The sequence below is a fragment of the Shinella agrisoli genome, from assembly GCF_046557955.1.
Taxonomy (GTDB): Bacteria; Pseudomonadota; Alphaproteobacteria; order Rhizobiales; family Rhizobiaceae; genus Shinella.
The window spans coordinates 56,128-112,876 of record NZ_JBJIEP010000018.1; the positions used below are offsets into that span (position 1 = coordinate 56,128).

Below are 56,749 nucleotides of genomic sequence, written 5' to 3' on the forward strand. Positions count from 1 at the left end.
ACGCGGTCGAGCGGTTCGCCTTCTACGAAATGGCGAAGAAGGCCGCCTATATCGTCGCGACCACCGAATTCCGCCTCTATGGCAATATCATTCTGAAAAAGGGTGTCGTTCACCCGCATGAGGTCTTCCGGGTCTAGTATCCGGCGGCCACCGTTTGGGAGGACGGCGGCGATGGACTGGAATGCTTGCAAATGCAGCCTTCGTGACGCAGCCGCCCGCTTGCCAGGCGGCAGAGGCGAATGTAGCCTGCATCGACATATGTTTTTTATCGATAAAAGATCGAGTTGTTTACTTCCTGCAACCCGGTCCGGCAAGGAGAACAGGAAGCACCAGTGAGGAGAAACCTGATGAGCATTGTAAGATCGCTTCTGACCCGCCGCGCCTTCACGGCGCTTGCGGGTGCCGCAGTCCTCGCCACCATGGCCCCTGCCGCTTCGTTCGCGCAGGACGTCACCATCCCGATCATCGTCAAGGACACGACGTCCTTCTACTGGCAGATCGTGCTCGCGGGCGCCCGCCAGGCCGGCAAGGATCTCGGCGTCAACGTGCCGGAGCTCGGCGCGCAGTCGGAATCCGACATCAACGGCCAGATCAGCATCCTCGAAAACGCCGTGGCGGGCGGCCCGGCCGCCGTCGTCATCTCGCCGACGGAGTTCAAGGCGCTCGGCAAGCCGGTCGACGAGGCGGCGAAGTCCGTCCCGATCATCGGCATCGACTCGGCGGCCGATTCCAAGGCCTTCACCTCGTTCCTGACGACCGACAACGTCCAGGGCGGACGCATCGCGGCTGATGGCCTTGCCGCCGCCATCAAGGCTGCGACCGGCAAGGAAGAGGGCGAGATCGCCATCATCACCAGCCTGCCGGGCGTCGGCTCGCTCGACCAGCGCCGCGAGGGCTTCCTCGACCAGATCAAGACGAAGTATCCGGGCCTGACGGTCGTCGCCGACAAATATGCGGACGGCCAGGCCACGACCGGTCTCAACATGATGACCGACCTCATCACCGCCAACCCGAACCTCGTCGGCGTCTTCGCCTCGAACCTCATCATGGCGCAGGGCGTCGGCCAGGCGATCGCCGAAAACAAGCTCGGCGACAAGATCAAGGTCATCGGCTTCGACTCGGACGAGAAGACGGTCGGCTTCCTCAAGGAGGGCGTGCTCGCCGGCCTCGTCGTGCAGGATCCCTATCGCATGGGATACGACGGCGTGAAGACGGCGCTCGCCGTCTCCAAGGGCGAGAAGGTGGAGGCCTTCGTCGACACCGGCGCGAACCTCGTGACCAAGGAGAACATGGCCGATCCGAAGATCGACGCGCTCCTCAATCCCAAGATCTGACGTTCCGAGGGATTGTTTGACGAACTTTCGCCCGCGTCGCATGATCCGGGCGGGACGCTTTCCGCGCAGTCAGGGAGGACAGGAGCGATGAGCAGCCTTGAAGAGCTGAGCCATCGGCATGAAGACGAGGCGAAGCTCGCCGAATCCGAAGCGGTGCCGCGCGGCGAACCGATCCTCGAATTGCGCGGGCTGCAGAAGAAATACGGTTTCGTCGAGGCCCTCAAGCCGGCGTCGATCACCTTCCTCGCCGGCGAGATCCACGCCATCGTCGGCGAGAACGGCGCCGGCAAATCCACCCTGATAAAACTCCTGACCGGCGTCATCCGCCGAACGGCCGGCGAGGTCTTCTGGTGCGGCAGGCCCGTCCAGCTCGCCACGCCCAACGAGGCCATCTCCCGCGGCATCAACGCCGTGCACCAGGAGGTCGTGCTCTGCCCGCACCTTTCGGTGGCGGCCAACATGTTCCTCGGCGACGAGATGAAGCGCTACGGCCTGATGCGCAAGGGCGCGATGGAGCGCGCGGCGCAGGCCGTGCTGGACGATCTTGGTTTCCAGCTTCCCGCCGCCGCCCTGCTCGGCAGCCTCACCATCGGCCAGCAGCAGCTTGTCGCGACGGCCAAGGCCGCCATGCGCGGCATCCGCTTCCTCATCTTCGACGAGCCGACGGCCTATCTTACCCGCCAGGAGTCCGCCCAGCTCTTCCGGCTCATTCGCCGGCTACGCGACCAGGGCGTGACGATCGTCTATATCAGCCACCGCATGGAGGAGGTCTTCGAGCTGGCCGACCGGGTCTCGGTCCTGCGCGACGGGACCCATGTCGGAACGCGCCTCATCGGCGAGACGAACGAGAACGAGCTGATCGCGCTGATGATCAACCGCTCGATCGAGCAGATCTACCACAAGGAGGCGGTGCCGATCGGCGATGTGATCGTCGAGACCCGCGGGCTTTCCGGGCCGGGCTTCGAGGACATCTCGCTGACGGTGCGCTCCGGCGAGATCGTCGGGCTTTACGGCCTGATCGGCGCCGGCCGCAGCGAATTCGCGCTCGGCCTCTACGGCCGCCAGCCGGTTTCCGCCGGCGAGATCTTCTGGGAGGGCAGAAAGGTCGACATCCGCAGCGAGCGGACGGCGATGGACCTCGGCATCGCGCTCGCCCCAGAAAGCCGCCGCGACCAGGGTCTCTGCCTCAACCTGCCGATCGGCCTCAACATCAACCTGCCGATCTTCAGGCGGCTGAGCTCGGGACTGGTGATCCGCAGGGGCGACGAGGCGGAAAATGCCGACCGGCAGATCCGCAACCTCAGCATCAAGACGCCGTCGCGCCGGGTGCTCGCCTCCGCCATGTCGGGAGGCAACCAGCAGAAGATCGTCATCGCCAAGTGGCTGAGCCACGGCGCGCGGCTCTTCATCTTCGACGAGCCGACGGTGGGCGTCGACGTCGGCACCAAGGCGGAAATCTACCGCCTGTTCGGCCAGCTCCTGAAGCAGGGTGCCGGCATCATCCTCATTTCGTCCTACCTGCCGGAAGTCTACGAGCTTGCCGACCGGCTGCATGTCTTCCGCGGCGGCCGGCTCGTCGCCAGCCACGACCACCGGGCGGCCTCGCACGAGGACGTCCTGACCCAGGCCATCGGCATCTGAACCGCCGCGCGAAAGGGAGAACAAACATGAGCGTGGAGACGACGACGGAAAGCGCACCGGCACCGAGGAGAGGCAGGAACATCCTGCTCGGCCTGACGCTGTTCGGGCTGCTGGCGGCGCTCTGGCTGGCGCTCGGCCTGTCGACCAATGCCTTCTGGACGCCGAACAACATCAGCAACCTGCTGCGCCAGGGCGCGATGACGGCGATCCTCGCGGTCGGCCAGACCTTCGTCATCATCACCGCCGGCATCGACCTTTCCGTCGGTGCCATCGTCGGCTTCACCAGCGTCATCGTCGCCTGGCTGCTGCAGGCGGGCGTGCCGCTGTGGGCGGCGATCATCCTGACGCTGCTGATCGGCGTCGCCATCGGCGCCTTCCACGGCTTCGGCATCGTGCATATGGGCCTGCCGCCCTTCATCATCACGCTCGCGACGCTCACCTCGCTGCGCGGCATCGGCCTGCTCATCACCAACGGCTCGACGATCTCGATCAGCCACGAAGGCTTCACCAATTTCTCCCGCGCCGATTTCCTGGGCGTGCCGAGCCTGTTCTGGATGGTCGTGCTGGTGGCGGTCCCCGCCTTCGTCTTCCTGCATCTCAGCCGCTGGGGCCGCTACCTCTTCGCGGTCGGATCGAACAGGGAGGCGGCACGCCTTTCCGGCGTCAACGTCAACCGCACGATCTACCTTGCCTACATCCTCTCGGCCACCTGCGCCGCCTTCGTCGGCCTGCTGCTCGCCTCGCGCATCGGCATCGGCAACGCCACGCAGGCGGAAGGTTGGGAGCTTCAGGCGATCGCCTCCTCGGTCATCGGCGGGACCAGCCTGTTCGGCGCGGTCGGCTCGGTGCACGGCCCGCTGCTCGGCGCCTTCATCCTGGCCACCATCAACAACGGCGCGAACCTGCTCAACGTCAATTCCTTCTGGCAGCGCATCATCACGGGCCTCCTGATCATCGTCATCGTCTATTTCGACCAGCTGCGCCGCCGCGGAAGCCGTTGAGATGAAGGCCGTCGTCTGCCTGGAACCCGGCCGCCTGGAGACGGTCGAGCGGAAGGCTCCTGCCGCGCCGGCGGAGGGCTGGGTGCGCGTTGCCGTCAGCCATGTCGGCATCTGCGGCACCGACTACCATATCTTCGAGGGCAAGCACCCGTTCCTCGAATATCCCCGCGTCATGGGCCACGAGGTCTCGGCCGTCGTCGCCGACCCCGGAACGAGCGCCCTTGCGGCCGGCACGCCGGTCGTCGTGAACCCCTACATTTCCTGCGGCGCCTGCATCGCCTGCCGGAAGGGAAAACCGAACTGCTGCACGGGCATCCGTGTTCTCGGCGTGCATGCCGACGGCGCCTTCTGCGAGGAAATCCTCATTCCCGAGGAAAATCTTTATCCGGCCGACGGCCTTTCGCTGGAAGCGGCCGCGACCGTCGAATTCCTGGCGATCGGCGCCCATGCCGTTCGTCGTTCGCTCGCGCCGCCGCGCTCGCGCGCCCTTGTCGTCGGCGCCGGGCCGATCGGCCTCGGCACCGCGCTCTTCGCGCGTATCGCCGGCCATGAGGTGACGCTGATGGATATGTCCTCCGAACGCCTCGCCATCGCCTCCGAACGCTTCAGCCTTTCGAACGGCATCCCTGCGGGAGCAGCCGCCGCTGCCGGTGTCAGCCGGGCGACCGGCGGAGACGGTTTCGACGTCGTCTTCGACGCGACGGGACAGGCCGGGTCCATGGAGTCCGCCTTCGCCCATGTCGCTCATGGCGGCGCCCTGGTCCTGGTCAGCGTGGTGAAGGACGAGATCCGTTTCGCCGATCCGGAGTTCCACAAGCGGGAGATGATGCTGATCGGCAGCCGCAATGCGACGCGCGTCGATTTCGAGCATGTCATGGCGAGCATCCGCGCCGGCCGGGTGCCGGTCGAGGCGCTTGTCAGCCACCGCACGGTTCTCGACTGGGTGCCGGTTGACCTTCCGCGCTGGGCGACGGAAAAATCGGGACTTATCAAGGCCATCGTGCGTGTGGCATGACGACGGGAATGGAGTGATCTCATGGGCAATCTTCAGGGCAGGACCGTTCTGGTGACCGCGGCGGGACAGGGCATCGGGCGCGCCTCGGCGCTCGCCTTCCAGCGCGCGGGCGCATCGGTGATCGCCACCGACGTCAACCCGGAAACGCTGGCGAGCCTCGCGGACGAGAGCGGCATCGCCACGCGCATCCTGAACGTGCTCGACGATGCGGCCGTTTCCGCCGTCGTCGCCGATGTCGGCCGCATAGACGTGCTCTTCAACTGCGCAGGCGTGGTGCACGCCGGAACGATCCTGGAGATGAAGGAGGACGACCTCGCCTTCGCCTGGAACCTCAACGTGCTCGCCATGGTGCGCACGATCCGCGCCGTCTTGCCCGGCATGCTGGAGCGGGAGGACGGCGCCATCGTCAACATGGCTTCGGTCGCCTCCAGCGTGAAGGGCGTGCCGAACCGTTTCGCCTATACCGTCACCAAGGCGGCCGTCATCGGCCTCACCAAGTCGATCGCCGCCGATTACGTGGCCAAGGGCATCCGCTGCAATGCCATCTGCCCGGGCACCGTGGAAAGTCCCTCGCTGCAGGACCGCATGCGCGCCGGCGGCGACTATGAAGCCGCCCGCGCCGCCTTCATCGCCCGCCAGCCGATGGGCCGGATCGGCACGCCCGAAGAGATCGCCGATCTTGCCGTGCACCTGGCCGGCGCCACCTACACGACCGGCCAGGCTTATGTCATCGACGGTGGCTGGACGGGCTGAATTCCGTTCATGCCCGCGAAAGGTTCGCGGGCTTAGGATGTCCGGGCGGCGTGTTGCCACGCAGCGAAAACATGCTAGTCTTTTTCGCAACTGCGGAAACAGGGCGACGGCGGTGCGAAGGCCGGCGAGCCCCGCACCCAGAAGGGGTATCGCGTCCGATGTACTATCAGCTCTACGAACTCAACCATGCGATGATGGCGCCCTGGCGCGCCGTGGCGGACCAGATGCGCATCGCTTTCCGCAATCCGCTCAACCCGATCGCGCACACCTATTTCGGCCGCACCATGGCTGCCGGCTTCGAAGTGCTCGAACGCACCACCCGGCGCTACGGCAAGCCCGAATTCGGCCTCGACACCACCGCCATCGACGGCCAGAGCGTCTCCGTTCATGAGAAGATCGTTTGGCAGCGACCCTTCTGCAACCTCATCCATTTCGAGCGCTGTCTTCCGGCGGGCCACCGCCGGGATCCGAAGATCCTGGTCGTCGCCCCGATGTCGGGCCATTACGCGACGCTCCTGCGCGGCACCGTGGAGGCCCTTCTGCCCCATGCGGAAGTCCACATCACCGACTGGATGGACGCGCGCATGGTGCCGCTGTCGGAAGGCAGCTTCGATCTCGACGACTATATCGACTACGTCATCCAGATGCTGCATGCGCTGGGGCCGGATACCCATGTCGTCGCCGTCTGCCAGCCGGCCGTGCCTGTGCTGGCGGCCGTAGCCGTCATGGAAGCCGACGACGATCCGCTGTCGCCCTCGACCATGACGCTGATGGGCGGGCCGATCGACACGCGCATCAACCCGACCGCCGTCAACAAGCTCGCCGAGGAAAAGCCGATCGAATGGTTCCGGGATAACGTCATCATGCCGGTGCCGTGGCCGCAGCCCGGCTTCATGCGCATGGTCTATCCGGGCTTCCTGCAGCTGTCCGGCTTCATGTCGATGAACCTCGACCGCCACGTCATCGCCCACAAAGAATTCTTCGCCCATCTCGTGAAGAACGACGGCGATGCAGCCGAAAAGCATCGCGACTTCTACGACGAGTATCTTGCCGTCATGGACCTGACCGCGGAGTTCTATCTCCAGACGGTCGAAACGGTCTTCATGAAACACGCCCTGCCGAAAGGGGAGATGATGCACCGCGGCCGGCCGGTCGACACGACGGCGATCCGCAAGGTGGCGCTGCTCACCGTCGAGGGGGAGAACGACGACATTTCCGGCGTCGGCCAGACCAAGGCGGCGCAGACCATCTGCACCAACATCCCGGACCACATGCGCATGCACTACATGCAGCCGGATGTCGGCCACTACGGCGTCTTCAACGGTTCGCGCTTCCGCAGGGAGATCGCGCCGCGCATTCTCGCCTTCATCGCCGAGCACGGCCGGGGCGAGAAAGCAAAGCCGGTGCCGCGGGTCATCAAGGGTGGAAAAGCAGGCGGCGCTGCCTGATTTTTGGTTCCTCTTTCAGGCACTTGCCGGAATTCGCCGGGTGTCGCCTTGAACGCGGTCGGTGCTCTGCCCACATCGGAATCACCGGAAGCCGAGGTGGTTTCCGCCGATCGTGAGGAAGATTGCACATGAACCAGTCAGCACTGATCCGTCCGGACTGGACGCCTGCGACCATCGCCCTGATGGTGCTCGGCTTCATGGTGTTCTGGCCGCTCGGCCTTGCCATGCTTGCCTACATCATCTTCGGCGATCGCCTGAAATCCTTCAAGAAAGATGCCAACGAGACCGTCGACGGCATGTTCGCCTCCTGCCGCGGCAAGTTCGGCCGCCGTGGCCACGCTTTCCGCAACGCCACGGGCAATGTCGCCTTCGACGACTGGCGCGACGCCGAGCTCGCCCGGCTCGAGGAAGAGCGCCGCAAGCTCGACGAGATGCGCGAGGAATTCGACGCCTATGTCCGGGAGCTGCGCCGCGCCAAGGACCAGGAGGAATTCGACCGCTTCATGCGCGAGCGGCGCGCAAGAGGCCAGGGCGACGTCCCCGGTTTCCCGGCAACCTAAGGCGCCGCCCGTCCGCCTCCACGGTGGCCCTCGGGTCAGGGCCGGAGGATGACGGAAAGCAAGGTTTGTCGACAAGCCGAGAGCTGCCGGAAGGCAGCTCTCGTTCTGATTCTCAGATGTCTAGGTTTGCGACGCTGAGCGCGTTTTCCTGGATGAAGTCGCGGCGCGGTTCCACCTCGTCGCCCATCAGGCGGGCGAAGAGGCCATCGGCATCCGTCGCATCGGCCACCTTGACCTGCAGCAGCGAACGAACGTTCGGATCGAGCGTGGTTTCCCAGAGCTGCTCGGCGTTCATCTCGCCAAGGCCCTTGTAACGCTGCATGGAAAGCCCCTTGCGGCCGGCCGCGAAAACAGCGTCGAGCAGGGCACGCGGGCCGGTGATCTCGGTCTGGCCGTCCTTGCGGCGCAGGACCGGCGGCACCGTGTAGGTTTCCTTGAGGCGCGCCGAGAGCTGGTCGATATGGCGCGCATCGGAAGAACCGATCAGCGCCATGTCGATATGGGCGAATTCCTTGACGCCGCGCACCATGCGCTCGAAGCGAAGGCCCCCGTCGGTCGCGACGGCACCCGTCCAGCCACGCTCCGTCTCCTCGGCAATGAGGTCGAGGCGGCGGGCCACCTCCTCCGCCTTGGCGGCATAGGCCTCGCGATCGTGGCTGAGCTCGAGGTTCAAAGCGCCGGCAATCGCCGCCTGCTCGACGATGGCGCGGTTGTAGCGCGAATGCAGGCCGTCGAGCAGCGAACGCAGCCGCAAGGCGTCCTGGATCAATTCCAGGATGTCCTGGCCGGCGCGCACCTCGCCCGAGCTCAGTTCCAGCGCCGCATCGTCGAGGCCCGAACCGATCAGGTAGTCTTCCAGCGCCTTCTCGTTCTTCAGGTACTGGCTCGATTTGCCGCGCGCCACCTTATAGAGCGGCGGCTGGGCGATATAGAGATGGCCGCGCTCGATCAGCTCCGGCATCTGGCGGAAGAAGAAGGTGAGCAGCAGGGTGCGGATATGGGCGCCGTCGACGTCGGCGTCCGTCATGATGATGATCTTGTGGTAGCGCAGCTTGTCGGCATTGAATTCGTCCTTGCCGATCGACGTGCCGAGCGCGGTGATCAGCGTGCCGATTTCCTGGCTCGACAGCATCTTGTCGAAACGCGCGCGCTCGACGTTCAGGATTTTTCCGCGCAAGGGAAGGATCGCCTGGTTCTCGCGCGAACGGCCCTGCTTGGCCGAACCGCCGGCCGAATCGCCCTCGACGAGGAAGAGTTCGGACTTTGCGGGGTCCCGCTCGGAGCAATCCGCCAGCTTGCCGGGCAGCGAGGAGATGTCGAGCGCGCCCTTGCGCCGCGTCAGCTCGCGCGCCTTGCGCGCCGCCTCGCGGGCGGCGGCGGCTTCCACCACCTTGCCGATAAGGGTCTTCGCATCGGCCGGATGTTCTTCCAGCCAGATGCTCAGCGCTTCGTTGACAAGGCTTTCGACGACAGGGCGAACTTCCGAGGAAACCAGCTTGTCCTTGGTCTGCGAGGAGAATTTCGGGTCCGGTACCTTGACCGAAAGCACGGCGGTCAGGCCTTCGCGGCAGTCATCGCCCGTCAGCGAGACCTTCTCCTTTTTCATGATGCCGGAATTTTCGGCATAGGAAACGACCTGGCGGGTCAGCGCGCCGCGAAAGCCGGCCATATGCGTGCCGCCGTCGCGCTGCGGGATGTTGTTCGTGAAGCAGAGCACGTTCTCGTGATAGCTGTCGTTCCACCACATCGCGACTTCGACGGTGATCCCGTCCTTCTCGCCGCGGATGGCGATCGGCTTGTCGACGAGCGGTTTCTTCGAGCGGTCCAGATAGGTAACGAAGGCTTCGAGGCCGCCCTCGTACATCAGCTCGTCCTGCTTGATGTCCGAATGGCGGCGGTCGGTGAGAAGGATGCGCACGCCGGAATTCAGGAAAGCGAGCTCGCGCAGGCGGTGCTCCAGCGTCGAATAGTTGAACTCGATGTTGGAGAAGGTTTCCGATGACGGCAGGAAGGTCACTTCCGTGCCGGTTTCGTCGCCGCATTCGCCGGTCACGGTCAGCGGACCATCGGCAACGCCGTGGGTGAAGCTCATCTCGTGGATCTTGCCGCCGCGGCGGATCTTCAGCTTCAGCGAGACGGAGAGCGCGTTGACCACCGAAACGCCGACGCCGTGCAGACCCCCGGAGACCTTGTAGGAATTCTGGTCGAACTTGCCGCCGGCATGCAGCTGAGTCATGATGACCTCGGCGGCGGAGACGCCCTCTTCCTTGTGAATGTCGGTCGGAATGCCGCGGCCGTTGTCGGTCACCGTCACGGAGCCGTCCGGATTGAGCGTGACCGTCACGATGTCCGCATGGCCGGCCAGAGCCTCGTCGATCGCGTTGTCGACAACCTCGTAGACCATGTGATGCAGGCCCGAACCGTCATCGGTATCGCCGATATACATGCCGGGGCGCTTGCGTACGGCATCAAGCCCCTTCAGGACCTTGATCGAATCTGCGCCATACTCGGCCGGGCCGTTTTCGGTCTCGGGTGTGTCAGTCATTCAAAAGTCTTTCCAGAGTTCTCGCGAAAGGCGGGGCGGGAAAGCAGGCGAATCACGGCTTTCCGCATTCCATGAATATAAGGATTTTGCCCCGAAGTTCCAAACCAGAGAGCCTGCAAACACGGCAGAATTCAGGGGATCAACCGGGTTTTACCCGGGAATTGCATGCTTTTTCGAGGATGCCGGCAAGACGGCGCACCGTCTCGGGCGGCAGGCTGCGGATTTCGGCCGAAAGCCGGTTGGCGAAGGCGGTGTATTCCGGCGGCAGGCCGGCCGTGTCGACCACGACGCGCGGGTCGGAAATCTGGGCGATGCGGAAGAGTTCCTCGGCTTCGTCCCAGATGACGTTGAAATAGCCGGCGACGCGCTGGAGAAAATCGAAGCTCGGCATGCCCCGCTTCCCATGCTCCAGCGCAGAAAGATAGGCGGGGCTGACGCCCAACGCCTTCGCCATCTCCTTCTGCGAGACGCCCTTGCGCTGGCGCAGGTGCCGCACGGCCTTGCCGAAAGGCGTCGTCATCGCTTTTCCCCCGGCTGGCGCGCAAGGCGCACATAGAGCGCGCCCTCGCCGCCGTGGTTGCGCGCCGCGGGCTCGTAAGAGGAGATCAGCGGCCTGAATTCCGGCAGCGAGAACCAGAGCGGCACCGCCCGCTTCAGCGCCCCGTCGCTGCCGAGCGAAGTGCCCTTGCCCGTGATGACCAGGACGTGGCGCAAACCCCGCTCATGCGCCTTGATGAGGAAGCCGAGCAGCAAGCCGTGCGCCTCGCTCTGGATCATGCCGTGCAGATCGATGCGCGCCTCCAGCGGCAGGCGGCCCTTGGCGATCTTGCGCTTGACGGGGCGCTCCAGCGGATGATGGCGGGTCTCCTTGCCACGGCCCATGGTGAGCGCGATATCCTGCGCGGGCTTGCCGGCCTTTGCCGACTTCGGCGCCGGTTCGGCCGCCTTCCGCTCTTCGGCCTTCTCGGCGAGGGCCGCCTCGAATTCCGTCAAGGCGTCGAGCTTGCCCGGCAGCGGTCGCGTGCTGCGCGCCACCTTGCCCCAGAGGATGCGGTCCTCGCTCGAAAGCGCCTTATCCTTCGGCATGGAGGTAGCGCTCCGCCGCTGCCCTGGGAATGAGGATATGGAAGGTCGCGGCATTGCGGACATGGCCCGCCAGCGCGCCCGCGGCATCGCCCGAGCCCGTGAAGATATCGCCCCGCGCCGGACCGACGATCGCCGTTCCCGTATCGAGCGCCAGCATCAGGCGGCGGAAGGGTTTTCCCCCATCAATATGGGTGAGGCTGTCGCTCGAAATGAAGAAGGGAAGGCCGAAAGTGTGGATCAGCCGATCCACCGCCAGCGAACGGCCGGCGACCAGCGGCACCTTGGCGGCAGCGATCGGCCCGAGCGACGCATCGTCCACCGGCGCTTCCTTGAAGAAGATGAAGGAACGGTTGTGCCAGAGCACATCGTCTGCCTGGTCCTCATGGCGTGCCAGCCAGTCGCGGATGGCGGCCATGGAGACGGTGGCGGCATCGATCTCGCCGCGATCGATCAGCAGCTTGCCGATGGCCGAGAAGGGATGGCCGCTCTTGGCCGCATAGGTTACGCGCCTGACCGAACCATCCGGATAGACGAGGCGCGCCGCGCCCTGCACATGGGCGAAGAACACGTCGACCCTGGAGCGGGCATAGGCGATTTCCAGCCCGCGGCCCTTCAGGCAGCCGCGTTCGATCTCGCCGCGGTCCGGATGCTCGACGATGGCTCCGTTCCTCTGCAGCCCGAAGGCATAGCCTTGCGGAAAGCCGGGCGGACGGTTGCCGTCGTCGACGTCGACCAGATCGTCGGGCCGGCGGTAGAAGGGATAACGGTACTCCGCATCCGGCTCGGCCTTCACGGCCACTTCCGGCTCGTAGAACGCGGTGACGAAGCCGGCGGAGCCATCCGTCCTCTCGATGAGGAAGGGCATGCAATGCGCCTCGAAGAAGGCCCGAACCGCGGCTGCGCCCTGCGGCTTCTCATCCGCCGCCGCGTCCAGAAGCGTCAAGAGCTCGCCGGCGGTGATGCCGAGCGAGCCCGTCTTGTAGGGTTTGACGGTGCGGATGTGTTCGCGACAGCGGCCCATGGCTGCCAGCAAGGGCGTCGGATCATCCTCACTCCAGCCGGGAAGCGCCGAAAACCGGGCCGGAACAAGGCGATAATCCATGGGCGGCCTCGCTCAGCCTTCCGACTCGGTCGCGATCAGCTTCCAGTTCGGGTCGCGCGAGCGGATGTCGCGGGCGAAGGTCCACAGGTCGTTGACCTCGGCCACCGTGTCCGCATCGCCCTCGATCAGCGTGCCGGCCTTGTCGTAGGTGGCGGAGATCAGCTGGCTGACGATACGGACCGTCACGTTCGCCTCGCTGTCCTTGACCTCGGCGCCGACGATATCGGCCTTCTCGATGCCGACGAAGCTGGAGCGGACGACCTCGCCCTTGCTCTCGCGCTCCGAGATGGCGGCGTCGAAGCCTTCATAGACTTCGCGGGACAGGAGGTTCTTCAGGGTCTTGCGGTCGCCATCGGCAAAAGCGACGACGATCATCTCGTAGGCCATGCGGGCGCCGCCCACGAATTCCTTCGGGTTGAAGGAAGGGTCGGCCTTGACGAGCGCGCGCAGCTGATCGTTGAGCGGCGTGCCGGGCGCGGCGAAAGCATCGACGGACGCGTAAGGGCTTTCCTCCTCGTCGGAGTCCCGCCGCGGCAGCGTGACGACCTTTCCGCGATCGGCCGAATCGGTCTCTCCGACGCTCTCGCGCTTGGAATAGGGATCGAAGGGCGGGCGCTCGCTGCCGGTACGCCGGCCAAGCACACTGCGCAATTGCAGGAAGATGACCACCGCAGCCACGAGAAAGAAAATCGTTACAAAGTCGAATGAGCCCATTATCGATCCGCAGCCCGGTTCCTGTTTTTTGTTCCTTTCCCATATAGTCCGCAAAGACGGATCATTCAAATGGCGATGACGTGAATGCGGCGAAGGCACGCGGAACCGCCGGCGGTATCGAGCCTCAACAATCTGTGCGACACTGAAACCATGATGAGATTCCTCGTTCCCCTCTTCGTCCTCCTGCTGCCGCTGGCGGAAATCGCCTGCTTCATCCTCGTCGGGCGGCGGATCGGGCTGCTTGCGACACTGTCTCTGGTCGTGCTTTCCGCGGTGGCGGGCATCGTGCTGATGCGCATCCAGGGTTTCGGCGTGCTTGCCCGGCTGCGGCAGGCGGGCCAGGAGGGCCGCGCGCCCGGCAAGGAACTGCTCGATGCGGCGATGATCCTCATTGCCGGCATCCTCCTGCTGATCCCCGGCTTCCTCACCGACCTTGTCGGCCTTGCGCTGTTTCTTCCGCCCGTCCGCAACTTTCTTTGGAACCGGCTGATGCGTAATGTGGTTGTGGTCGATATCGGCGGCATGCGGCCGGGCCGGCGGCCGCAAACCGGGCCGCAACGCACCATCGATCTCGACGAAGACGACTTCCATCGCGACGACCGGCCATGAGGGCCCGAGGGTTGTAAGCCCCCGGCCGAAATGCTAGATGGCCTGACTTTCCAGAGTCCCCGAGGATACTTCCATGACCGACGCAACCACCCAGAACAACGGCGCGAGCCCTTCGCTCACCATCCTGGCGCAATATGTGAAGGACTTCTCCTTCGAAAACCCGGGTGCACCGCGGTCGCTCCAGGCCCGTGACAAGGCGCCGGCGATCAACATCAGCGTCAACGTCAATGCCAACCCGCTCGCCGAAACGGACTTCGACGTCATCCTGTCGCTGAACGCCGAGGCCAAGGACGGCGACAAGGTCCTCTTCAATGCCGAGCTCGCCTATGGCGGCGTCTTCCGCATCACGGGCTTCCCCCAGGAGCACATGCTGCCGGTCCTCTTCATCGAGTGCCCGCGCCTGCTCTTCCCCTTCGCCCGCCAGATCATCGCCGATGCGACCCGCAACGGCGGCTTCCCGCCGCTGATGATCGACCCGATCGATTTCGCCCAGATGTTCGCCCAGCGCATGGCCGAAGAGCAGGTCAAGGCCAAGGTCCAGGCAAACTGAGCCGATAGCGGACTTTAACGAACGACGCCCGGCCACCTGGTGGCCGGGCGTTTTCGTTTCGCATCTCCGCTTCGAACCGGATTCAGGCGCCGTATTTCGCCCAGATCGCCTTGGCGCCGATCTTTTCCACCATGGCGGCATGGACGGCACGGTCCTCCTCGGAGAGCCGGGGCGCGAGCGGCCGCGGCCGCTCGCCAAGCGGTTCGATGACCTCGTCCTCCACTTCCACCAGGGTCTTCCGGCCCGTTTCGGCCGTGCCGAGGCCGAGCGCGGCCTGCCGTCCGCCGATCATCTCGATATAGACTTCAGCGAGAAGCTCGGAGTCGAGGAGCGCGCCGTGCTTCGTGCGGTGGGAGTTGTCGATACCGTAACGCCGGCACAGCGCATCGAGCGAATTCGGCCCCATCGGATGCTTGCGGCGGGCGAGCGCCAGCGTATCCGTCACCCGCTCCGGCGCGATCGGCGGCAGCCCGAGCCTCTCGAACTCGGCATTGATGAAGCCCATGTCGAAGTTGGCGTTGTGCGCCACCCAGCGGGCGTCGCCGAAGAAGCCCAGAATTTCGTCGGCGACCTCGGCGAAGGGGCGCTTGTCCTTCAGGAACTCATCCGTGATGCCGTGTATGGCGAGCGCGTCCGGGTGCACCTTGCGGTCGCCCGGATTGATGAAGATGTGCAGGGTACGCCCGGTCGGGAAGTGGTTCTCCAGTTCCACGCCGCCGATTTCGATGACACGGTCGAGCTTGTTGTCGAGGCCGGTCGTTTCCGTATCGAAGATGATCTCGCGCATCAGTCCCGTCGTCCCTTCAAGGTTTCAATCACCTCTTCCACCTGTTTGCGCGCCGCTTCAAGCCCCTTGCCCGTATCGATGACGAAATCGGCCCGCCGCCGCTTTTCCGCATCGGGCATCTGGCGCGCCAGGATGAGCCGCAGTTTCTCTTCCGTCATGCCCGGCCGCGCGAGCACGCGCTGTCTCTGCACCTCCGGATCGCAGGTGACGACCACCACCTTGTCCACCCGCGACTCGCCGCCGGTTTCATAGAGCAGCGGAATATCGAGCAGCACCAGCAGCGATCCGTTCTGCCGCTCGGCATCGAGAAAAGCCTTTTCGCGCGCCCTGACGAGCGGATGGATGATCGCTTCCAGTTCCGCGAACCGCTCCGGGGATTTCGCAAGGACAGCCGAAAGCGCCTTGCGGTCTATGACGCCGTCGCCGAGCGCTTCGGGAAAACGCTCCGCCACCGGCGCAACAGCTTCTCCCCGGTAGAGGTCATGCACCGTCGCGTCGGCATCATGCACCGGCACGCCGAGATCGTGGAACATGGCGGCGGTCGTCGACTTCCCCGTCCCGATCGATCCGGTAAGGCCGAGCACGATCATCAGCGGGCCTCCATGTCGGCAAGAATGCGCCGGCGCAGGTCCGCATCGACCGTCGGCTGCTTGCCGAACCACTTCTCAAAACCGGGCACCGCCTGATGGAGCAGCATGCCGAGACCGTCGACCGTGGCAAGGCCCTGCTCCGCCGCCTGGCGGAGGATCGGCGTGACAAGCGGCACATAGACGATGTCCGTCACCACCGCGCCGCCGGCAAGCGGGGAGAAGTCGAAGTCCGGCGCCGGCTCGCCGTCCATGCCGAGCGAGGTGGTGTTGACGAAGAGCCCCGCCCCTTTCGACACCTCGGAGAGCGCGTCCATCGGATGGGCATGGACCTTCGGCCCGAACCGGTCGGACAGCTCCTGCGCCCGTCCGATCGTGCGGTTCACCACATGGATTTCGCCGACACCCCGGTCGCGCACGGCCTGGATGACCGCCCGGCTCGCGCCCCCTGCCCCGAGGATGACGGCGCGATCCGTCCTGTCCCAACCCGGAGCGGCCGCATCGAGATTGGCAAGGAAGCCATATCCGTCGGTGTTGGTGGCGCACAGACGGCCGTCTTCCAGCCAGAGCGTGTTCGATGCGCCGAGCTCCTCGCTGAGCGGATCCGGCCTGTCGGCCAGCTTGAAGGCCGTTTCCTTGTGCGGAAGGGTGACATTGCCGCCGACAAAGCCGGATTCCCCCCTCTTGAGCCGTGAAATGAAGCCGGCAAAATCTTCGGGCGCAACCTCTTGCCGCGTATAGGCGCCCGGCAATTCCAGCTTTTCAAGCCAATAGCCGTGGATCAGCGGCGAGCGCGAGTGCTTGACCGGATAGCCGGTAACGAAAGCGCTGGGAACGAGTGTTTCACGTGAATCATGCATCGATGGCACCGAGGTCGCGAAGTTTAGCCAGCAGCGGAAGGAGCGGAAGGCCGAGTATGGTGAAATAGTCGCCCTCGATCCGTTCGAAGAGCTGCACGCCTTCCCCTTCGAGCTGGTAGGCGCCGACGCTCGCCAATACCCGCGTTCCGACCCGGGCGAGATGGCGGTCGATGAACGCCTCCGAAAGCGGCCGCATCGTGAGGCGGGCGATCGAAACATGCTTCCAGAGCGTTTCCCCGTCGCGCACCAGCGCGATGCCGCAATTGAGCGCATGGGTACGCCCGGCCATGGCCGTCAGGTGCGATTTCGCCTCGGCCATGTCGGCGGGCTTGTGAAACACGCGGCCGTCGAGCGAAAGCGTCTGATCCGAGCCGATGACGATGGCGCCGGGATTGCGCCCCGCGACCTCCCGCGCCTTCTCGATCGCCAATGCCTCGGCGACCTCCGGCGGCGTCGGATCGCTTGCGGCAAGGGCCGCTTCCGCGGCACGTTCATCGATCCGTGCCGCCTGGGCTTCGAACACCAGGCCCGCATTTTCCATCAGCATGCGGCGAAAAGGGCTTTGCGAGGCGAGGATCAGCGGCGGCGTCATCGAAATCTCCTATTCCCTTTCCGCGTTAACGGAGCTTGGGCCGAAGAGCAACGATGGCAGCGGCCGTTTCCTCGATCGAGCGGCGCGTCACATCGATGATCGGCCAGTTGTTGCGCGAGCAGATGGCGCGGGCATATTTCAGCTCCTCGGAAATCTGTGCCCGGTCGATGTAGTCGTCCCCGCGGAAATCCTGCGTCTGCCCGAGCACCCGGTTCTGCCGCACCTGGGCGATCCGGTCGGTCGTCGCGATCAGCCCGACGATCAGCGGCTTCGTCGCTGCCGCCAGCCGTTCCGGTAGCGGCATGCCGAGCACGATCGGCACGTTGGCGGTCTTGATGCCGCGATTGGCCAGATAGATGCTGGTGGGTGTCTTGGAGGTGCGGCTGATGCCGACGAGGATGACATCCGCCTCGTCGAGATCGGCCGGCAACTGCCCGTCGTCATGGTCCATCGTGAAATTCAGCGCATCGATGCGCGCGAAGTAATCCGCATTCATCACATGCTGCGCACCGACGCGGCGCCGCGACGGCGCGCCGAGATAGGACTGGAACAGGTCGATCACCGGTTCGAGCACGGAGACGCAGGGCACGCCCATCTCCCGGCAGCGCTGGTCGATGATTTCCGAGAGTTCGCGGTCGACGACCGTATAGAGCACGATGCCCGGCGCGCCATCGATGGCATCGAGCACGGGCATCAATTGCTTGCGATTGCGGATGAGCGGATAGACGTGTTCGAGCGCCTGGGAGGACTGGAACTGCGCCGCCGCCGCACGCCCCGCCGCAATCAGCGTCTCGCCCGTGGAGTCCGAAATGAGGTGCAGATGGAAGTAGTTTTTGGTGCTTTCCACAATATCCTCCGCCCCCTGTTGATGGCCCGGGACAAGCGTGAGCTAAGAACGGCACCGGGGCGGTGGCAAGAGGATAAGTGGCCGTTTGTCCACAATCGCCGAGCGGCTGGAAACGGATTCGGCACCGATGTGGACAAGACTCACGGACATGGCAAAGTGTCGCGCTTATCCACAGGCCATCCACATGAAGATGCTTTTACCAACATCGGTAAGCGTTTTGATTCCAAAAGCAAAATCCGGTTTTCCCTGTTTTTCGCGTAAAAGCAGGAGATACCATCCGCGTTTTCCGGCGCATATGCATCTCCACCGGGATTTTGTGGAGAGGATTTAATCCTTGATAGTCACCGACTCTAAGAAATAGAAACCTCTTCAAAAGAGATTATTTCTTTATTGGGAGAGCCCGCGGTGTCTGCGAAAAACCGAAAGATCGTCGATGTCCTGAACGGGAAGACGGTTTCTCCCCCTCCCCTCTGGCTGATGCGCCAGGCTGGACGATACCTGCCGGAATACAGGGCAACGCGCGCGGAGGCCGGAAGTTTCCTCGATCTCTGTTATTCGCCGGAGCTGGCGACGGAAGTCACGCTCCAGCCGATCCGCCGTTACGGTTTCGATGCGGCGATCCTCTTTTCCGACATCCTGGTCATTCCCGATGCGCTGAAGCGCAATGTCCGCTTTGAGGAAGGACATGGCCCCCGGCTCGATCCGATCGATGCGGAGGGAATCCGGGCCTTGGACGGGAATGGTGTTCAAGACCATCTCCGGCCGGTCATAGAGACGGTCGGTCGTATCCGCCGGGCCTTGCCGGAGGAAACCGCGCTGCTCGGCTTCTGCGGCGCGCCCTGGACGGTCGCCACCTACATGATCGCCGGCCACGGCACGCCGGACCAGGCTCCGGCGCGCCTGTTCGCCTACAGGGAACCGGCCGCCTTCGCGCACCTGCTCGATGTGCTCGCCGATCTTTCCGCCGATTACCTGGTCGCGCAGATCGACGCCGGCGCCGATGCGGTACAGATCTTCGATTCCTGGGCGGGCGTTCTCGGCGAGAAGGAGTTTGCCGATTATGCGGTGCGTCCCGTGCGACGAATCATCGATTCAGTCAAGAGCCGCCGCCCTCAGGCCAAGGTTATCGCCTTCGCCAAGGGGGCGGGCCTGCTTCTGAGATCCTACCGGGAGGAGACGCGCGCGGACGCCATCGGCCTCGACTGGTCGGTGCCGCTTTCCTTCGCGGCCGAGCTGCAGAAGGAGGGCCCGGTGCAGGGCAATCTCGATCCGATGCGCGTGGTTGCCGGCGGCAAGGCGCTCGATGACGGGGTCGACGCGATCCTGCAGGCGCTGGGCAACGGCCCGCTGATCTTCAACCTCGGCCACGGCATCACGCCGCAGGCCGATCCGGAAAACGTCACGCGTCTCGTGGCGCGCGTGCGTGGAGAAAGACAGTGAGCGAAAGGCAGGCAGGCGAAGGTGCCGGACGGCGGGCGCGGCTGCGCGCGGCGATCGCGCTTTCCGTCTTCGCCCTTCTTGCCCTTCTCCTCATCCTGCATCCGCCGGACGACCTTTATCTCTGGATAAAGGCGCTGCACATCATCGCCGTCATCTCCTGGATGGCGGGCCTGCTCTATCTGCCGCGGCTCTTCGTCTACCACACGGATGCGCCCGTGGGTTCCGCCCAGTCGGAGACCTTCAAGGTGATGGAGCAACGGCTGTACGGCACGATCATGCAGCCCGCGATGGGCCTCTCCTGGCTGCTCGGCCTCTATCTCGCCTGGTCGGTCTACGGTTTTCAGGGCGGCTGGCTTCACGCCAAGCTCGCCTTCGTCGTTCTCCTGACGGGCGTGCATCACTATTACGGCCGGGCCGTGAAGGCCTTTGCCGAAGACCGCAACAGAAAAACCGGCCGGCAATGGCGCGTCTGGAACGAGGCGCCGGCACTCCTGATGGTCCTCATCGTCGTCATGGTCGTGGTCAAGCCGTTTTGATCTGCCGCGACAAATCGGACGAAATTGAAAGGCCCCCTTGCGAGGCGGCACCGGAACCGCTATTTTCCGCGCATCTCATCTTTCGTGGCATGTGTCTTCGTTCAGTGAGCTGCACAAAACCCCGCAGTTCGTCCCTGACCCGCACGCCTTTTTCCATCCCGATGACACCCAGCATGGACCATTCATGGCCGAAATGAAGCTACAAGACCTCAAGAACAAGACTCCGACCGACCTCCTCGCCTTTGCCGAATCGCTCGAGGTCGAGAACGCGAGCACGATGCGCAAGCAGGAATTGATGTTTGCCATCCTGAAGATGCTGGCGGCGCAGGACGTCGAAATCATCGGCGAAGGTGTCGTGGAAGTGTTGCAGGACGGCTTCGGCTTCCTGCGCTCGGCCAATGCGAACTACCTGCCGGGGCCGGACGACATCTACATCTCGCCATCGCAGATCCGCCGCTTCTCGCTGAAGACCGGCGACACGGTGGAAGGCCCCATCCGCGGGCCCAAGGAAGGCGAGCGCTACTTCGCCCTTCTCAAGGTCAACACGATCAACTTCGACGATCCGGAGAAGATCCGCCACAAGGTGCACTTCGACAACCTGACGCCGCTCTATCCGAACGAGCGCTTCAAGATGGAGCTCGACGTTCCGACCTCGAAGGATCTTTCCCCGCGCGTCATCGATCTCGTAGCCCCGCTCGGCAAGGGCCAGCGCGCCCTGATCGTCGCGCCGCCGCGCACGGGCAAGACGGTTCTCCTGCAGAACATCGCCCACTCGATCACGGCGAACCATCCGGAATGTTATCTCATCGTCCTCCTGATCGACGAGCGTCCGGAGGAAGTGACGGACATGCAGCGTTCGGTGAAGGGCGAGGTCGTCTCCTCGACCTTCGACGAACCGGCGACCCGGCACGTGCAGGTCGCCGAAATGGTCATCGAGAAGGCCAAGCGCCTCGTCGAGCACGGCCGCGACGTCGTCATCCTGCTCGATTCGATCACCCGTCTCGGCCGCGCCTACAACACAGTGGTTCCGTCCTCCGGCAAGGTCCTGACCGGCGGTGTCGACGCGAACGCCCTGCAGCGCCCGAAGCGCTTTTTCGGCGCCGCGCGCAATATCGAAGAAGGCGGCTCGCTGACGATCATCGCGACGGCGCTCATCGATACCGGAAGCCGCATGGACGAAGTGATTTTCGAGGAATTCAAGGGCACCGGCAATTCGGAAGTCCATCTGGACCGGAAGGTGGCCGACAAGCGCATCTACCCGGCGATGGACATTCTCAAGTCCGGCACGCGCAAGGAAGACCTGCTCGTTCCCCGTCAGGATCTTCAGAAGATCTTCGTTCTTCGCCGCATCCTCGCTCCTATGGGCACGACCGATGCGATCGAGTTCCTGATCGACAAGCTGAAGCAGACCAAGAACAACAGCGATTTCTTCGATTCGATGAACACCTGATCGCAAGGCGGTCGTCATGGTCGGGGGTTAGCGCTGACCGTCGATAAGCGGAGCGATTTTGCCAAAAACTAAGTGGTCCTGCTCAGGCGGGGCCATTTTCTTTGAAGAATGATCGATTCTCAACCGAAACGAAGACGACCGATTCGTATCCGGAATATTCTACGATGAAGGCTGCGGACACCATCTTTGCCCTTTCAAGCGGCGGTCTTCCCTCCGGCGTCGCTGTGGTTCGCGTGAGCGGGCCTGGAAGCCGGACCGCAATTGCCTCGTTGTGCGGCCGCGTGCCGGCTCCGCGGCGAGCCTCGCTCATGTCGATTCGGAATCGCAACGGTGAGAAGCTCGATGAAGGGGTCATCCTGTTCTTCCCCGGTCCCAGTTCTTTTACCGGAGAAGATTGCGCCGAGTTCCAGATTCATGGCGGCCGTGCGACAGTGAAGGCGGCTTTGGCTACTTTAAGTGGCATCCATGGCTTGCGCCCGGCGGAGGCGGGCGAGTTTTCCCGGCGGGCCTTTCTCAACGGGCGGATGGACCTGGTTGAGGTCGAAGGCCTTGCCGATCTGATTGCGGCCGAGACCGAAATGCAGCGTCGTTTGGCGGCCGAGCAGGCCTCGGGCGGGCTGTCCCGGCTTTACGATTCGTGGGCGAAACGATTGACCCATGCGCGAGCGATGATCGAGGCCGAGCTGGATTTTGCTGACGAGGATGATGTTCCGGGCTCTGTTGCATCCTCGATCTGGAGTGATATGCGGCTGCTCGAGCAGGAAATCCTTAACCATCTTTCTGGAATGCGCATCGGCGAGATCGTACGGGATGGCTTGAAGGTGGTTATTGCCGGCCCGCCCAATGCCGGCAAGTCCAGCCTGCTGAACTACCTTGCAAAGCGGGACGTCGCTATCGTCACGGATGTGCCCGGCACGACGCGTGACGTCCTGCATGTCGATCTCGACCTGGCCGGTTTTGCCGTTCGGCTCTACGATACGGCGGGCCTGCGGGAAACGAACGATATTGTGGAGCGCGAGGGTATCCGCCGAACCCAGCTTTCCATGGCGGAAGCGCATCTCCTATTGGTGTTGTCCGAGGATCCCGATCCGGACTGGCAGGCGCTTATGGGAGATCACGATGGACCGGTCCTTCGTGTCCGGACGAAAGCGGACAAGATCGAAACACCTTGGCGGGCCGGCACTGCGGATGTGACAATTTCCGTCAAACATGGTAGTGGCATGGAGCAGCTCCTCGATGCCATCGGTCGTCATCTTCCCGATATTGAGGCGGGGAGCGCTTTGGCGCTGCCGACCCGTCAGCGGCATGCGTTGAATCTCACCGTTGCTCGGCAGGAGATTTTGCTGGCTCTTGAGGTGGAGGCAGCGGGACTGGATATCCAGGCGGAACATCTTCGCTTGGCGGGACAGGCTCTCGGTCGGGTGACGGGACGCGTCGATGTGGAACATCTTCTCGACGTCATTTTTTCCGAATTTTGCATAGGCAAATGATTCACGTGAAACATGCAACGTACACGAGTCAGGTCGAGCGTTTCACGTGAAACAGGCAGGTACGATATGACAGGCATGAACAGTTACGACGTGGTGGTGATCGGCGGTGGCCATGCCGGGGTCGAAGCCGCATCTGCGGCTGCCCGTTTGGGCACCCGCACGGCACTGGTGACTCACAAGGCGTCGACAATCGGCGTGATGTCGTGCAACCCCGCCATTGGCGGTCTGGGCAAGGGGCACCTCGTTCGTGAGGTCGATGCTTTGGACGGGCTCATGGGTCGGGTTGCCGATCGGGCTGGGATTCAATTCCGCTTGCTGAATCGCCGTAAAGGGCCTGCAGTCAGAGGGCCACGGACGCAAGCCGACCGAAAACTCTATCGGGAAGCGATGCAGGCAGAGCTGGCGACGATCGCGAATCTCGATATCGTTGAAGGGGACGCCTTCGACCTCCGTTTCGACGGCGGACGGCTTGATGCGGTTATTATGAAAGATGGCCGTCATTTATCCTGTCGCGCCGTGGTGGTCACCACAGGTACGTTCTTGCGGGGCCTGATCCATATCGGAACCGAAAAGATTCCGGCGGGACGGGTTGGGGAAGAACCGTCCATCGGCTTGTCAAGAACGTTCGAGCACCTCGGGCTCAGGCTTGGACGCCTGAAGACGGGGACGCCGGCGCGGCTGGACGGCCGCTCCATCGATTGGGACAGCATCGGCCGGCAGGCAGCGGACGAGGACCCCGTTCCGTTTTCCTTCATGACGGATCGTGTCACAACGCCGCAAATCGAATGCGGCGTCACGCGCACGACCCCGGCAACGCATCGCATAATCGAAGAGAATATCGGCAAGTCGGCGATGTATTCGGGCCAGATCGAAGGGGTTGGCCCGCGCTACTGCCCGTCCATCGAAGACAAGATCGTGAGGTTCGGGGAACGTGACGGGCACCAGATTTTCCTGGAGCCGGAGGGTCTGGAGGACCACACGGTCTATCCGAATGGAATTTCGACCTCCCTTCCCGCCGATGTGCAGGAGGCCTTCATCCGGACCATCCCGGGTTTGGAGCGCGTGACGATCCTGCAGCCTGGATATGCCATCGAATATGACCATGTCGATCCCCGGGAGCTTTCGGCAACGCTGGAGGTGAAGTGCCAGCCAGGTCTTTTCCTTGCCGGCCAGATCAATGGAACGACCGGCTATGAGGAGGCAGCGGCCCAGGGTCTTGTCGCCGGCCTGAACGCGGCGCGCCACGCTGCCGGTCAGCAGGGACATGTCTTCAGCCGAACGGATAGCTATATCGGTGTCATGATCGACGATCTGACGTCGCGCGGCGTGACGGAGCCCTACCGCATGTTCACCTCGCGCGCCGAGTATCGGCTTTCTCTGCGGGCGGACAATGCGGATGTGCGCCTGACGCCGCTTGGCATCCAGCTTGGCCTTGTGGCGTCGGAGCGTCGGGCGCGTTTCGCGCAATGGTCAGGAGAGATGGACGTTGCGCGCGAACGGCTTCGTTCGCTGAAGCTTTCTCCGAACGAAGCGGCCGCCCAAGGCATTCGGATCAATCAGGATGGTGTGCGCCGCAGCGCCTATGATCTTCTTGCCTATCCGGATGTCGACTATGCGCGGTTGGCAGCGGTCTGGCCCGCGGAGCTCGGTGGATTTTCTCCGCGTGTTCGCGAGGCAATCGAGATCGAAGCGGGATATGCGGTCTACATGAATCGTCAGGAAGCGGATATTGCCGAGGCCCGCCGTGAGGAGGAGCGCTGCATTCCGCAGGGCTTCGATTTCACTGCGCTTCCCGGCCTATCCCTGGAACTCCGCCAGAAGTTGACCGCAGCGCGACCGTCCAACCTCGCCCAGGCGGCGCGTGTGGACGGCATGACGCCCGCGGCGCTGACCCTTCTGCTTGCGCATCTCAAGCGCTCGTCGTTTGATGAGACTAGCCGGACCGCAAACGGATGAACGTCCTTTCCCCTGATCTGAATGGTCTCGATGTTTCACGTGAAACTGTGGAGAGGCTGAACACCTTCGTCGCGCTTTTTCAGAAATGGGCGAAGGCGATCAACCTTGTCGCCCCCTCCACCCTTTCTGCGGCATGGAACCGCCATGTCGTCGATAGTGTCCAGATCTATGCCCTCTATCCCGGTCCTCACACCTGGATCGACTTGGGCAGCGGTGGCGGCTTCCCCGGCATCGTCACGGGCATCCTTCTCGCGGAAACGGGGGGAGGCTGGGTTCATCTTGTGGAAAGCAACAACAAGAAGGCTGCCTTCCTGCGAACCGCCATCCTGGAAACCGGCGCGCGCGCGTCGGTGCACGCGATTCGGATCGAGGATGCGCCGGCGGCCATTGAAAAGTGTGATGCCATTTCAGCCCGCGCGCTTGCGGATCTCGATCTTTTGCTGGATTTCGGCCTGCCTTGGGCGGAGCGTAACCCGGAGCTGCGCTTTTTCCTGCACAAAGGCCGGGATTATCAGCGGGAGATCGATAAAGCGCTTGGTCGGTGGAGATTCGATCTGGTAAAACATGCTAGTATCGTCGAGCCGGACTCCGTTGTGCTCGAACTGTCAAACCTTTCGCGAAAACCTCAGTGACTGGCGGCGTCCATGATAGGCGAAAAGAACCGGATCATTACCATAGCGAACCAAAAAGGCGGCGTCGGCAAGACGACAACCGCTATCAACCTGGCCACCGCGCTTGCCGCAATCGGCGAGCGTGTCCTGATCGTCGATCTTGATCCGCAGGGAAATGCCAGCACGGGGCTGGGAATAGACCGCCGCAACCGCGAGCTATCATCCTACGATCTTTTGATCGGCAGCCACAGCGTTGCCGAAACGGCGCTTGAAACGGCGGTTCCGAACCTCTCGATCATCCCTTCGACGATGGATCTGCTGGGCATCGAAATGGAGATCGCGCAGCACAATGATCGGGTCTTTCGGCTGAAGCGCGCCCTCGCAGCCGCCGATGCGCTGTCTTACTCTTACGTGCTGGTCGATTGCCCGCCATCGTTCAATCTTTTGACAATGAATGCACTTGCCGCAGCTCATTCGGTTCTCGTGCCCTTGCAGTGCGAATTCTTTGCGCTCGAGGGCCTCAGCCAGCTGCTGGAAACGGTCGACCAGGTACGCCGGACCGTCAATCCGCGGCTCGACATCCAGGGCATCGTGCTCACCATGTTCGACTCGCGCAACAACCTGGCGCAGCAGGTCGTCAATGACGTGCGCCTGCACCTCGGCGAGAAGGTCTATCACACGCTTATTCCGCGCAATGTGCGCGTTTCGGAAGCGCCGTCCTATGGCAAACCCGCCATTCTCTACGATCTCAAATGCGCCGGAAGCCAGGCCTATCTTCAACTCGCCTCCGAGGTGATCCAGCGTGAAAGGCAGCGGAAAGCTGCCTGATTCTGTAGCCGTGAGTAGAACCGATGAATGAAGACAACTCCAAGCGGCGCCTTGGCCGCGGCCTTGCTGCCCTGATCGGGGAAATGGACCAGCTGCCGGCAGCCGATATCGGCAGCCGGCCGACGGTCAATCCGGACCGGCTGGTGCCGATCGAGTTCGTCGGCCGCAATCCGCGCAACCCGCGCCGCTACTTCGACGAATCGGAGTTGCAGGATCTCGCCTCATCCATCCGCCAGCACGGTATCGTTCAGCCGGTCGTCGTGCGCACCATCGCCGACAACCGTTATGAAATCATCGCCGGGGAACGGCGCTGGCGCGCCGCGCAGCTTGCCGGACTTACGGAGATTCCGGTCATCATTCGGGATGTGGACGACCGCACGGCGCTGGAAATCGCCATCGTGGAAAACGTCCAGCGGTCCGATCTCAATCCGCTGGAAGAGGCGATGGGTTATGAGCTGCTGATCGCCGACCACGGTTACACGCAGAACGATCTCGGCGAAATCATCGGCAAGAGCCGCAGCCATGTGGCCAACAGCCTTCGCCTGCTGAAACTGCCGGAACCGGTGCGCGAGATGCTAGCGTCCGGAACGCTCTCCGCCGGCCACGCACGGGCCCTCATCCCGACTTCGGATCCGGTCGCGCTGGCGAAGACGATCGTGGCGAAGGGCTTGTCGGTGCGCGATGCGGAACGCATTGCCCAGAACGATATCAAGGCGCAAAGCAATCCAAATCACGGCCAGGCCGCGCCGCACAAGGAAGAGAAGGACGCCGACACGCTGGCGCTTGAGCGCACCTTGTCGGATGTCCTCGGTCTCGACGTGACGGTCAACCACAAGGGTAGCGGCGGCCATCTCAAGATTGCTTACAAGACGCTGGAGCAGCTTGAGGAAATCTGCCGGCTTCTCGAACGCCGGTAATCTTATTTAGCCGGATTCACCGGCGAGCGGATTGAAGCACGGTTGCCAGCATGGTCTGCATAGCGATCGTATCCTCCAGCGCCGGGCGTTGCCGGCTCTGCAGGATGGCCGCCTGTAGGCGCTGGGTTTCCCGGCGAATGGCGGGACTTGTCCAGGTTCTCAGTGCATTCTCGATGATCGGCTTGCGGCGGAAGTGAAGGTGGCGACCGAGCGTCGCCATGACTTGCGCCGCGGGCATACGTTTCTCATCCATTTCGGCACGCATTAGCTCCAGGAGCTGGAATTGCCGCAGGCAGCCCTGCAGCACGAGGAAAACCGGTGTCTTGGACGACATGATCTTCTGGATGGCATGCAGAAAGCCGTCCCGGTCCCCCTTGAGAATGGCATCGATGGCGTCGTCGGTGGAGATCGCGCTGGCGTCGCCGACGATCTCTTCCACATCCTGCTCCTCGATCAGCTGCTTGCCGCGGCAGTAGAGCGCCAGCTTGCGCACCTCGTTGCGCGAAGCAAGGCGATCGCCGCCGATCGTCTCCACGAGGCGTTCGCGCGCATCCGGCGATATCCTGAGACCTTCGGCAGCAAGCTCCTGGTCGATCAGCGCCTGCAAGGCGCGGCCGTCATCGGCATAGCAGGCAATGGCCACGGCTTGCGGCGCGGATTCGGCCGCCTTGCGGAGCGCGGCCCCTTTTTTCAGATCGCCGGCTTCGATGATGAGTGTGGAGGGGCCGGCAGGCATGCCCGCGAGCATATCGAGCGCATCGGAAACGCCCTTCTCGCTGCCGGCGTTGCGGATCCAGACAAGGCGATCCCCGCCGAAAAGGCCGATGGCGTTCATCTCGTCGATCAGCCGGCCCGGCTGGCTGCCGATGTCGCCGGCTTCGAGCTTCACGACCGAAAAGGCATCGTCGAGATCGACGCCGCTGGCGGCTGCAAGCGCGGCGGCGCGCTCGGAAACAAGCCCCCGATCAGGGCCATAGACGAGAAAGAGGCGCACGGGCAGAGGCTTCCGTTTCACGAAAGCATCGAATTCGTGCGACTTGACCTCTGCCATAGCCGGCTCAGCGACGGCTGAGCGCCGATGCGACATCCGCGCGGATCAGCTCCGCAACTTCGCGGGCGGCCCGGTTTTCCGCATCGCGTATCGCGCGAAGCTTTGCGAATTCCTGGGCCGGAAAGTCGACCATGGCCGCCGCGGTGCGCTTGCCGGACGCCAGCGTTTCGCCGGAGTCCGATTGGGTAAGGTTGTAATCCGCCGAAACGATGACCCGGCCAGCGCGCATCGTATCCGTCGAGACGTCGTTCAGCACGCCGACGACCCGCACGCTTACGTCCATTTCAAGATGATAGGTCGCGTTCTGCGGTTCGCCGGCGCCGCCAGTGAAGAGGAAGATCAGGTCGTTGCGGACCTGCTGTTCCACGCGATCGCCCGCTTCGGAGATGGAGACCGAGGCGATCTTGCCTTCCGTGCCGCTCGGGGTGGAATAAAGCGGGCGCACCTGGCAACCGGCGAGCGCGCCGGCAAGAGCAATGCCGGCAAGCGCTTTGACAAGCCGCGAGAGGCCGGTTCCGTCAGACAACAACATTCACGATCCTCTGCGGTACGACGATGATCTTCTTGGGATGCTGGCCGCCCAGCACGGCCTGGACCGCTTCGAGCGCGAGCACGGCCTCTTCGACCGCACTCTGGTCTGCGTCGCGGGCGATTGTCAAATCCGCGCGCTTCTTGCCGTTGATCTGCACCGGCAACGTTATCTCGTTCTCGGCGACGAGGCGTTCCTCGTAGACCGGCCATGCGGACGTGGCAACGAGGCCCTCGCCGCCGATCTCGCGCCAGCATTCTTCCGAAAGATGCGGCGTCATGGGCGCCACGATGCGCACCAGGATCTCGACGGCCTCACGCAGCGCCGAGGCGAGCTCGGGCGACGCCTTGCCGCTCGCGGCCAGCGTCAGCGGCGCGGCCAGGGCGTTGACGAATTCGTAGATGCGGGCAACGGCCTTGTTGAAGGCGAGCTTGTCGTAGTCGGTCTGCACGGCCTTCAGCGTCTTGTGCGCGACCTGAGAAACGGCGAGCGCGTCGCCTTCCGTGCCCGGGCGGCTTTCGACGGCCTTCAGCGCCGGCGCGGCTTCCGCGACGAGACGCCAGACGCGCTGGATGAAGCGGTGTGCGCCTTCGACGCCGGCTTCCGACCAGATGACATCACGGTCCGGCGGAGAATCGGAGAGCACGAAGAAGCGCGCGGTATCGGCACCGTAGGAGGCGATGATGTCGTCCGGGTCTACGACATTCTTCTTCGACTTCGACATCTTCTCGATCGAGCCGATGGCGATTTCTTCGCCGGATTCGAGGTGAACCGCGCGGCGCTTGCCGTCAACTTCCTCGATGCGGATCTCGGCGGGTGTGACCCACTCGCGCCTGGCCCCTTCGCCGCGGCTGTAGGTTTCGTGCACCACCATGCCCTGGGTGAAGAGGCCCTTGAACGGCTCCTTGAGGTCGAGATGGCCCGAGACCTGCATAGCGCGGGTGAAGAAGCGCGAATAGAGCAGGTGCAGGATCGCGTGCTCGATGCCGCCGATATACTGGTCGACCGGCAGCCAGGCATTGGCGGCGGCCGGGTCCGTCGGATCGTTCTCCCAAGGTGCGGTGAAGCGTGCGAAATACCAGGACGAATCGACGAAAGTGTCCATCGTGTCCGTTTCCCGCCGGGCGTTTCCGCCGCATTCCGGGCAGGCGACGTGCTTCCATGTCGGATGGTGGTCGAGCGGGTTGCCTGGCTTTTCGAAGGACAGGTCGTGCGGCAGTTCGACCGGTAACTGCTCGACGGGCACGGGCACCGCACCACAGGTCTCGCAATAGATCACCGGTATCGGCGCGCCCCAGCATCTCTGGCGCGAGATCAGCCAGTCGCGCAGGCGGAACTGTACCTTGCGCACCGCCTGCGGGCGGCCGTCGAGATCGGCCGCTTCGAGGCGCCTGGCCACCTCGTCGAAGGCCGCGTCCGGCGTCATGCCATCGAGGAAGCGCGAATTGATCATCACGCCGTCGTCGGTATAGGCTTCCTCGCCGATGCTGAACGTCGCCGCGTCCTCGCCCTTGGGCAGGACGACGGGCGTAACCTTGAGGCCGTATTTGTTGGCGAAATCGAGGTCGCGCTGGTCATGCGCCGGGCAGCCGAACACCGCGCCCGTGCCATAGTCCATCAGCACGAAATTGGCGACGTAAAGCGGCAGCTCCCAGTCCGGGTCGAACGGATGCTTCACCCTGACGCCGGTGTCGACCCCCTTCTTCTCGGCGGTTTCGAGCGCGGCCAGCGACGTGCCGTGGTGATGGCATTCGTCGATGAAGTCCGTCAGCGCCTCATTGCCTTCCGCCAGCTTCTTCGCCAGCGGATGATCGGCGGATATGGCGACGAAGGACGCGCCGAACAGCGTGTCGGGCCGCGTCGTATAGACCTCGACTTCCGAAAAGCCCTCCGGCGCGGTTTTCCCGTCGAGCGCGAAGCGGACCTGCAGGCCTTCCGACCTGCCGATCCAGTTCTTCTGCATCAGGCGGACCTTTTCCGGCCACTGGTCGAGCGTATCGAGACCTGCCAGCAGGTCTTCGCTGAAATCGGTGATCCTGAAGAACCATTGCGTGAGGTCGCGCTGCTCGACCGGCGCGCCCGAGCGCCAGCCCTTGCCGTCGATGACCTGTTCGTTGGCGAGCACGGTCATGTCGACCGGGTCCCAGTTGACCTTGGCCGGTCTGCGCTCGGCAAGGCCCGCCTTCCAGAAGTCGAGGAACATCTTCTGCTGGTGTTTGTAATAGGACGGATCGCAGGTGGCGAACTCACGCGACCAGTCCCATGACAGGCCCATGGTCTTCAACTGGCCCTTCATCGTGGCGATGTTGGCGTAGGTCCAGTCGCGCGGGTTGACCTTGTTGTCACGCGCGGCGTTCTCGGCCGGCAGGCCGAAGGCGTCCCAGCCGATCGGATGCAGCACGTTGAAGCCCCTGGCGCGCTTGTAGCGCGCCACGACGTCGCCCAGCGTGTAGTTGCGCACATGGCCCATGTGGATGCGGCCCGAGGGATAGGGGAACATCTCGAGGACGTAGTACTTCTCGCGCGGGTCGTCGTTCTTCGTGAGAAAGACGTTCTCCTCGTTCCATTTTGCCTGCCAGCGGGGTTCGGCATCGCGCGGATTGTAGCGTTCGGTGGCCATGTCTTTGATGTTCCGGAAGTCTTTTGGACGTTTTGGCGGGCGGTCGGCCCATGCGAATATGGTGCCGAGACCTTCATCATGAAACCGCCGAAGCGTCAAGTTTTCCGGCTCCGCGCGGGGCCAGGCGAGCCTATGCTTGGCAAGCCGCGCCGATTTCGCTAGGTCCGGGACGATATGCGGATGGAGAATGTGATCATGGAGCTGCAAGACCGTCTCGAGGACGTTCGCAACCGGATGCGCAAGGCTGCCGCCGAGGCCGGGCGCCGCCCTGAATCGGTTACGCTCGTCGCAGTGTCGAAGACCTTCGATGCGCAGGCGATTCGCCCGGCGATCGCGGCCGGCCAGCGTGTCTTCGGCGAGAACCGCGTGCAGGAAGCGCAGGGCAAATGGCCCGCGCTGCGTGCGGAGACGGCAGGTATCGAGCTTCACCTGATCGGCCCCTTGCAATCCAACAAGACGGCCGAGGCGGTGGCGCTCTTCGACGTCATCGAAACCGTGGACCGGGAGAAGATCGCCCGGGCGATCGCCGCAGAAATGGCCCGGCAGGGTCGCGCGCTGCGGCTCTATGTCCAGGTCAATACCGGGCTGGAGCCGCAGAAGGCGGGAGTCGCGCCGGACGATACGGTCGCCTTCGTTTCCTTCTGCCGAGAGGAACTCGGCCTCGTCATCGAGGGACTGATGTGCATTCCGCCGGCGGATGAGAATCCCGGCCCCCATTTCGCTCTGCTCGCCAAGCTTGCCGAACGGTGCAATCTCGACAAGCTCTCGATGGGCATGTCCGGCGATTACGATGTCGCCATCGGCTTCGGCGCCACCAGCGTGCGGGTCGGTTCGGCGATCTTCGGTTCGCGCTGAAACGCTTCCATTTGATGAAGCGCAAGGACCGGCCGCGCCGTCTCAGGCTTTCGTCTGGCTTTGCGGAAAGAGCGCCCTCTCCTATTCTCCATCTGGAGGAACCGGCTGCCTGGCAGCCGGGCATGGCGGGAGGAAGCGATGCACAGGACCTATGCCGAGATCTATCGCGCCTGGAAAAATGACCCCACGGGTCATTGGGCCGAGGTCGCGAGAGCGATCGAATGGTTCACGGAGCCGACGGAAATCTTCGATGAGGCACAGGGCGTCTACGGGCGCTGGTTTCCCGACGCGGCCGGCAATACCTGCCACAACTGCGTCGATCGGCACGTGGCGGCCGGGCGCGGCGATCAGGCGGCGCTGATCTACGACAGCCCCGTGACCGGCCGCAAGGCACGCTTCACCTATGGCGAGTTGCTGGCGAATGTGAATGCCATGGCGGCCGTGCTTGTCGATCACGGCGTCGAGAAGGGCGACCGTGTCATCCTCTACATGCCGATGATCCCGGAGGCGATTTTCGCCATGCTCGCCTGCGCGCGCATCGGTGCCATTCATTCCGTCGTCTTCGGCGGATTCGCGGCAAGCGAGCTGGCGGCACGCATCGACGATTCGAAGGCCAAGGTCGTCGTCTCGGCAAGCTGCGGCATCGAGCCCAGCCGGGTGGTTGCCTACAAGCCCCTGCTCGATGCCGCGATCGAGCTGGCCGGCCACAAGCCGGACCGGTGCCTCGTGCTGCAGCGGCCGGAGCTGGCGGCCGATCTCAGGGGCGGGCGCGATGTGGATCTGGGTCCTGCGCTTGAAGCGGCGCGTGCTGCGGGGCGAACGGTGCCCTGCGCTGCGCTCGCCGCGACCGACCCGCTCTATATCCTCTACACCTCCGGCACGACCGGCCAGCCGAAGGGCGTCATCCGCGACAATGGCGGGCACATGGTGGCGCTCGCCTGGACGATGCGCGCGCTCTATGGCGTTGCGCCCGGCGAGGTCTACTGGGCGGCGTCGGATATCGGCTGGGTCGTCGGCCACTCCTATATCGTCTATGCGCCGCTGCTGAACGGCAGCACGACGGTTCTCTACGAGGGCAAGCCGGTCGGCACGCCGGATGCCGGCGCCTTCTGGCGGGTCGTCGAGGAATACAAGGTCTCCGTGCTGTTCACGGCGCCGACGGCCTTTAGGGCGATCCGCAAGGAGGATCCGGAGGGTGCCCTCGTGAAACGCTACGATACGTCCAGCCTGCGGGCGTTGTTCCTCGCCGGCGAGCGGGCCGATCCGGATACGGTCCACTGGGCCGAGGACGTGCTCGGCGTGCCGGTGATCGATCACTGGTGGCAGACGGAAACGGGCTGGGCGATCGTCGGCAACCCGCTGGGCCTTGACCGGCTGCCCGTGAAGCACGGGTCGCCGAGCGTACCCATGCCGGGCTACGAGTTGCACGTGCTGGATGATGCCGGGCACGAGGTGCCACCCGGCACGCTCGGCAACATCGCCATCAAGCTGCCGCTGCCTCCGGGCTGCCTGCCGACGTTCTGGAATGCCGACGAGCGGTTCCGGACGGCCTGCCTTTCGGAGTTTCCCGGCTATTACAAGACTGCGGATGCCGGCTATGTCGATGAGGACGGCTACGTTTTCGTCATGGCGCGCACGGATGACATCATCAATGTCGCCGGCCACCGTCTTTCGACGGGGGCGATGGAGGAAGTCTGCGCCAGCCATCCGGACGTTGCCGAATGCGCGGTCATCGGCGTCGCCGATGCGGTGAAAGGTCAGGTGCCGGCCGGCTTCCTCGTCCTGAAGAGCGGTGTTTCACGTGAATCATCCCTCGTGGAGCAGGAAGTGATGAGGCTTGTGCGCGAGCGCATCGGCCCGGTCGCGGCCTTCAAGACGGCGATCTGCGTGAAGCGCCTGCCGAAGACCCGTTCCGGAAAGATCCTGCGCGGCACCATGCAGAAGATCGCCGACCGCGAGGAATGGAAGATGCCGGCGACGATCGACGATCCTTCCATTCTCGATGAGATCGCATCGGCGCTGTTAGGCCGCCGGATCGGCTGACCGTTTCGCGCGCAAGAAAAAGCCCGGTGCGAGGACCGGGCCTTTTCTGAAATGGATGCCGCTTAGAAGCGGTCGTCTTCGTCGTCGTCCGGCGTGGACGATTTCAGCGACTTGAGCTTGGCGAAGACGGCGTCGGCGTCGATTTCCTTCTCCTCCTCGCGGTCGGTGCTGTAGGGCAGCTTTTCCGTCTCCTGCGCGGATTCGAGCGTTGCGCCGAGTTCTGCCGCCGTGGGCAGCGGGCGGCCCTTCGAGGCGCGTTCGACTTCGAGGTCGAGATCGATCTGCGAGCAGAGGCCCAGCGTCACCGGGTCCATCGGCGTCAGGTTGGCCGAGTTCCAGTGCGTGCGTTCGCGGATCTGCTCGATCGTCGATTTGGTCGTGCCGACGAGACGCGAGATCTGCGCATCCTTCAGTTCCGGATGGTTGCGCACGAGCCAGAGAATGGCGTTCGGCCGGTCCTGGCGCTTGGAGACCGGCGTGTAGCGCGGGCCCTTGCGCTTGGATTCCGGCACGCGGACCTTCGGCTCGGAAAGCTTCAGCTTGTGGTTCGGATTGGCTTCCGCGCGGGCGATTTCCTCGCGGGAAAGCTGGCCGGTCGCGATCGGGTCGAGGCCCTTGATGCCCTGGGCCGATTCACCGTCGGCGATGGCCTTCACTTCGAGCGGGTGCAGTTTGCAGAATGTGGCGATCTGGTCGAACGACAGCGCCGTATTGTCGACCAGCCAGACCGCGGTCGCCTTCGGCATAAGCAGCTGTTGAGCCATGGATATAGTCCTTCTGTCCGTCCGCGCCGGTGTCGCGGGCCGTGGAGTGTAACCACTATGTTCCGGGAATTGCGCCCTCTATAACCTCACTGTCGCAGAAATGCAATTCTTCAAGCGCAAATGACCTTTTGTCTAATTGCCCGAAGACTTTGACCTGTTATGTATGCTCAAGGAATTGCGAGGACCGGAGGAGATCGGCTCTCGCATGCGCAGTCTAGGGAGGAAGCCATGTCCGCAAAGACCTACCCGGTCCTGAAATCCGCAAGAAGCCGTGCGCTGATCGATAACGAAACCTATCAGAAATGGTATCGCGAGAGCGTGGAGAACCCGGACCGCTTCTGGGACAAGCACGGCATGCGGATCGACTGGTTCAAGCCCTATACGAAGGTCAAGAACACGTCGTTTTCCGGCAAGGTCTCGATCAAGTGGTTCGAGGACGGCATCACCAACGTCTCCTACAATTGCATCGACCGTCACCTGAAGGCGCACGGCGATCAGGTCGCCATCATCTGGGAAGGCGACAATCCGTACATCGACAAGAAGATCACCTATAACGAGCTCTACGAGCACGTCTGCCGCATGGCGAACGTCATGAAGAAGCACGGCGTCAAGAAGGGCGACCGTGTCACCATCTACATGCCGATGATCCCGGAAGCGGCCTATGCCATGCTCGCCTGCGCGCGCATCGGCGCCGTGCATTCCGTGGTCTTCGGCGGCTTCTCGCCGGATGCGCTGGCAGGCCGCATCGTCGACTGCGAATCGACCTTCGTGATCACCTGCGACGAGGGCGTGCGCGGCGGCAAGCCGATCCCGCTCAAGGAAAACACCGACATCGCCATCGACATCGCCGCCAAGCAGTTCGTCATCGTCAACAAGGTGCTGGTCGTGCGCCGCACCGGCGGCAAGACGGGCTGGGCGCCGGGCCGCGACATCTGGTACCATCAGGAGGTCCTGACCGTGCCGCGCGATTGTCCGCCGGCAAAGATGAAGGCCGAAGACCCGCTCTTCATCCTTTATACCTCCGGCTCGACGGGCAAGCCGAAAGGCGTGCTGCACACGACGGGCGGTTATCTCGTCTATGCCTCGATGACGCACAAATATGTCTTCGACTACCAGGACGGGGACATCTACTGGTGCACGGCCGATGTCGGCTGGGTGACGGGCCACTCCTATATCGTCTACGGGCCGCTCGCGAACCGCGCGACGACGCTGATGTTCGAGGGCGTGCCGAACTTCCCCGATGCCGGCCGCTTCTGGGAGGTGGTCGACAAGCACAAGGTCAACATCTTCTACACCGCGCCCACGGCCATCCGCGCGCTGATGGGCGCCGGCGACGACTTCGTGAAGCGCTCCGAGCGCACCTCGCTCCGCCTGCTCGGCTCGGTCGGCGAGCCCATCAACCCGGAAGCCTGGGAATGGTACTATCACGTGGTCGGCGAGGATCGCTGCCCGATCGTCGATACCTGGTGGCAGACGGAGACGGGCGGCATCCTGATCTCGCCGCTGCCCGGTGCCACCGACCTCAAGCCGGGCTCCGCGACGCGGCCTTTCTTCGGCATCAAGCCGCAGCTCGTCGACAACGAGGGCAAGGTGCTCGAAGGTCCCGCCGACGGCAATCTCTGCATCGTCGACAGCTGGCCCGGCCAGATGCGCACGGTCTACGGCGACCACAAGCGCTTCGTGGAAACCTACTTCTCGACCTACAAGGGCAAGTATTTTACCGGCGACGGCTGCCGGCGCGACGAGGACGGCTACTACTGGATCACCGGCCGCGTCGACGACGTGCTAAACATTTCCGGCCACCGGCTCGGCACGGCGGAAATCGAATCGGCTCTCGTCTCGCACCACCTGGTCTCGGAAGCGGCTGTCGTCGGCTATCCGCACAGCCTCAAGGGCCAGGGCATCTATTGCTACGTCTCGCTGATGGCGGGCGAGGAAGGCACGGATGCGCTCCGCCAGGACCTCGTCAAGCATGTGCGCAAGGAGATCGGCCCCATCGCGACGCCGGACAAGATCCAGTTCGCGCCCGGCCTGCCCAAGACCCGCTCGGGCAAGATCATGCGCCGCATCCTGCGCAAGATCGCCGAGGACGACTTCGGCTCGCTCGGCGATACGTCCACCCTCGCCGATCCGGCCGTCGTGGACGACCTGATCGCCAATCGGCAGAACAAGGCGGCCGGCTGACCGGTTTCCCGAGCAAAAGCGAAACGGCGGCCGATGGCCGCCGTTTTCGTTCTAGGGGGTTATTTGAGGTAATCCATCCCCTCCTTCGTCATCCTCGGGCTTGACCCGAGGATCCACATGCACGACGTGCCAGCGGATGGATGGTCGGGTCAAGCCCGACCATGACGAAAGAGAAGGAACGGGGCCGTGGCGAAAACGCATGTGTTGTGGAGCCGGATTCCCGCTCTCAGAAATCGATCGCGCGGCCCTTGATCTCCCAGTCGCCGAAGCGGGCCGGATCCTCGCCGCCGCGTCCGCCGATCTCCGGCGCCCGCTCGACGGGCTGGGCGGCCTTGCGCCGTTCCTCCGCTTCGCGAAGGGCGCGCAGGGCAGCGGGTGGAAGCACCTTCCGGCCATCGGAATGATTGTCGTTGTCGCTTTGCATGAAATTCGGCATCCTTCCCTGATATTGAAGAATTCCTCTTGGCTTACCATCATATAGAGGCGTGAGCACGCTGTGGAAAGCGTTGATTCACGTGAAACATGCCCTTGACAGCAACGGGCAGAAACCGGGCAACGAGACCAGACAGGAGCCGGAAACGCATGAACATCGTTCGCACAGCCATGCTGCTCGCCGTCATGACGGCGCTTTTCATGGGCGTGGGCCTGCTTATCGGCGGCAGGAGCGGCATGATGATCGCTCTTCTTGTCGCGATCGCCATGAACTTCTTCTCCTACTGGAACTCCGACCGCATGGTGCTGTCCATGTACGGCGCCAAGGAGGTCGATGAACGTTCGGCGCCGGAATATTACGGCATCGTGCGGGACCTGGCCAAGCGCGCCAGCCTTCCCATGCCGCGTGTCTACGTCATCAACAGCGACCAGCCGAATGCCTTTGCGACCGGCCGCAATCCGCAGAATGCCGCCGTCGCCGCCTCGACCGGCCTGCTGCACACGCTGACCTACGAGGAGGTCGCAGGCGTGATGGCGCACGAGCTTGCCCATATCCAGAACCGCGACACGCTGACCATGACGCTGACGGCGACGATCGCCGGCGCGATCTCGATGCTTGCCAATTTCGCCATGTTCTTCGGCGGCAATCGCGAGAACAACAATCCGCTCGGCTTCATCGGCGTGCTGATCGCGATGATCGTCGCCCCCTTCGCCGCAATGCTGGTGCAGATGGCGATCAGCCGTACGCGCGAATATTCCGCGGACAGGCGCGGCGCCGAGATTTGCGGCAATCCGCTCTGGCTGTCCTCGGCGCTGAAGAAAATCGCCGTTGCGGCCGGCCGTATCCCCAACGAGGCCGCCGAGCACAATCCGGCGACGGCGCATATGTTCATCATCAATCCGCTGTCGGGCGAGCGCATGGACAACCTGTTCTCCACCCATCCGAACACGGAGAACCGCATCGCCGCGCTCGAGGAAATGGCGCGCGGCATGCATGCACGCTCGACGGAACCGGTCCGGGCTGATAGTCCGGTGCGCAAATCGCGCTCCGTTCCGACGACGGGCTGGGGACGCGGTGGTTCCGAACCACCCAAGGGTCCCTGGTCTTGAGCGACGGCAAAAGAAAAGCACATCCGGAACGACATCGCGGCAGCATGGGGCAGAAGGCCCCGGAGGTTGCCGCAGGCCATTCGGAGAAGCCGGGCCTGCGCGCCCGGCAGGCGGCCGCGAAGATCCTTGCCGCGGTGCTCGACCGCAAGACGCCGCTCGACGGCATGCTCGATCCCGAAAACGGCAACCCCGCCTACCGGCAGCTCAACGACGCGGACCGCGCCCTTGTCCGCGCCATCCTCAATACCGCGCTGCGTCATCTGCCCCGCATCGATGCGATCCTCGATACGCTGGTCGGCACGCCCTTGCCGGAGGGAGCGCGGGCGCTGCATCACGTCCTGACGGTTGCCGCCGCGCAGATCCTCTATCTCGATGTGCCGGACCACTCCGCCGTCGATCTTGCCGTTGAGCAGGCGCAGCTCGACCCGCGCAACCGCCGCTTCGCCAGCCTCACCAATGCCGTCCTTCGGCGCCTCTCGCGCGAGAAGGCCTCCCATCTCACGGCCACCCATTCGGTTTCCGTCATTCCGGCCTGGTTCCATGCGCGGCTTGCCGCCGTCTATGGCAAGGCGCATGCGGCGCGCATCGCCGAATCGCTGCTGGAACCGTCCGCCATCGACCTTACCGTCAAATCCGATCCGGAAGGCTGGGCCGAACGGCTCGGCGGCCTCGTCCTGCCGACCGGTTCCGTCCGCCTGCCGTCCGCCTCCGGTGCCATTCCGGCGCTGGAAGGATTCGATGCGGGCGAATGGTGGGTGCAGGATGCGGCGGCCAGCATCCCCGCGAAACTGTTCGGCGACCTCGCCGGAAAGCGTGTCGCCGATCTGTGTGCCGCGCCGGGCGGCAAGACCGCGCAGCTGGTGCTCGCTGGCGCGGCGGTCACGGCGCTCGACCAATCCGGCAACCGTCTGAAACGGCTCATCGCCAATCTTGATCGTCTCGGCCTTGCGGCGACGGCGGTGGAGGCGAACATGGCGGACTACAAACCCGCCGAGCTGTTCGATGCCGTGCTGCTCGATGCGCCCTGCTCCTCGACCGGCACGATCAGGCGCCATCCCGACGTGCTTTGGACCAAGGGGCCCGAGGACATCGAAAAGCTCGCGCGCCTGCAGGAACGCCTGCTTCGCCACGCGCTGACGCTGGTAAGGCCCGGCGGCGAGCTGGTCTTTTCCAACTGCTCGCTCGATCCGAGCGAAGGCGAGGAGATGGTTTCCCGCGTGCTCGCCGACAACCCCGGCTGGCGGATCGTGCCGGTCGATCCGGCGGACTGGCCGGGCCTTGAGGCGGCCATTTCGCCGCGCGGCGAGTTCCGGACCACGCCGGCCATGCTGGAGGCGACGGCCACGCATGCCGGCGGCCTTGATGGTTTTTATGCCATACGGCTGATAAATGGCGGCTGAATCCATCCTAAATGTTGCAGCCGTCATCAACAGCCCAGCCGCAGCCCGTCAATTGACGCCGCTTGTCTCCTCGGCCTACCTATAGGCCAGGAGGCGTTCGTTAATCATGCAGCTTTCCGACAGGCAGCGGCTTCTCTATCTGTACATGCGTGAGGGTTGGCGCCGGTTCTCGCGAAGGCTTGCCTTGGGCCGGATCAGTGCCATGCGCTTTTCCGGCGGCACGCCGGACCGGCTGATCGTCGCCCCGACGGACCTGCACCCGGCCGATTCCTTCGCCGGCGAAGAAATCATGGCTGGCCGCTTTCCGCTGGCAGGCCGCATTCTCGAATGCGAGGACGAATCGCCTTTCGCACTGGAGCTTCCCTCGGAAGAATTCGCCGTCCGGCTGCATTCCTTCGGATGGCTGCGCCATATGCGGCTTGTCGATCCGGAAAAGGCGGCGCACACGGCCCGTTTCATCGTCGACGACTGGCTGCAGAGCCATGGGCGCGTCATCGGCGGGCTTGCCTGGCGGCCGGACGTCACCGCCCAGCGCATCATCGCCTGGCTCTCCCATTCGCCGGTCGTGCTGAGGGATGCCGACTATCCCTTCTACCGGCGTTTCCTGAAGAGCCTCGCCTTCCAGGTGCGCTATCTCCGCCATGTGGCCGATACGACGCGGGACGGCGAGCCGCGGCTGCGCGTGCGCATCGCGCTGGCCATGGCCTCCATCGCCATGCCGTCCTCCGTATCCAAGATGCGCAAGGCCGCGCGCCATCTCGACGAGGAGCTCGACCGCCAGATCATGCCCGACGGGGGCCATTGCTCGCGCAACCCGCGGGCGGCGCTCGACCTCCTGCTCGACCTCTTACCGCTGCGCCAGACCTATGTGAATCTCGGCCACGACATGCCGACGCAGCTCATTCCCTGCATCGACCGCATCTATCCGGCGCTGCGCTTCTTCCGGCACCAGGGCGGCGAGCTGGCACTCTTCAACGGCGCCACCTACACGCTGGCGAATGAATTGATGTCGGTACTGCGCTACGATGAAACCGGCGGCGCGCCCTTCAAGGCCCTTCCCTCGATCAACTACGACCGTCTCGCGGTGAAGGAGACGGTCGTGTTGATGGACACGGGGCTGCCGAAATCCGTCGACCTGTCTTCCACCGCGGCCGCGGGCACGCTCTCCATCGAGATGTCGTCGGGCAAGAACCGCTTCATCGTCAACTCCGGCCGTCCGCGTTTTGCCGGTGAAAGCCTGCGGCAGATGTCGCGCACGACGGCCGCCCATTCCGTCGCGACGCTGAACGACACCTCGTCGTCGCGCGTTTCGACCTCCCGCTTTCTCGGGCCGATCATCATCGGCGGCGTCAGCAAGGTGAATGTGTCGCGCACCGAGCGCGATTCCGGCGCCGATGGCGTGACGGCGACCCATGACGGCTACCTGAAGCGCTTCGGCCTGATCTACGAGCGCGACATCCTCGTTGCCGCCTCGGGCAGCGAAGTCCGCGGCCGCGAGCGCTTCTTCAAGCCGAACGATCCGGACGGGCCGGTTGAGAAGGGTACGGCGGTGGTGCGCTTCCATATCCATCCGGCCATCCAGCTTTACCGCGCCTCCGCCAATGAGACGCGGCTGGTGGCGCCCGATGGCGAAGCCTGGGCGCTGACCTGCCTCGACGTGCCCGTCGAGGAAGAGGAAGACGTCTTCTTCGCCGATCCGTCCGGCGTGCGGGCCTCGCGCCAGCTCACCCTCACCATGCCGCTTGCCGAGCTGCCGGAAATCCAGTGGTCGCTGGCAAGGCAACGCTGAGAATTCGCCGCGTTTCGCGGTTTTCTCGGGCGGGCGCCTGTGATAACGGGGCGCATGACCCATCCGGCCCTTCCTTCCGGGCCGTCAGAACGGAGCGTGCCATGGCCGTCATTTCCAAGAAAATCCCTGCCCCCGATCGCGTCGACGTGCGCACCGCGCTGCTGTCGGTATCCGACAAGGCCGGCATCGTCGATCTCGCGCGGGCGCTGGCCGAAAAGGGCGTGCGGCTGCTGTCGACGGGCGGAACCCACAAGGCGCTGCGTGATGCCGGCCTTGAGGTGACGGACGTTTCCGAGGTCACGGGCTTTCCGGAGATCATGGACGGCCGCGTGAAGACGCTGCACCCGTCGGTCCATGGCGGTCTCCTGGCGATCCGCGACGATGCGGAGCATGTCGAGGCGATGAAGGCGCACGGCATCGGCGCGATCGACCTCACGGTCATCAATCTCTATCCGTTCGAGGAAGTGCGCGCCAAGGGCGGCGATTATCCGACCACCGTCGAAAACATCGACATCGGCGGCCCGGCGATGATCCGCGCCTCGGCCAAGAACCATGCGTATGTGACGATCGTCACGGACCCTGCCGACTACCCTGCCCTGCTGGAGGAAATGGCCGGCGGCTCGACCTCCTACGCCTTCCGCCAGCGCATGGCGGCCAAGGCCTATGCCCGCACGGCGGCCTATGACGCGGCGATCTCCAACTGGTTCGCCGAAGCGCTGGACATCGCGATGCCGCATCACCGCGTGCTTGGCGGCGTCCTCAAGGAAGAGATGCGCTACGGCGAGAACCCGCACCAGAAGGCGGGTTTCTACGTCACCGGCGAGAACCGTCCGGGCGTGGCGACCGCGACGCTGCTGCAGGGCAAGCAGCTTTCCTACAACAATATCAACGACACCGATGCGGCTTTCGAGCTTGTCGCGGAGTTTCTGCCGGAAAACGGTCCTGCCTGCGCGATCATCAAGCATGCCAACCCGTGCGGCGTCGCTACCGGCAGGACGCTGAAGGACGCCTACCGGCGGGCGCTTGCCTGCGACCCGGTCTCCGCTTTCGGCGGAATCATCGCGCTCAATTCGACGCTCGACGGCGGGACGGCGGAAGAGATCGTCAAGCTCTTCACCGAGGCCATCATCGCGCCGGACGCGGATGAGAGGGCCCGCGCGGTCATCGCCGGCAAGCCGAACCTGCGCCTCCTCGTGACGGGCGCCCTGCCCGATCCGCGCGCGCCTGGCCTTTCGGCAAAAACGGTGTCCGGCGGCCTCCTGGTGCAGAGCCGCGACAATGGCATGGTCGAGGACCTGGAACTCAAGGTCGTCACCAGGCGCGCGCCGACCGCGCAGGAACTGGAAGACATGAAGTTTGCCTTCAAGGTCGCCAAGCACGTCAAGTCGAATGCCGTGGTCTATGCCAAGGACGGCCAGACGGCCGGCATCGGCGCCGGCCAGATGAGCCGCGTCGATTCCGCCCGCATCGCCGGCCTGAAGGCCGAGGAGGCCGCCAGGGCCATGGGCCTTGCCGAACCGTTGACGCGCGGCTCGGCCGTCGCCTCCGAGGCCTTCCTGCCCTTCGCGGACGGCCTGCTTTCGGCGATCGCCGCCGGCGCCACCGCCGTCATCCAACCGGGCGGCTCGATGCGGGATGCGGAGGTCATCGCGGCGGCCGACGAAGCCGGTGTCGCCATGGTCTTCACCGGCATGCGGCATTTCAGGCACTGAGCCGGATTCGAAGCGCCCCGCAAGCGGGCGCTTTACGTTTCAACCTCGATCCTGGCGGCCGGGTAGGGTGTGCGCAGGAGAAGCAGCAAACCGGCAACGAGGAAGGCGATCAGCGCCATCATGCCGATGCGGGCGGAGCCCGTCGCCGTCGTCACGAGTGCGACGGAGAGCGGCGCGAGGAAGGATGTGGCGCGGCCGGAAAGGGCGTAGAGGCCGAAATAGCGGCCTGCCTCGTCAGGATGGATGCTTTGGGCGAGGTAGGAACGGGCCGAGGCCTGGACGGGGCCGAATGCAAGACCGATCAGCAGGCCGTAGACGATATAGGCCTTTTCCGCCGCGGTGCCGAACAGCCCGCCGGAATCGGCGGTCGGTAGGGGAACGAGGCCGAACAGGGTGAAGCCGGGACCGGTGGAGACGATGCCGATCGTCGCGATCGCAAGGCAGACGAGGCTCGCCACGACGACGGTCTTCGAGCCGAGGCGCTTGTCCAGCCGGCTGGCATAAAGGCAGCCGCCGATCGCCACGACATTGAGGACGATGCCGTAGATGCCGAGCTCGAAAGTCTGCCAGGCGAACATGCCGGCGGCGAAGGTGCCGCCGAGCGCCAGCAGGCCGTTGACCCCATCCTGATAGACCATGCGCGCGATGAGAAAGCGCAGGATGCCGGGCTTCCTGCGAAGGTCGCGCAGTGCGGCGGAAAGATCGGCAAAGCCGGCGCGCACCGCGGCGGCAATCGGCAGGCCGCGGCTCTGGTCCGGCGTGAAGAAGAACATCGGCAGGATGAAGACGAGATACCACAGCGCCGAGATCGGCCCGGTGATGCGCGCGTCCTCGCCTGCCGCGGGATCCAGTCCGAAGAGGGGCGCGATGCCGATGGCGGTCCTGCCGGTCTGCGGATTGGCGGATAGCAGGGCGACGACGGCGATCAGCACGATCATGCCGCCGAGATAACCGAGGCCCCAGGCGATGTTGGAGACGCGGCCGGCATCCGCCGGGTTGACGAGCCTGGGCATCATCGAATCGTTGAAGACGATGGAGAATTCGGCCGCGACGGTCGCAAGCACGACCATTGCCATGGCGAAGGGAAGGCTGCTGCCGGGTTCGGCGCACCAGAGGGCGGCGAGCGACAGGATCTTCACCACGGCAAAGGCGGCGATCCAGGGCTTTCGCGCGCCGGAGGCATCGGCGATGGAGCCCATGACGGGGGCCAGCAGAGCGATCACGATGCCGGCAATGGTCAGCGTATAGCTCCAGGCCGCCTGGCCGGCGGCGTGGTCCTCGGTGAGGCGCGAGACCAGGTAGGGGCCGAAGATGAAGGTGGTGATGACCGTGAAAAAGGGTTGGGCCGCCCAGTCGAACAGCATCCAGCCCGTTATGCCGAGACGGCCCGTGCGCGGATCCCGCCTTTCCGTCACAACCGTCATCGCCCCTCCTCGTTGCGGGGCGACGACTGCGCCCGTCTTCCGCCGGCTGACGAAACCCTATCCCGTCAGCCGGCAGCGGACTGTCTCACTTCGCCCTTTCCTGTGCAAGGTCGCTCAGGATGCCGGCGGCGACGCTCACCTTGGCGAGCGTCGCCTCGCCCGTTTCGGTCAGCGCCGAGAGGTTTGCCGTGACGCGGGCGAGCCGTTCCTTCTCGGCCTGCTGCCAGGCGGCGAGCGGGGTCTTGTCGCCCTTGTGGCGCGTCAGGACGGCGCTGGCGAGGTCGCGGCGGGCATTGGCGATGTCGGTGAGGCTGCGTTGCAGGGCGAGCGCCTCGTAGAGATCGCCGGTCGGGATGCGGCCAGCCGACGAAAGCAGCCGGCCGATATTGAGCGCCGCGCTGACACCGGCGAAGGTTTGCGCCGTCTTGCCGAGCGAATCGCCGGTCGCGCCCGCGATCAGCATGACCTCCGGCACGAAGGTCAGCATGGAAAGCGTGGCGATCTCCTCCGCCAGATCACTGGGCACGCCCTCGTCCTCATAAGCATGGGCCTTGCGGCGGGCCTCGTCGGCAGCCGCTTCCGAAACCAGCGTGGCAAGGTTCGGGCGGAGCTGCTTCAGCGCCTGCCTGAGCTTGTGCACCGCCTGGTCCATCGGGCCGGAAACGGCGCCCGTCGTCAGCAGCAGGCCGGTCACGGAGGCGTAGATGCGGCCGATCTCGTCGTAGAGCTCGTTCTGCACGGCACCGGCGACCTGGTTGTCCAGCGCATCGACGCCGGCATAGAGCGCCGGAAGGCCGTAGCCGTCGCGGGCGATGATGGCGGCCTTCACCGCATCCGCCGAACCGAAGCCGGTGCCGTCGGTCAGGGCATTGACGAAGGCCGGCCCGCCCCGGTTGATCACCTCGTTGGCGAGGACCGTCGCGATGATCTCGCGGCGCAGGCGATGCGAGCGGATGTCGCCCGCATAGGTCCTCTGCATCTTCGCGGGGAAGTAGCTCATCAGGGTCGGTTCGAAATAGGGCTCGTCCGGCAGGCCGGTGCGGATCAGTTCATCGAAGAGTACCAGCTTGGCATAGGAGAGCAGCACGCCGATCTCCGGCCGCGTCAGCGGCTTGCCGGCCTGGTAGCGCTCGGCCATCGTCCGGTCGTCCGGCAGGGTCTCGACCTTGCGGTTGAGCTGCCCGGCCGCCTCCAGGCGGTCCATCAGGCGCGTCAGCGGCGCGCGGTTGGCCGTGCCCTGCTTTTCCGTCAGCGAGATCGCCAGCGATTGCAGATAGTTGTTGCGCAGGACGAGGCCGGCCACCTCGTCCGTCATCGAAGCGAGCAGAACGTTGCGCTTGGCGCGGGTCAGGCGCTCGTCGCGCATGGCCGAGGCGAGCGCAATCTTGATGTTGACCTCGACGTCCGACGAGTTGACGCCGGCCGAGTTGTCGATGGCGTCGGAGTTGCAGCGCCCGCCCTTCAGCGCGAAGGCGATGCGGCCGCGCTGGGTGACGCCGAGGTTCGCGCCCTCGCCGATCACCTTGGCGCGCACATCGTCCGCGACGATGCGGATCGGATCATTGGCGCGGTCGCCGACTTCCGCATCCGTCTCGTTCTGGCCGCGGATATAGGTGCCGATGCCGCCGAACCAGAGCAGGTCGACCGGCGCCTTGAGGATCGCCGTCATGATCTCGAAGGGGGTAGCCTTGGCCTTGTCGATGCCGATCACGGCCATGGCTTCCGGCGTCAGCGTCACGGATTTTTCCGTGCGGGGAATGATCATTGCGCCCTTGGAGAGCACGGAACGATCGTAGTCCTGCCAGCTGGAGCGCGGCAGGTTGAACAGCCGGCGGCGCTCGGCGAAGGACGTATCGGTGTCCGGGTTGGGATCGATGAAGATGTCGCGGTGGTCGAAGGCCGCCACGAGCCGGATCTTGCGCGACAGCAGCATGCCGTTGCCGAAGACGTCGCCCGACATGTCGCCGACGCCGGCGACCGTGAAGGGCGTCTTCTGGATGTCGATGTTCATCTCGCGGAAGTGGCGCTTGACGGTTTCCCAGGCGCCGCGGGCGGTGATGCCCATCTTCTTGTGGTCGTAGCCGGCCGAGCCGCCGGAGGCGAAGGCGTCGTCGAGCCAGAAGCCGGCTTCCTGGGCGAGATCGTTCGCCGTGTCGGAGAAGGTCGCCGTGCCCTTGTCGGCGGCGACCACGAAATAGGGGTCGTCCCCGTCGAGGCGCACCGTGTCCGGCGGCGGCACGACGTCCTGGCCGACGATGTTGTCGGTGACGGAAAGCAGGGTGCGGATATAGGTCTTGTAGGCCTCGGTGCCGGCCTTGAAGACGGCCTCGCGGCTGCCGCCGACCGGCAGCTGTTTCGGATAGAAGCCGCCCTTGGCGCCGACCGGCACGATGACCGAGTTCTTCACCTGCTGCGCCTTGACGAGGCCGAGCACTTCCGTGCGGTAGTCCTGCGCGCGGTCGGACCAGCGCAGGCCCCCGCGGGCCACTTTGCCGAAGCGCAGGTGGACGCCTTCCACCTCTGCGCCGTAGACGAAGATCTCGCGGAAGGGCCGCGGCTCCGGCAGGCCGTCCAGCCGCTTCGGGTCGAGCTTGATCGCCAGCGTCTTGCGCGGCTTGCCGTCTGCGTCGCGCTGGAAGTAGTTGGTGCGCAGCGTCGACTGGATGGCATTGACGTAGCGGCGCAGGATCCGGTCCTCGTCGAGGCTGGGCACGGCCGCCAGCGCCTCCTCGATCGCCGCTGCGGCATCGGCCGACTTCTTCTCGTGCTGGCGCTCGGAGAGTTTGGGATCGAGGCGAGCATCGAACAGGCGGAAGAGCTCGGCGGCGATGCCTGGATACTTGTTCAGCGTATCGGCGATGTAGCCTTGCGAATAGGCGATGCCCGTCTGGCGCAGGTAGCGCGAATAGGTGCGCAGCGCCATGATCTGGCGGGCGGAAAGCCCGGCGGTCAGGATGAGACGGTTCAGCGTATCGTCGTCCACCTCGCCGTGCCAGGCCGCGAGGAAGGCCTCCTCCAGCATCGGGCTCAGCTTGGCGAGGTTGACTTCCAGCCCGTCGCGGTGCTTGAGCTCCATGTCGTGCAGGATGACGCGGCGCTGCTCGCCGTCGAGGCTTGCCAGCGTCAGGTCGTGCGTCTGCTCGCTGATGACGTTGAAGCCGAGATTTTCGAGCAACGGCACGCGCCGCGACAGCGAAACGGGCTCGCCGGCATGGAAGATCTTCAGCTCGACCGTGCTTAGGTCCGTGTTCCAGGCCTTGCGGTAGAAGCCGATGCGGATCGGGTTCTCCGGCGTTGCGGTGGTGATGAGGGCAAGGTCCGCATGGGCTTCGGCCGGCGTGAAGTCCTCCTGGTAGCCGCGGTCAGTGAGGAGGCGCACGCCGTCGGCGTTGGAGAGCGCTTCGAAGCGGTCGGTCCAGCGGGTCGCGATCTCGCGCACGGCCTGTTCGAGCTTCGGTTGCGGAATGCGCGGCGTCTTGCCGCCGGAACGGCCGATGATGAAGTGCACACGGGCAAGGCCGCCCTCCGGGAAAGCCGGATAATAGGCCGAGACCCGGCCGTCGTAAGCCGACTTCAGGTAATTGCCGATCTTCTCGCGCACATCCGAATCGTACTGCTCGCGCGGCACGTAGACGATGACCGAGACGAAGCGGTCGAACCGGTCGATGCGCGGCAGCACGCGGATGCGCGGCCGGTCGGCAAGCTCGTTGATCTGCTCGCAGAAGGTGGAAAGCAGGCCGGTGTCGATCTGGAAAAGATCGTCGCGCGGATAGGATTCCAGCGTGTTGATCAGCATCTTGCCGGAATGGCTCTTCGGGTCGTAGCCGAAATGCTCGATGACGGCTTCCACCTTGGAGCGCAGGAGCGGGATCTGGCCGGCGGCGTGCGTATAGGCGGTGGAGGTGAAAAGGCCGACGATGCGCAGCTCGCCGATCACCCTGCCCTTCTCGTTGAAGCGCTTGAGGCCGACATAATCCATATAGGCCCTGCGGTGCACGACGGATTTCACATTGGCCTTGGTGACGATCAGGAAATCCGGTCCTTCGAGAAATTCGAGGATTTCCGGCGTGGTCGTCACGGCATCCTTGCCGAGGCGCAGCACACGCACGTCCGGATCGGAGAGGATGCCGAGGCCCTCGCCGCCGCGTTCCACCGTGGCCGCCTCGCCCTTGCCGGAATAGCTGTATTCCCGCATGCCGAGGAAGGTGAAGTTGTTGCTGCGCAACCAGTTGAGGAAGGCGAGTGCCTCGTCCTTGCCGGGCTTGGCCTTGGCGTAACGCTCCATGTCGGCCATGGTGATGTCGAGCTTTTCCAGCATGGCCGGCCAGTCGTCGACGGCGAGATGGACCTGGTCGAGCACGGTCTTCATGCGCTCGGCGAGCGAGGCGGCCTCAGCCGGCGCGAGCTCGGAAAGATGGATCTCGATATGGCTGACCCGGTGCGCCGGGTCGCTTTCCTCGTCCGGCGAGAAGAGCTTCGGCATCTCGCCCGGCGTCACGACCAGGATCGGATGGATCGCAAGGTGGATGTCGCGGTGCGTGCTCGTCACCTCGCCCATCACCGAATCGTAGAGGAAGGGCTGGTTGCGGTCGGTGACGGAGAGCACGGAGACCGGCTGGCCCTGGGGCCGCACGTCCGGCAGCGTGGTGACGGTGATGCGGGGTTGCGTACCGTCCCAGGCCTCGATTTCGGCCATGGCATGGGCGGCGGCGGCGGCCAGCATCTCGCCCGTATAGTGTTCCAGGTCGTCCTTGCTGGCGCGCCCGAAGAGGATGTCGGGCCCGAGCGTCTTTGCGCCGAGGGCGGCGGCTGCGGCCTTTGCGGCCTCGATGTGTTTTTCTCGTTTCACGTTGGTCCTGGCACCCATGGAATTCTCCCTCGAATCCGATGGCCGGACGTTAGCAGAAGAAAAAATACCTGCGACGAAATTTGTGGAATCGCCAGAAAATTCAATCGATTTTGTCCTGACAAGGTCAGTTTCGCTGTCGTTTCGCCGTGAAAATCGTCTTTTCTCGTCGAAAAGCAGCCCAAAGCCGGCCGCGCTTGCGATCTGCGTCATTCTGTTTGGGGCAATTCGGGGGCGCGGCGTTGACAGGACCAACCCCCCTTGTCATCACTCGGCCGGAAAGGAGCCGGCTATGAACGAGAGCGAGAAGGGCACGGTCATCGTGATTTCGAGCCATGTGGTGCGCGGCACGGTCGGCAACCGCGCCGCCGTCTTCGCGCTCGAGACGCTCGGTCATCCCGTCTGGGCGCTGCCGACCGTCATCCTGCCCTGGCATCCGGGCCATGGCCGTTCGACGCGGGTCGCGATTTCGGCGGACGATTTCGATGCGATGATTTCCGATCTCATCCGCGCGCCCTGGCGCGGCGAGGTGAAGGCGGTATTGTCCGGCTATCTCGGCAGCGTGGCGCAGGCCCGCTCGGTCGCGCGGCTGGTCGAAAGCCTCCGCACAGAAAATCCCGGGCTCCTCTACATGTGCGATCCCGTCTGCGGCGACGAGCGCGGCCTCTACGTTCCGGAAGAGACGGCGGCGGCGATCCGCGACGGCCTGATCCCCCTCGCTTCCATCGCGACGCCGAACCGGTTCGAGCTTGCCTGGCTTGCCGGTGCGCCGCTGGAGACGAACGCGTCGATCATGGAGGCTGCGCTGTCCCTCGGGCCGGCCCGCGTTCTCGTCACCTCCTCCCTGCCGCTGATGGCCGGCAGCACGGGCAATCTCTACCTCTCCGGACGCAGCGCCCTGCTTGCGGAGCACCGCATCGTGCCGAATCCGCCGAACGGCACCGGCGACCTGCTCTCGGCCATCTTCCTCTCCCGGCTTATGGAAGGCCTGCCGGAAGAGCGGGCGCTCCTGTCGGCAACCGCGAGCGTCTTCGAGATCGTCGCGCGCACCGCCAAGCGCGGCGCCGACGAACTGACGCTGGAACAGGACGCCTCCAGCATCTCGACCCCGATGGCCATGGTGCATATGCGGCGCCTCATGCATCCCGCGCAGACGCGGCGGCCTTGACGAGATCCGGCCTTGCGCCGTGCCTTTCGGAGTGGTTTATGCAAAGCCGGATGGGGCCTCATCCGGTAGATCGCTCGCACGGGGTATTCCGACACCATGAACCGCTTTCCCGACCGTCTTCTGAATGGCTACCGCAATTTCATGTCCGGCCGCTATGCCGAGCAATCGGCGCGCTACAGGGCACTGGCCGAGACAGGCCAGAAACCGAAGACCCTCGTGATTGCCTGTTGCGACTCCCGGGCTGCGCCGGAGACGATCTTCGACAGCGGGCCGGGCGAGCTTTTCGTCGTGCGCAACGTGGCGAACCTCGTTCCGCCCTACGAGCCTGACGGACAATTCCACGCGACATCCGCCGCGCTCGAATTCGCCGTGCAATCGCTGAAGGTCAGCGATATCCTCGTGATGGGCCACGGCCGCTGCGGCGGCATTTCCGCGGCGCTGGACCCGGATGCCGAGCCGCTCTCGCCCGGCGATTTCATCGGCAAGTGGATGGGCATGCTCAAGCCCGTCGCCGAGCAGATCCAGGGGGCGGAGATACTCACGCAGGCCGAGCGCCAGCGCGCGCTGGAGCGCGTATCCATCCGCAATTCCATCGCCAATCTCAGGACGTTCCCCTGCGTGCGCATCCTCGAGGAAAAGGGCCGCCTCCAGCTGCATGGCGCCTGGTTCGACATCTCGACCGGGGAACTCTGGATCATGGACGCCGCGACGGGCGACTTCAAACGTCCGAGCGCATAAAAGCCCGGCGCGGTTTCCCGCGCCAGGCTCTTCTTGAGAACGACGGAGAAATTCTCCGCGATCAGTCGCCGTCGATTTCCGCGCCGATGATGGCGATCGCGCGCTGGTAGACGCTGGCCGCATTCCAGCCCTGCAACGCACCGAAATTCGGCTGTCCGGGCTGATAGCCGGCGCCGGCGCTCCAGCCATGGCCGCGCAGGAAGTTCGCCGTGGAGGCGAGCGCGTCGGCCTTCGAGCCGACAAGGTCGATGCGGCCGTTGCCATCGCCATCGACGCCGTATTTCAGCACGTTCGCCGGCAGGAACTGCGTCTGTCCGATTTCGCCGTGCGCCGCGCCGCGGGCGGTGGTGCTGAGAATGCCCCTCTGCACGAGCTGCAGCGTGGCATAGAGCTGGTTGGTGAAATAGTCCGAGCGGCGGCAGTCATAGGCGAGCGTCGCGACGGCCGAGATCGTGTGTTCCTTGCCGAGGAAGCCGCCGAAGCCGGTTTCCATGCCCCAGATGGCCAGAAGCGGGCCGGCCGGTACGCCGTAGCGGCTTTCGATGCGGTTGAAGAGGGCGGCGTTCTGCTTTTTCAGGCTCTTGCCGCGGCGGATGATCGCCTGGCCGCCGCGCTTCTGCATGAACTGTTCGAGCGAGAGCTTGAAGCTCCTCTGACCGCGGTCGGCGCGGATGGTGGCGCGGGCGTAGCTGACATTGGCGAAGGCCTTGTCCAGCGTCGAGCGGCTTATGCCGCGGGCGGCCGCCTCCTCCTTGAATGCCTCGACCCAGGCGGGAAAACCGCCTGCATCGTTGCCGCACTTGGCAGCTTCAGCCGCTGCCGGCACCGCTGCCGCGGCGATCATTGCGGCCAGCACCTTGGCCACGCTCCGTGTCATGCCCATGAAAAACCCCGTAATCCTAGTCGATTCCGCCGCGGGAGCATGGCATGCTCCCCTGTTTCTGTCACCGCAACTCACCGTGAACCGTTCCGGCGACGTCCGCCGGGGCCGCTTCAAAGCGAAGTCCCGATTGTCCTCAGACGGAACAACCGGGACTTTTATTTAAACCTGGTTAACGGAACGTTGCCACATCTTGCCGAAATAAGGAACGCTCCGCCTCCATCCTGCGCGCCCTGATCAGGCGGCCTGCTTCTTCGCCTTGATCAGGCCGCGGTTGACGAGCAGTTCCGCGATCTGGACGGCGTTGAGAGCGGCACCCTTGCGCAGGTTGTCCGAGACGACCCACATGTTGAGGCCGTTCTCGACGGTCGCGTCCTCGCGGATGCGCGAGATGTAGGTGGCGTCCTCGCCGGCCGATTCGTAAGGCGTGATGTAACCGCCGTTCTCCCGCTTGTCGATGACCTGGCAACCCGGCGCCTCGCGCAGGATCTCGCGCGCCTCGTCCGCGGTGATCTCCTTTTCGAATTCGATGTTGACCGATTCGGAATGGCCGATGAAGACGGGGACGCGCACGGCCGTGCAGGTCACCTTGATCTTCGGGTCGAGCATCTTCTTGGTCTCGGCGAGAACCTTCCACTCTTCCTTCGTGTAGCCGTCCTCCATGAAGACGTCGATGTGCGGGATGACGTTGAAGGCGATGCGCTTGGTGAACTTCTTCGATTCGATCGGATCGGCGACGAAGACGGCGCGGGTCTGGTTGAAGAGCTCGTCCATGCCGTCCTTGCCGGCGCCGGAGACGGACTGGTAGGTCGAGACGACCACGCGCTTGATCGTGGCGCGGTCATGCAGCGGCTTCAGCGCGACGACGAGCTGGGCCGTCGAGCAATTCGGGTTGGCGATGATGTTCTTGCGGGTGAACTGGCTGACGGCGTCGGGGTTGACTTCCGGAACGATCAGCGGGACGTCCGCGTCGTAGCGCCAGGCCGAAGAGTTGTCGATGACGACGCAGCCCTGCGCGCCGATCTTCGGCGAGAACTTCTGGGAAACCGAACCGCCGGCCGACATCAGGCAGATGTCCGTGTCGGAGAAATCGTAGGTCTCGAGGTTGTGGACCTTGAGCGTCCTGTCGCCGAAGGAGACTTCGGTGCCGACAGAACGGCTGGACGCCAGCGCGACGACCTCGTCCGCCGGGAAGCCCCGCTCGGACAGGATATTCAGCATCTCGCGGCCGACATTGCCGGTCGCGCCGGCGATTGCGATCTTGAAACCCATGTTCTTCAGCTCTCTTTCTCTGTCTCTCCGCGGGTTCAGGAGGTAAAACCCGCCGGCCTTGACGCGGGTTTCGATCCCCGGCCATACCGGGGAGAGAGCGGCGGGCCAGAGACGTCAGACGGTTTTCGTCGTCGTTTTGGCCGTTGTTTTGGAAATCGATACGCAATGGCGGGCCCCACCGGCGTCGAAGGCCGGAGCGGTCATGCGGACGATGGCAATACCAAAGCAGTCCATGGCTGTTCCTTTGCGTGGGTGCTGAATACGCCGATCTGGCGAAGAGTCAAGCCTTGCGTGAGCGATCCGGCCTTCCGGCGGGTGCCCTCGCCTGCGACTTAAGTCTTACGCCGAAAGTCATAAGCCCAAAGCAGCGCTGATGCCGCAATCCTTTTTCTGCCATCCTTTCATAAGGCGCACCCCGTCCGGCGTTTTTAGGGAGAAACCCCGGAGGACCATGGGCCGCCCGATACGCCGTTTTTGTGGAGGACAATGAAATGGCAAATGTTTCGACGGTGGGCGACGCCAAAGCGGCGCCCATGACGGGCGAGCAGAAGAAGGTGATCTTCGCCTCTTCGCTCGGCACCGTCTTCGAGTGGTACGACTTCTATCTTTACGGCTCTCTGGCGATCTATATCGGCGCCACCTTCTTCAGCCAGTATCCGGAAACGACGCGCAACATCTTCGCGCTGCTCGCCTTCGCCGCCGGCTTCCTCGTGCGTCCGTTCGGCGCGCTGGTGTTCGGCCGCCTCGGCGACCTCGTCGGCCGCAAGTACACCTTCCTCGTCACGATCCTGATCATGGGCATCTCGACCTTCGTCGTGGGCCTTCTGCCCGGCGCGGCCACCATCGGCATCGCCGCTCCGATCATCCTGATCATCCTGCGCATGCTGCAGGGCCTGGCGCTCGGCGGTGAATACGGCGGTGCCGCGACCTATGTCGCCGAGCATGCCCCGAACGGCAGGCGCGGCTACTTCACGTCGTGGATCCAGACGACGGCGACGCTCGGCCTTTTCCTGTCGCTGATCGTCATCCTCGCGGTGCAGTTCATCGTCGGCAAGGAAGCCTTCGCCGAATGGGGCTGGCGCATTCCGTTCCTGCTGTCGGTCGTGCTCCTCGGCGTCTCCGTCTGGATCCGCCTGAAGATGAACGAATCGCCGGCCTTCGCCAAGATGAAGGAAGAAGGCAAGGGCTCCAAGGCTCCGCTGACGGAAGCCTTCGGCCAGTGGCGCAACGCCAAGATCGCGCTGCTCGCGCTGTTCGGCGCCGTGGTCGGCCAGGCCGTCGTCTGGTATTCCGGCCAGTTCTATGCGCTCTTCTTCCTGACGGGCGTCCTCAAGGTCGAGAGCCAGGCCGCAAACATCATGGTCGCCTGCTCGCTGCTCATCGGCACCGGCTTCTTCGTCTTCTTCGGCTGGCTGTCGGACAAGGTCGGCCGCAAGCCGATCATCATGGCCGGCCTGCTGCTCGCCATGCTGACCTACTTCCCGCTGTTCAAGGCGCTGACCTGGGCCGGCAACCCCGCGCTCGCACAGGCGCAGGACACGATCCGCGCGACGGTCACCGCCGCCCCGGGCGACTGCAAGTTCCAGTTCAACCCGACCGGCACGGCGAAGTTCACCACCTCGTGCGATATCGCGACGTCGTTCCTGACCCGCAACTCGGTGCCCTATGATGTCGTGACCACGGCACCTGCCGGCACGCCGGCGACGGTCCAGATCGGCGACAAGACGATCACCAGCTACGACGCCATCGCCGCCGGCGACCAGGTCAAGGGGCTCGATGCCGCCTTCCAGAAGGAAACCAACCTGGCCCTCCAGGCCAACGGTTATCCGCTGGTGCGCGGTGCGACCAAGGTTCCGGACTCCAAGCTCGACGCCTTCGTCGCGGCAAACCCGGAACTCGGTCTCGACGCCGCCGCTATCCGCGCCGGCGAGAAGGCGACCATGCCGGCCGCCGATCTCGTGACCGCCAAGCTGCTGACGGCCGAAGAAGCCGCCGGTGTCACCGACATGGCGGTCTACACGATCGACAAGGCCGGCGCCTTCACGATGGTCGCCGATCCGGCAAACGTGAACTGGATCACGGTCATCGCCGTGCTGACCGTCCTCGTGATCTACGTCACGATGGTCTACGGCCCGATCGCCGCGCTGCTGGTCGAACTGTTCCCGACCCGCATCCGCTACACCGGCATGTCGCTGCCTTACCATATCGGCAACGGCTGGTTCGGCGGCCTGCTTCCGGCAACGGCCTTCGCGATGAGCGCGGCCCAGGGCGACATCTACTACGGCCTCTGGTACCCGATCGTCTTTGCAGGCATCACGCTGGTCATCGGCCTTCTCTTCCTGCCGGAGACGAAGGACCGCGACATCCACGCCATGGATTGATCTCCCCTTCCGATGAGTTCATGGCGACCCGGCCCGCGGCAACGCGGGCCGGGTTCTTATCGGGAGGCGGGCGGCAGCATCGATTTCGGCAGCGGCCAGCCCTGCTCGTTGAAGCGGAAGAGCCATTGCCTGCGGGCGAAGAAGAAGGCGGTGGCAATCGCCGTCCACAGGCCGAGCAGCAGGCCGGCCGCCACGTCGCTCGGATAGTGCGCGCCGACGATGACGCGCGAAACGCCGATCATCAGCGCGCCGACGAGGAAGAGCGGGCGCAGCCGCGGCACGAGCATCGAAA

49 protein-coding genes (2 of these 49 running past the window's edge) are annotated in these 56,749 nt (G+C 64.3%); 29 read left to right on the plus strand and 20 right to left on the minus strand.

The genetic code is table 11. The features are described 5' to 3' along the window. From ACIIOY_RS18875 to ACIIOY_RS18910, 8 genes are all read left to right on the plus strand, one after another. Positions 1-137 carry the final stretch of an RbsD/FucU family protein gene (locus ACIIOY_RS18875; RefSeq protein ID WP_411036217.1) on the plus strand. 310 nt of this gene lie to the left of the window's left edge, so the window shows 137 of its 447 coding nt (coding positions 311-447); the start codon falls outside the window, past its left edge; it ends in the stop codon at positions 135-137. A 210-nt stretch (positions 138-347) separates the two neighbouring features. After that, positions 348-1,334 (plus strand): ABC transporter substrate-binding protein, encoded by a 987-nt coding sequence (locus ACIIOY_RS18880; RefSeq protein WP_411036218.1) that lies wholly within the window; start codon positions 348-350, stop codon positions 1,332-1,334. 87 nt (positions 1,335-1,421) lie between these two features. Further along, complete coding sequence (locus ACIIOY_RS18885; RefSeq protein ID WP_411036219.1) at positions 1,422-2,975, plus strand: sugar ABC transporter ATP-binding protein; 1,554 nt, start codon at positions 1,422-1,424, stop codon at positions 2,973-2,975. A gap of 26 nt (positions 2,976-3,001) precedes the next feature. Then, positions 3,002-3,976, plus strand: coding sequence for an ABC transporter permease (locus tag ACIIOY_RS18890; RefSeq protein WP_411036220.1), 975 nt, complete (start codon positions 3,002-3,004; stop codon positions 3,974-3,976). A gap of 1 nt (position 3,977) precedes the next feature. Further along, entirely contained in the window at positions 3,978-4,991 is a 1,014-nt protein-coding gene (locus tag ACIIOY_RS18895; RefSeq protein ID WP_411036221.1) for a zinc-binding alcohol dehydrogenase family protein, read from the plus strand. A gap of 21 nt (positions 4,992-5,012) precedes the next feature. Further along, entirely contained in the window at positions 5,013-5,744 is a 732-nt protein-coding gene (locus tag ACIIOY_RS18900) for an SDR family oxidoreductase (RefSeq protein ID WP_411036222.1), read from the plus strand. A gap of 158 nt (positions 5,745-5,902) precedes the next feature. Next, a complete protein-coding gene (gene phaZ, locus ACIIOY_RS18905; RefSeq protein WP_411036223.1) occupies positions 5,903-7,192 on the plus strand; it encodes a polyhydroxyalkanoate depolymerase in 1,290 nt (429 codons plus the stop codon). A 128-nt stretch (positions 7,193-7,320) separates the two neighbouring features. Continuing rightward, entirely contained in the window at positions 7,321-7,752 is a 432-nt protein-coding gene (locus ACIIOY_RS18910; protein ID WP_411036224.1) for a DUF2852 domain-containing protein, read from the plus strand. Positions 7,753-7,864: 112 nt separating this feature from the next. On the opposite strand, the gene gyrB is transcribed toward ACIIOY_RS18910, so the two are convergent. From gyrB to ACIIOY_RS18935, 5 genes are all read right to left on the minus strand, one after another. Then, positions 7,865-10,297, minus strand: coding sequence for a DNA topoisomerase (ATP-hydrolyzing) subunit B (gene gyrB, locus ACIIOY_RS18915; RefSeq protein WP_411036225.1), 2,433 nt, complete (start codon positions 10,295-10,297; stop codon positions 7,865-7,867). Positions 10,298-10,436: 139 nt separating this feature from the next. Next, positions 10,437-10,817 (minus strand): helix-turn-helix domain-containing protein, encoded by a 381-nt coding sequence (locus ACIIOY_RS18920; RefSeq protein ID WP_411036226.1) that lies wholly within the window; start codon positions 10,815-10,817, stop codon positions 10,437-10,439. After that, positions 10,814-11,383: a Smr/MutS family protein gene (locus ACIIOY_RS18925; RefSeq protein ID WP_411036227.1), complete on the minus strand. Its 570-nt coding sequence runs from the start codon at positions 11,381-11,383 to the stop codon at positions 10,814-10,816. The genes ACIIOY_RS18920 and ACIIOY_RS18925 overlap by 4 nt, the downstream gene beginning before the upstream one ends. Continuing rightward, positions 11,370-12,485, minus strand: a complete 1,116-nt coding sequence (gene mltA, locus ACIIOY_RS18930; protein ID WP_411036228.1) for a murein transglycosylase A — start codon at positions 12,483-12,485, stop codon at positions 11,370-11,372. Before mltA ends, ACIIOY_RS18925 begins: the two co-directional genes overlap by 14 nt. Before the next feature lie 12 nt (positions 12,486-12,497). After that, complete coding sequence (locus ACIIOY_RS18935) at positions 12,498-13,199, minus strand: Tim44/TimA family putative adaptor protein (protein ID WP_411036229.1); 702 nt, start codon at positions 13,197-13,199, stop codon at positions 12,498-12,500. Between the two features lie 150 nt (positions 13,200-13,349). On the opposite strand from ACIIOY_RS18935, the gene ACIIOY_RS18940 reads away from it, so the two are divergent. After that, complete coding sequence (locus ACIIOY_RS18940) at positions 13,350-13,808, plus strand: FxsA family protein (RefSeq protein ID WP_411036230.1); 459 nt, start codon at positions 13,350-13,352, stop codon at positions 13,806-13,808. Positions 13,809-13,881: 73 nt separating this feature from the next. Then, entirely contained in the window at positions 13,882-14,358 is a 477-nt protein-coding gene (gene secB / locus ACIIOY_RS18945) for a protein-export chaperone SecB (RefSeq protein ID WP_411036231.1), read from the plus strand. 82 nt (positions 14,359-14,440) lie between these two features. Here the strand turns inward: secB and dnaQ are convergent, their stop codons facing one another. Genes dnaQ through ACIIOY_RS18970 form a run of 5 tightly spaced genes read right to left on the minus strand, consistent with a single transcriptional unit; the run spans position 14,441 to position 18,031 of the window. Next, the gene (gene dnaQ / locus ACIIOY_RS18950; protein WP_411036232.1) at positions 14,441-15,145 is read right to left on the minus strand and encodes a DNA polymerase III subunit epsilon; all 705 of its coding nucleotides are present in this window, start codon (positions 15,143-15,145) and stop codon (positions 14,441-14,443) included. Then, on the minus strand, positions 15,145-15,735 hold the full coding sequence (gene coaE / locus ACIIOY_RS18955) for a dephospho-CoA kinase (RefSeq protein WP_411036233.1): 591 nt from the start codon (positions 15,733-15,735) through the stop codon (positions 15,145-15,147). The genes dnaQ and coaE overlap by 1 nt, the downstream gene beginning before the upstream one ends. Beyond that, a complete protein-coding gene (locus tag ACIIOY_RS18960; RefSeq protein WP_411036234.1) occupies positions 15,735-16,592 on the minus strand; it encodes a shikimate dehydrogenase in 858 nt (285 codons plus the stop codon). The genes coaE and ACIIOY_RS18960 overlap by 1 nt, the downstream gene beginning before the upstream one ends. Next, a complete protein-coding gene (locus tag ACIIOY_RS18965; protein ID WP_411036235.1) occupies positions 16,585-17,184 on the minus strand; it encodes a Maf-like protein in 600 nt (199 codons plus the stop codon). The genes ACIIOY_RS18960 and ACIIOY_RS18965 overlap by 8 nt, the downstream gene beginning before the upstream one ends. Positions 17,185-17,209: 25 nt before the next feature. Then, on the minus strand, positions 17,210-18,031 hold the full coding sequence (locus tag ACIIOY_RS18970) for a pyruvate, water dikinase regulatory protein (protein ID WP_411036236.1): 822 nt from the start codon (positions 18,029-18,031) through the stop codon (positions 17,210-17,212). Here ACIIOY_RS18970 and ACIIOY_RS18975 point away from each other — a divergent pair. From ACIIOY_RS18975 to ACIIOY_RS19015, 9 genes are all read left to right on the plus strand, one after another. After that, on the plus strand, positions 18,005-18,292 hold the full coding sequence (locus ACIIOY_RS18975) for a hypothetical protein (protein ID WP_411036237.1): 288 nt from the start codon (positions 18,005-18,007) through the stop codon (positions 18,290-18,292). The two genes, ACIIOY_RS18970 and ACIIOY_RS18975, sit on opposite strands and share 27 nt — an antisense overlap. A gap of 144 nt (positions 18,293-18,436) precedes the next feature. Next, positions 18,437-19,471, plus strand: a complete 1,035-nt coding sequence (hemE, locus tag ACIIOY_RS18980; RefSeq protein WP_411036238.1) for a uroporphyrinogen decarboxylase — start codon at positions 18,437-18,439, stop codon at positions 19,469-19,471. Beyond that, on the plus strand, positions 19,468-20,007 hold the full coding sequence (gene hemJ, locus ACIIOY_RS18985; protein ID WP_411036239.1) for a protoporphyrinogen oxidase HemJ: 540 nt from the start codon (positions 19,468-19,470) through the stop codon (positions 20,005-20,007). The genes hemE and hemJ overlap by 4 nt, the downstream gene beginning before the upstream one ends. 184 nt (positions 20,008-20,191) lie before the next feature. Beyond that, entirely contained in the window at positions 20,192-21,457 is a 1,266-nt protein-coding gene (rho, locus tag ACIIOY_RS18990) for a transcription termination factor Rho (protein WP_411036240.1), read from the plus strand. Between the two features lie 164 nt (positions 21,458-21,621). Next, a complete protein-coding gene (gene mnmE / locus ACIIOY_RS18995) occupies positions 21,622-22,947 on the plus strand; it encodes a tRNA uridine-5-carboxymethylaminomethyl(34) synthesis GTPase MnmE (protein ID WP_411036241.1) in 1,326 nt (441 codons plus the stop codon). Positions 22,948-23,022: 75 nt separating this feature from the next. Then, positions 23,023-24,903 carry a tRNA uridine-5-carboxymethylaminomethyl(34) synthesis enzyme MnmG gene (mnmG, locus tag ACIIOY_RS19000; RefSeq protein WP_411036242.1) on the plus strand — a complete coding sequence of 627 codons (1,881 nt, stop codon included), beginning with the start codon at positions 23,023-23,025 and terminating at the stop codon, positions 24,901-24,903. After that, positions 24,900-25,535 carry a 16S rRNA (guanine(527)-N(7))-methyltransferase RsmG gene (rsmG, locus tag ACIIOY_RS19005; protein WP_411036243.1) on the plus strand — a complete coding sequence of 212 codons (636 nt, stop codon included), beginning with the start codon at positions 24,900-24,902 and terminating at the stop codon, positions 25,533-25,535. The genes mnmG and rsmG overlap by 4 nt, the downstream gene beginning before the upstream one ends. Before the next feature lie 12 nt (positions 25,536-25,547). After that, positions 25,548-26,342 carry a ParA family protein gene (locus tag ACIIOY_RS19010; RefSeq protein ID WP_411036244.1) on the plus strand — a complete coding sequence of 265 codons (795 nt, stop codon included), beginning with the start codon at positions 25,548-25,550 and terminating at the stop codon, positions 26,340-26,342. A 23-nt stretch (positions 26,343-26,365) separates the two neighbouring features. Then, positions 26,366-27,259, plus strand: coding sequence for a ParB/RepB/Spo0J family partition protein (locus ACIIOY_RS19015; RefSeq protein ID WP_411036245.1), 894 nt, complete (start codon positions 26,366-26,368; stop codon positions 27,257-27,259). Between the two features lie 16 nt (positions 27,260-27,275). On the opposite strand, the gene holA is transcribed toward ACIIOY_RS19015, so the two are convergent. From holA to leuS, 3 genes are read right to left on the minus strand one after another with little or no spacing between them, the layout of a single operon-like run. Next, positions 27,276-28,310, minus strand: coding sequence for a DNA polymerase III subunit delta (gene holA, locus ACIIOY_RS19020; protein WP_411036295.1), 1,035 nt, complete (start codon positions 28,308-28,310; stop codon positions 27,276-27,278). 7 nt (positions 28,311-28,317) lie between these two features. Then, positions 28,318-28,842 carry an LPS assembly lipoprotein LptE gene (lptE, locus tag ACIIOY_RS19025; protein WP_411036246.1) on the minus strand — a complete coding sequence of 175 codons (525 nt, stop codon included), beginning with the start codon at positions 28,840-28,842 and terminating at the stop codon, positions 28,318-28,320. Then, positions 28,829-31,459 carry a leucine--tRNA ligase gene (gene leuS / locus ACIIOY_RS19030; protein WP_411036247.1) on the minus strand — a complete coding sequence of 877 codons (2,631 nt, stop codon included), beginning with the start codon at positions 31,457-31,459 and terminating at the stop codon, positions 28,829-28,831. The genes lptE and leuS overlap by 14 nt, the downstream gene beginning before the upstream one ends. A 195-nt stretch (positions 31,460-31,654) precedes the next feature. Here leuS and ACIIOY_RS19035 point away from each other — a divergent pair, with 195 nt between their 5' ends. Then, complete coding sequence (locus ACIIOY_RS19035; protein WP_411036248.1) at positions 31,655-32,314, plus strand: YggS family pyridoxal phosphate-dependent enzyme; 660 nt, start codon at positions 31,655-31,657, stop codon at positions 32,312-32,314. Positions 32,315-32,452: 138 nt separating this feature from the next. After that, positions 32,453-34,357 carry a propionyl-CoA synthetase gene (locus ACIIOY_RS19040; protein ID WP_411036249.1) on the plus strand — a complete coding sequence of 635 codons (1,905 nt, stop codon included), beginning with the start codon at positions 32,453-32,455 and terminating at the stop codon, positions 34,355-34,357. Positions 34,358-34,419: 62 nt separating this feature from the next. On the opposite strand, the gene ACIIOY_RS19045 is transcribed toward ACIIOY_RS19040, so the two are convergent. After that, the gene (locus ACIIOY_RS19045; protein ID WP_411036250.1) at positions 34,420-35,121 is read right to left on the minus strand and encodes a DUF1013 domain-containing protein; all 702 of its coding nucleotides are present in this window, start codon (positions 35,119-35,121) and stop codon (positions 34,420-34,422) included. A gap of 228 nt (positions 35,122-35,349) precedes the next feature. Between ACIIOY_RS19045 and acs the strand changes: the two genes are divergently transcribed. Continuing rightward, on the plus strand, positions 35,350-37,305 hold the full coding sequence (gene acs, locus ACIIOY_RS19050) for an acetate--CoA ligase (RefSeq protein ID WP_411036251.1): 1,956 nt from the start codon (positions 35,350-35,352) through the stop codon (positions 37,303-37,305). 226 nt (positions 37,306-37,531) lie between these two features. On the opposite strand, the gene ACIIOY_RS19055 is transcribed toward acs, so the two are convergent. Continuing rightward, on the minus strand, positions 37,532-37,729 hold the full coding sequence (locus ACIIOY_RS19055) for a DUF1674 domain-containing protein (RefSeq protein ID WP_411036252.1): 198 nt from the start codon (positions 37,727-37,729) through the stop codon (positions 37,532-37,534). Positions 37,730-37,887: 158 nt separating this feature from the next. Between ACIIOY_RS19055 and htpX the strand changes: the two genes are divergently transcribed. The 4 genes from htpX to purH all read left to right on the plus strand — a co-directional run bounded on the left by htpX (position 37,888) and on the right by purH (position 43,748). After that, positions 37,888-38,847 (plus strand): zinc metalloprotease HtpX, encoded by a 960-nt coding sequence (htpX, locus tag ACIIOY_RS19060; RefSeq protein WP_411036253.1) that lies wholly within the window; start codon positions 37,888-37,890, stop codon positions 38,845-38,847. A gap of 44 nt (positions 38,848-38,891) precedes the next feature. Continuing rightward, a complete protein-coding gene (locus ACIIOY_RS19065) occupies positions 38,892-40,247 on the plus strand; it encodes an RsmB/NOP family class I SAM-dependent RNA methyltransferase (RefSeq protein WP_411036254.1) in 1,356 nt (451 codons plus the stop codon). Between the two features lie 106 nt (positions 40,248-40,353). After that, entirely contained in the window at positions 40,354-42,036 is a 1,683-nt protein-coding gene (locus ACIIOY_RS19070) for a heparinase II/III family protein (RefSeq protein ID WP_411036255.1), read from the plus strand. A gap of 101 nt (positions 42,037-42,137) precedes the next feature. After that, positions 42,138-43,748 (plus strand): bifunctional phosphoribosylaminoimidazolecarboxamide formyltransferase/IMP cyclohydrolase, encoded by a 1,611-nt coding sequence (gene purH, locus ACIIOY_RS19075; RefSeq protein ID WP_411036256.1) that lies wholly within the window; start codon positions 42,138-42,140, stop codon positions 43,746-43,748. Between the two features lie 32 nt (positions 43,749-43,780). Here purH and ACIIOY_RS19080 read toward each other — a convergent pair whose 3' ends face one another. Both ACIIOY_RS19080 and ACIIOY_RS19085 read right to left on the minus strand, forming a co-directional pair. Beyond that, entirely contained in the window at positions 43,781-45,172 is a 1,392-nt protein-coding gene (locus tag ACIIOY_RS19080) for an MFS transporter (RefSeq protein WP_411036257.1), read from the minus strand. Between the two features lie 85 nt (positions 45,173-45,257). Then, positions 45,258-50,039 carry an NAD-glutamate dehydrogenase gene (locus ACIIOY_RS19085; protein ID WP_411036258.1) on the minus strand — a complete coding sequence of 1,594 codons (4,782 nt, stop codon included), beginning with the start codon at positions 50,037-50,039 and terminating at the stop codon, positions 45,258-45,260. 271 nt (positions 50,040-50,310) lie between these two features. On the opposite strand from ACIIOY_RS19085, the gene pdxY reads away from it, so the two are divergent. Then, positions 50,311-51,186, plus strand: a complete 876-nt coding sequence (gene pdxY / locus ACIIOY_RS19090) for a pyridoxal kinase PdxY (RefSeq protein ID WP_411036259.1) — start codon at positions 50,311-50,313, stop codon at positions 51,184-51,186. A gap of 96 nt (positions 51,187-51,282) precedes the next feature. Beyond that, the gene (locus ACIIOY_RS19095) at positions 51,283-51,924 is read left to right on the plus strand and encodes a carbonic anhydrase (protein ID WP_411036260.1); all 642 of its coding nucleotides are present in this window, start codon (positions 51,283-51,285) and stop codon (positions 51,922-51,924) included. A 61-nt stretch (positions 51,925-51,985) separates the two neighbouring features. Here ACIIOY_RS19095 and ACIIOY_RS19100 read toward each other — a convergent pair whose 3' ends face one another. Both ACIIOY_RS19100 and ACIIOY_RS19105 read right to left on the minus strand, forming a co-directional pair. After that, the gene (locus tag ACIIOY_RS19100) at positions 51,986-52,807 is read right to left on the minus strand and encodes a lytic murein transglycosylase (RefSeq protein ID WP_411036261.1); all 822 of its coding nucleotides are present in this window, start codon (positions 52,805-52,807) and stop codon (positions 51,986-51,988) included. A 234-nt stretch (positions 52,808-53,041) separates the two neighbouring features. Beyond that, entirely contained in the window at positions 53,042-54,076 is a 1,035-nt protein-coding gene (locus tag ACIIOY_RS19105) for an aspartate-semialdehyde dehydrogenase (RefSeq protein ID WP_411036262.1), read from the minus strand. Between the two features lie 491 nt (positions 54,077-54,567). On the opposite strand from ACIIOY_RS19105, the gene ACIIOY_RS19110 reads away from it, so the two are divergent. Next, positions 54,568-56,457: an MFS transporter gene (locus ACIIOY_RS19110; protein ID WP_411036263.1), complete on the plus strand. Its 1,890-nt coding sequence runs from the start codon at positions 54,568-54,570 to the stop codon at positions 56,455-56,457. 56 nt (positions 56,458-56,513) lie between these two features. Here ACIIOY_RS19110 and ACIIOY_RS19115 read toward each other — a convergent pair whose 3' ends face one another. Next, a protein-coding gene (locus ACIIOY_RS19115; RefSeq protein WP_411036264.1) for a phosphatase PAP2 family protein crosses the window boundary here: on the minus strand, positions 56,514-56,749 show its end. It continues 463 nt past the right edge of the window; the window shows 236 of its 699 coding nt (coding positions 464-699); its start codon lies off the right edge, out of view; its stop codon occupies positions 56,514-56,516.

What these genes read in the sequence shown, in the direction of transcription:
- ACIIOY_RS18880 (WP_411036218.1), top strand. Translation starts at nt 348, where the DNA reads ATGAGCATTGTAAGATCGCTTCTGACCCGCCGCGCCTTCACGGCGCTT.
- ACIIOY_RS18885 (WP_411036219.1), top strand. Translation starts at nt 1,422, where the DNA reads ATGAGCAGCCTTGAAGAGCTGAGCCATCGGCATGAAGACGAGGCGAAG.
- ACIIOY_RS18890 (WP_411036220.1), top strand. Translation starts at nt 3,002, where the DNA reads ATGAGCGTGGAGACGACGACGGAAAGCGCACCGGCACCGAGGAGAGGC.
- ACIIOY_RS18895 (WP_411036221.1), top strand. Translation starts at nt 3,978, where the DNA reads ATGAAGGCCGTCGTCTGCCTGGAACCCGGCCGCCTGGAGACGGTCGAG.
- ACIIOY_RS18900 (WP_411036222.1), top strand. Translation starts at nt 5,013, where the DNA reads ATGGGCAATCTTCAGGGCAGGACCGTTCTGGTGACCGCGGCGGGACAG.
- phaZ (WP_411036223.1), top strand. Translation starts at nt 5,903, where the DNA reads ATGTACTATCAGCTCTACGAACTCAACCATGCGATGATGGCGCCCTGG.
- ACIIOY_RS18910 (WP_411036224.1), top strand. Translation starts at nt 7,321, where the DNA reads ATGAACCAGTCAGCACTGATCCGTCCGGACTGGACGCCTGCGACCATC.
- gyrB (WP_411036225.1), bottom strand. Translation starts at nt 10,297, where the DNA reads ATGACTGACACACCCGAGACCGAAAACGGCCCGGCCGAGTATGGCGCA.
- ACIIOY_RS18920 (WP_411036226.1), bottom strand. Translation starts at nt 10,817, where the DNA reads ATGACGACGCCTTTCGGCAAGGCCGTGCGGCACCTGCGCCAGCGCAAG.
- ACIIOY_RS18925 (WP_411036227.1), bottom strand. Translation starts at nt 11,383, where the DNA reads ATGCCGAAGGATAAGGCGCTTTCGAGCGAGGACCGCATCCTCTGGGGC.
- mltA (WP_411036228.1), bottom strand. Translation starts at nt 12,485, where the DNA reads ATGGATTATCGCCTTGTTCCGGCCCGGTTTTCGGCGCTTCCCGGCTGG.
- ACIIOY_RS18935 (WP_411036229.1), bottom strand. Translation starts at nt 13,199, where the DNA reads ATGGGCTCATTCGACTTTGTAACGATTTTCTTTCTCGTGGCTGCGGTG.
- ACIIOY_RS18940 (WP_411036230.1), top strand. Translation starts at nt 13,350, where the DNA reads ATGATGAGATTCCTCGTTCCCCTCTTCGTCCTCCTGCTGCCGCTGGCG.
- secB (WP_411036231.1), top strand. Translation starts at nt 13,882, where the DNA reads ATGACCGACGCAACCACCCAGAACAACGGCGCGAGCCCTTCGCTCACC.
- dnaQ (WP_411036232.1), bottom strand. Translation starts at nt 15,145, where the DNA reads ATGCGCGAGATCATCTTCGATACGGAAACGACCGGCCTCGACAACAAG.
- coaE (WP_411036233.1), bottom strand. Translation starts at nt 15,735, where the DNA reads ATGATCGTGCTCGGCCTTACCGGATCGATCGGGACGGGGAAGTCGACG.
- ACIIOY_RS18960 (WP_411036234.1), bottom strand. Translation starts at nt 16,592, where the DNA reads ATGCATGATTCACGTGAAACACTCGTTCCCAGCGCTTTCGTTACCGGC.
- ACIIOY_RS18965 (WP_411036235.1), bottom strand. Translation starts at nt 17,184, where the DNA reads ATGACGCCGCCGCTGATCCTCGCCTCGCAAAGCCCTTTTCGCCGCATG.
- ACIIOY_RS18975 (WP_411036237.1), top strand. Translation starts at nt 18,005, where the DNA reads ATGGAAGTAGTTTTTGGTGCTTTCCACAATATCCTCCGCCCCCTGTTG.
- rho (WP_411036240.1), top strand. Translation starts at nt 20,192, where the DNA reads ATGGCCGAAATGAAGCTACAAGACCTCAAGAACAAGACTCCGACCGAC.
- mnmE (WP_411036241.1), top strand. Translation starts at nt 21,622, where the DNA reads ATGAAGGCTGCGGACACCATCTTTGCCCTTTCAAGCGGCGGTCTTCCC.
- mnmG (WP_411036242.1), top strand. Translation starts at nt 23,023, where the DNA reads ATGAACAGTTACGACGTGGTGGTGATCGGCGGTGGCCATGCCGGGGTC.
- rsmG (WP_411036243.1), top strand. Translation starts at nt 24,900, where the DNA reads ATGAACGTCCTTTCCCCTGATCTGAATGGTCTCGATGTTTCACGTGAA.
- ACIIOY_RS19010 (WP_411036244.1), top strand. Translation starts at nt 25,548, where the DNA reads ATGATAGGCGAAAAGAACCGGATCATTACCATAGCGAACCAAAAAGGC.
- ACIIOY_RS19015 (WP_411036245.1), top strand. Translation starts at nt 26,366, where the DNA reads ATGAATGAAGACAACTCCAAGCGGCGCCTTGGCCGCGGCCTTGCTGCC.
- holA (WP_411036295.1), bottom strand. Translation starts at nt 28,310, where the DNA reads ATGGCAGAGGTCAAGTCGCACGAATTCGATGCTTTCGTGAAACGGAAG.
- lptE (WP_411036246.1), bottom strand. Translation starts at nt 28,842, where the DNA reads ATGTTGTTGTCTGACGGAACCGGCCTCTCGCGGCTTGTCAAAGCGCTT.
- leuS (WP_411036247.1), bottom strand. Translation starts at nt 31,459, where the DNA reads ATGGCCACCGAACGCTACAATCCGCGCGATGCCGAACCCCGCTGGCAG.
- ACIIOY_RS19035 (WP_411036248.1), top strand. Translation starts at nt 31,655, where the DNA reads ATGGAGCTGCAAGACCGTCTCGAGGACGTTCGCAACCGGATGCGCAAG.
- ACIIOY_RS19040 (WP_411036249.1), top strand. Translation starts at nt 32,453, where the DNA reads ATGCACAGGACCTATGCCGAGATCTATCGCGCCTGGAAAAATGACCCC.
- ACIIOY_RS19045 (WP_411036250.1), bottom strand. Translation starts at nt 35,121, where the DNA reads ATGGCTCAACAGCTGCTTATGCCGAAGGCGACCGCGGTCTGGCTGGTC.
- acs (WP_411036251.1), top strand. Translation starts at nt 35,350, where the DNA reads ATGTCCGCAAAGACCTACCCGGTCCTGAAATCCGCAAGAAGCCGTGCG.
- ACIIOY_RS19055 (WP_411036252.1), bottom strand. Translation starts at nt 37,729, where the DNA reads ATGCAAAGCGACAACGACAATCATTCCGATGGCCGGAAGGTGCTTCCA.
- htpX (WP_411036253.1), top strand. Translation starts at nt 37,888, where the DNA reads ATGAACATCGTTCGCACAGCCATGCTGCTCGCCGTCATGACGGCGCTT.
- ACIIOY_RS19065 (WP_411036254.1), top strand. Translation starts at nt 38,892, where the DNA reads ATGGGGCAGAAGGCCCCGGAGGTTGCCGCAGGCCATTCGGAGAAGCCG.
- ACIIOY_RS19070 (WP_411036255.1), top strand. Translation starts at nt 40,354, where the DNA reads ATGCAGCTTTCCGACAGGCAGCGGCTTCTCTATCTGTACATGCGTGAG.
- purH (WP_411036256.1), top strand. Translation starts at nt 42,138, where the DNA reads ATGGCCGTCATTTCCAAGAAAATCCCTGCCCCCGATCGCGTCGACGTG.
- ACIIOY_RS19080 (WP_411036257.1), bottom strand. Translation starts at nt 45,172, where the DNA reads ATGACGGTTGTGACGGAAAGGCGGGATCCGCGCACGGGCCGTCTCGGC.
- ACIIOY_RS19085 (WP_411036258.1), bottom strand. Translation starts at nt 50,039, where the DNA reads ATGGGTGCCAGGACCAACGTGAAACGAGAAAAACACATCGAGGCCGCA.
- pdxY (WP_411036259.1), top strand. Translation starts at nt 50,311, where the DNA reads ATGAACGAGAGCGAGAAGGGCACGGTCATCGTGATTTCGAGCCATGTG.
- ACIIOY_RS19095 (WP_411036260.1), top strand. Translation starts at nt 51,283, where the DNA reads ATGAACCGCTTTCCCGACCGTCTTCTGAATGGCTACCGCAATTTCATG.
- ACIIOY_RS19100 (WP_411036261.1), bottom strand. Translation starts at nt 52,807, where the DNA reads ATGGGCATGACACGGAGCGTGGCCAAGGTGCTGGCCGCAATGATCGCC.
- ACIIOY_RS19105 (WP_411036262.1), bottom strand. Translation starts at nt 54,076, where the DNA reads ATGGGTTTCAAGATCGCAATCGCCGGCGCGACCGGCAATGTCGGCCGC.
- ACIIOY_RS19110 (WP_411036263.1), top strand. Translation starts at nt 54,568, where the DNA reads ATGGCAAATGTTTCGACGGTGGGCGACGCCAAAGCGGCGCCCATGACG.